Source organism: Brevundimonas sp. ALps5, from assembly GCF_058681645.1.
This window is the reverse complement of the sequence record NZ_CM178744.1, coordinates 3,614,102-3,668,132: the sequence shown is the minus strand read 5'-3', so window position 1 is coordinate 3,668,132 and position 54,031 is coordinate 3,614,102. Positions and strand designations below refer to the sequence as shown.

Here is a 54,031-nt window from a genome sequence, read left to right as displayed (position 1 = left end):
CCAGCCGACCCGCATGTCGGGATCGGGCATCTTCTCCAGCACGTGGCCGGCGGTGACCATGACGACGCGCGGCGTGCCGTCAGGCCGGGGGGCGTCGATCAGGAAGCCGGTGCCGACCGTGCGGGTCTCGGCGCCCGTGGGCTGGTCCAGTTGAACGGTGGCGTTGATCAGGCCGACGGTCAGGTCCCAGTGCCTTGCCTGTGCGGGAGCCGGCGCTTCGATCGCCGGCGGGGTCTGTAAGGCGAGCATTCAGGACGTTTCCGGTTTGACGGCGGGGTCGGCTGTCGCACAAGGTCGCGCCGACTCTGTGGGGACCCCATATCATGAACCGTCGCCAATTGATCACCTCCGGCGCGGCCGTTGGAATGACCGCCGCCCTGCCCGATCTCGCCTCTGCTGAAAGCCCTGCCCGCATGACTGACCGCCCTGTTCCGCCCGTCGCCAAGAAGGTCCCCGTGCGGATCGAACAGCTCGGCCGGGTCCGCACGGACGACTATCAGTGGATGAAGGACGACGCCTGGCAGCAGGTCCTGCGCGACCCCTCGATCATCAAGGCCGACGTCAAGGAACACCTGACCGAGGAGAACGCCTATCGCGAGGCCATGATGGCCCCGACCCTGCCCATGCAAGAGGCGATGTTCGAGGAGATGAAGGGCCGCATCAAGGAGGACGACAGCAGCGTCCCGATGGGCGACGGGGCGTGGGAGTACTACGTCGAGTACCGCACGGGAGAGCAGCACCCTCGCTACATGCGCAAGCCCCGCACCCTGCCCTACACCGTGGGCGAGGTGACCGTCACCAGCGAGGAGTCCCATCGCAGGATCGAGCTCCTCCTCGACGCCAACGTCCTGGCCGAGGGCAAGGCCTATTCCGAGGTCAGCGCCACCTCCAACAGCCCCGACCACAGCCTGTTTGCCTATGCCGAGGACGCCCAGGGCTCCGAGGTGTTCCGCATCTACGTCAAGGACCTGGCCACCGGCGAGGTCCTGCCGGCGGTGATCGAGAGCGCGACCGAGAACTTCACCTTCTCGCCCGACAGCCAGTGGATCTTCTGGACCAACCGCGACGACAACGGCCGCCCGGACAAGATCTTCCGCCGCCCGGCCCGAGGCGGCGAGACGACCCTCGTCTATGAAGAGGCCGACGACGGCATGTTCATCAGCGTCGGTGTGACCTCGGACGAGGCATTCATCGGCGTCTCCATCGCCAATCAGGAGACCTCGGAGTACCGCTACATCCCGGCCTCGGACCCGACCGCGACGCCTGTCGTGCTCGAGCCGCGCCACACCGGCCGCCTCTATGACGCCGACCACTGGGGCGACCGCTGGGCGATCCGCACCAATGAGGACGCCGTCGACTTCCGCATCGTCGAGGCCCCGACCGCGACGCCGGGCCTCGCCCACTGGACCGACATCGTGGCCTATGCGCCCGGTCGCTTCATCGAGGGCTTCGGCCTGTTCAAGGGCTATCTGGTGCGTCAGGAACGGGCCGAGGCCAACAGCCGCGTCATCGTCCGCGACCGCGCCGGCGACGAGCACGAGATCGCCGTCGACGAGCCCGCCTACGCCCTTTCGCTGGGCGGCTCGGCCGAGTTCGACACGACCACGATGCGCTATGCCTACAACTCGCCGTCCACGCCGAACCAGACCTTCGACTACGACATGGCGACGCGGACCAGGACCCTGCGCAAGACCCAGGAAGTCCCCTCGGGCCACGACCCGGCTGACTATGTGGTCGAGCGGTTGAACGCCCCGGCTCCCGACGGCCAGATGGTGCCGATCACGGTGCTGAGAAAGAAGACCACGCCCGTCGACGGCTCGGCGCCCCTGCTGCTGTACGGCTACGGCTCCTACGGCAACCCGATCCCGGCCAGCTTCTCGACCAACCGGCTGAGCCTGGTGGACCGGGGCTTCATCTACGCCATCGCCCACATCCGGGGCGGCTCGGACAAGGGCTGGAACTGGTTCCTGACGGCCCGCCGCCACACCAAGAAGAACACCTTCACCGACTTCATCGCCTGCGCCGAGCATCTGATCGCCGAGCGCTACACGACCGCCGGGAACATCGTCGCCGAGGGCCGGTCGGCGGGCGGGATGCTGATGGGGGCGGTCACCAACATGCGGCCCGACCTCTGGGCCGGGGTGATCGGCGGGGTGCCCTTCGTCGACGTGATCAACACCATGTCGGACACCTCCCTGCCCCTGACCCCGCCCGAGTGGCCCGAGTGGGGCAACCCGATCGAGAGCGCCGAGGATTACGACTATATGATGAGCTACAGCCCCTACGACAACGTGGGGCCCATGGCCTATCCGGCGGTGCTGGCGACGGGCGGCTTGTCGGACCCGCGCGTGACCTACTGGGAGCCCGAGAAGTGGGTGGCCAAGCTGCGGCCCGCCACGATCTCGGGCAAGCCCATCCTGCTCAAGATCAACATGACCGCGGGCCACTTCAGCTCCTCGGGCCGGTTCGACTACCTCAAGGAGATCACCCACGACTACGCCTTCGCCGTCTGGGCTGTGAACAAGGGCTGGGAACAGGCGTGAGCGAGGCCGGCGTACGGGTCCGCGACGCGGTCGACGCGGACCTCGGGGCCATCACGGCCATCTATGCCGAAGGGGTCCTGACCGGGACCGGAACCTTCGAACTGACCGCGCCGGAGGCGGCGGAGATGGCCGGGCGGCGGGCCACGATCCTGAGGCTGGGTCTGCCTTGGCTGGTGGCGGAGCTGGACGGCGTCGTGGTCGGATACGCCTACGCCGGGCCGTTCCGGACGCGCGCGGCCTATCGCTACACCGTCGAGGACTCGATCTATGTCCTGGCCTCGGCCCACGGACGCGGGGTCGGCAAGGCCCTGCTGCTGGAGCTCATCGCCCGCTGCGAAGCCCTGGGCCTGCGCCAGATGCTGGGCGTCATCGGCGACAGCGCCAATGCGGGCTCGATCCGGCTCCACGCCGCCTGCGGCTTCGCGCCCATGGGGGCGGTCGAGGGGGTAGGCTGGAAGTTCGACGACTGGCTGGACGTGGTCTTCATGCAGCGCCGACTGAACGGCGGCGAGGCCACGGCGCCGGACGCCCCGGGGATGCCGCTCGACTGACCTCTAGTGGGGGGCGATGTCGGCGGGCGGAGTCTTGAGCCAGGGCGCCAGCCGGAACCGGCGCGGGGCCTGTCCCACGGTCTTGAAGAAGATGAACTGCCGGGCGAAGGCCACGACGGCGCGGATGGTGGTCTCGTCGAAGGGCTTGGACACCGCGCCCAAGGCCCCGGCGAAGCCTTCCGGGATCTGCTCGGGGTTGGCGGTCAGGAAGACCACGGCGGTGCCGTACTCCTCGACCAGCCGATGGGCGATCTGGGGGCCCGTCATCCCGTCCAGCAGGTTGACGTCGACCAGGGCCAGGTCGGGCCGCTCGCGGTCGCCGATGGCGAAGGCTCCGGCGCGGTCCATGGCGCAGCCCACGACGTCGCAGCCGGCGTCCGCAAGCACCAGCTCCAGCTCCATCGCGAGGATGGCCTGGTCTTCTACGATCATGACCCGGAGGTCGGGTGTGTCTGCCACTTCAGCCCCAGTACGCACGCACGCGACAGACCCGTTAACACTACTCTGTCGGTTACCGAACAGTTGGAACGCGGACATGGCGAAAGGGTTCAAGCTGGGCTATTGAAAATGTCGAGTTTTCAACGCCCGGGGGGCGAATGACCGCGAACGCGGACGTCCAGATCGCCGAGCTGCGCCGCCGCCTGGCGGGCGGCTACCAGCTGCTGCAGGCCCTGGTGGGCATACGACTCAGGCGGGTGACTGACCCGGAGAGCCGGCGGCACCTGACCTGGCTCAGCGACGTGACGGCCGCCATGACCCTGATGAACCGCCGAATCGGGGACGCGGGGCCGGTCGACTTCGCGGCCTATCTGGACGACGCGGCGGGCTTCTGGCGGCGCTCGCTGGAGGACCGCGGCGTACGGATAGACGTCCGGGCGGCCGATGCGGCCGTGTCCGAGACCCAGGCCCTGCCGCTCGCCATCATCGTCCACGAGCTGGTCTCCAACGCGGCCCGGCACGCCTTCCCCGACGGCGCGCGGGGCTCGATCGCCATCGCCTGCTCCCAGGCCTCGGGCGGGGTCAGTCTGGTGGTGCGTGATTCGGGCGTGGGGGCCGCGAGCCTGACGGTCGGCGACGGCCTGGCCCTGGTCGAGGGGCTGGTCGAGCACCTGGGCGGGGTCATGGCCATCGAGACGGCGCCGGGCGCCGGGGTCGGGGTGCGCGTCCGCCTGCCGCTGACCGGCGAGGCCGTCCACTGAGACTGTAAGGAAGGGCCCTCAAAGGGGCCTAATGGGCGAGCCGGCCGCCAGACTAGCGACGCGGCGGCGCAGGCTCGCCCGCCGTCCCCCGACGGCGCATCAGGGATACCGCCTCCCCGCCCCGGCCGCATCGTGTCTTTGGTTATAGAGGCCGCCGGGACGGCGCGGACCTAACCAAGGTGCTACAGCCGACGGTCCTGCCTTATGTCATTGATATCCCGGGGGTCGGGCTGGCCTACCGGAGCAACCGCGTGCTGGTGATGACAGGACCCAGGGTCCGCTATGAAGGCCCCGACCGCCGCGGCGGCGAGGCGCGTGACGCCACGGTCCCGGGAAGCCAGGGTCTGGACGCTGAGGCCTGTCGCGAGCAGGCCCGGGTCTGCTTCGCCCAGGCCGTGGCCGCCGACAGCCCCGAGGAGCGCGAGCGGCTGCGCCTGCGCGGCGAGCAGTGGATGGCCCGGGCCAAGGACTGGCGTCCGCGCGGTGTCCGACCCAGAAAATAAGCGAATCAGCGCGTTACGAAGAACATCGGACTTCGAACGCGAGCTTCTGCCCGCCGATTCCGCCGCCGGAAAAAACGTCTGCGCGTGCAAGGCGCCGCCCGGAAAGCCTGTCTAACAGACGGCTCCGTCAGAACGGGTCGCAACGATTTGGGGAAACGGCGCCGGAGGGGCGGATGGCTGGGGAACTAGGACTCGAACCTAGAATGACGGTACCAAAAACCGGAGTGTTACCATTACACCATTCCCCAGCAGGTCCGGCGTTCCTGAGGGGCTGCCCCCTCGGGAGGCGGTCAGATACGCCAAGCCGTTCCGGGATGCAACAGGGGTTTTGAACTTGCTTCAAACTCCAGCATTGGCGGGCCTCTGACGCGACCCGGGACGCTGTCCACGGAGCGAATCTCCAGTGTCCACCGCGCCTTCCACGCGAGAGAACAGACAATTTTCGCTTCTGCGATTTGGCTGCTTGCGGCGGCGAAACCCCGTCGTTATAAGCCGCGCTTCAAAGTCGGAGTGTGGCTCAGTCTGGTAGAGCACTGCCTTCGGGAGGCAGGGGTCGGAGGTTCGAATCCTCTCACTCCGACCATTTGATTTCAGGGGTCCCGAGCCCCGGATACGATCGAAAGAGCGCCCCGCAAGGGGCGCTCTTTTCGTTTCAGCTACCGGCTTTGGACGCGACCTCCGTCAGGTGGGCGCCGACGGCCTCGATGGTGCGTTGGCCCAGCGCCTTGCGGTTGGCGAGAAGCTCGGGCGAGCCGGCGTCGTAGTCGGCCATGAGGCGCTTCACGAAGGAGCCGTCGCGCACATCGGACAGGACGCCGTCCATGGCCTTGAGCGAGGCCTCGCCGATGACGCGGGGGCCGGTCAGATAGGCGCCGTACTCGGCCGTATTGGAGATCTTGGCGAAGGCCCCGGCGATGCCGCGCTCATACATCAGGTCGGTGACCAGCTTGAGCTCATAGAAGCATTCGAACCAGGCGACCTCGGGCGGATAGCCGGCGTTGACCAGCTTCATGAAGGCGCCGTCGACCAGCTCGGCCACCCCGCCGCACAGGACGACCTGTTCGCCGAACAGGTCCGATTCGCATTCGGCGGCGAAGGTGGTCTCCAGAATGCCCTTGCGGCCGCAGCCCAGGGCCGCCGCGTAGGAGAGACCCAGGGCATGGGCGCCGCCGGTCGCGTCCTGATGCACGCCGAACAGGCAGAAGACGCCCTCCCCGGCTTCGTACAGATCGCGGATGCGCGGGCCGATGCCCTTGGGCGAATCGAGGATGACGTCGAGGTCGGGGCGCGGCGTGACCAGGCCGAAACGCACCGACAGGCCATGGGCGAAGATCAGGGCGGCGCCGGGCTTGAGGTTCGGCTCCAGCTCGTCGCGGTAGAGATCGCGGTGCGCCTCGTCCGAGACCATGACGGCGACGACCTCGGCGCCCGAGGCGGCCTCTCCCGCCGTGGCGACCCTGAAGCCGTCGGCGAGGGCCCTGGCCCGCGTCGCCGAACCGGTCTTCAGGCCGATGACGATGTCGGCGACGCCCGAGTCGCGCAGATTCAGGGCATGGGTCCGCCCCTGGCTGCCATAACCGATGACGGCGACGCGCTTGCCGCGGATGATGGACAGGTCGCAGTCGCGGTCGTGGAAGACGGGGAGCGGAGCGGGTAGAGATTGGGTCATGACCGGTCTTCTATCGCCTTCCGACGTGATCGCCTTCTGGAAAGAGGCGGGACCCAAGCTCTGGTACGCCAAGGATGACGCCTTCGACCACCAGTGCCGGACGACATTGGCCGACGGTCATTGGGCAGCGGCGCGGCGGGCGCTGGACGGCTGGATGGAGACGGCCGAGGGGGCGCTGGGGCTGATGATCCTGCTGGACCAGTATCCCCGGAACAGCTTCCGCGAGACCGGGCACGCCTTCGCGACCGACGGGCTGGCGCTGATGTTCGCCAGGGCGGCGGTGGCGCGCGGCTATCTGGACGCGGTCGATCCGCAGATGCGGCAGTTCTTCCTGACGCCCTATGAGCATTCCGAGCGGCTGGCCGATCATGATGAGCTGCGGGTTTTGCTCGACAAGGGATTGGGCGCGGAAATCCCGGACGTGGACTGGTTCGCCGTCATCCATCGCGACATCATCGTGAGGTTCGGGCGGTTTCCGCACCGGAACAGGGCGCTCGGCCGGGAGACGACGGCGGAGGAGCAGGCGTTCCTGGATAGGGGCGGGTTCGCGGGGTAGCCGTCCCGGCCTTCGCCGGGATGACAAGGCTCACGGCCCCGGGCCAAGCTCGGCCAGCTGCTCATCGATATCCGCGACGCCGATGCCGTGTTCGAGGCGACGGGACCGAAGCAAAAGCAAGGCCTTGCGGTGGATATCTTTGAGCGCTTCTGAGGTGAGTATGGCCGATGTGGGGGCCGCCGGATCGGCGCCGGGCGCTGGCTCCGGCGGTGTCGCGCGCTCGGGCGTGGTGGCAGGATCGGGATCGGTTTTGCACTCGGAAAAAACAGGGTGCAAAAGGTGCAAGGCCTCACAGGCGTCCTGAGGTTCCGACTCCACTGAACGGGAATCGTTCAGGCTTTCCGGCATATCGACACGGGTCAGGCGTAGGGGTTCGCGCTCCGGCTCGGGTTCTGGCTCGGGCGGCGGCGGGAAGTCGGGGAGCTCCGACATGACCTCGCCCTGGGCGCGCAGGGCCAGTTTGTCGAACAGCCGCATCCAGGACGCCGCCTCGGCGGCGCGGCGCGAGCCGATGGCGCGACGGATGTTGAGGAAGACCTGATCGGCCAGGTCGGCGAAGCCGACGTCGTCGTCGGGATGATACTCGCCGTCCTCGGGCTCGACGTCGCAATCCAGCCGGTCGATGCGCCGCCACTTCTCCACCCGCGCCCTGAGGCGGAAGGAGCGCAACGACATGCCGTAGCGTCGGCAGATGTCGATGGCCCGCATGCCGGACAGATATTCGCGCCGGGCCAGGTCCCAGACATTTCCCTGATCAGCCGCGTCGGTTTCGGGGTTGTAGCGCCAGTGTTCCATTCGCAGATCATAGAACGCCGGTTCGTCAGAAGCGGACGTGGGTATCGTTGTTGTGGGCAAACGAATCGGCGGGGTGCGGACGAGGCGAATCAACGGCATCCTCCCCCCATGACCGTCGCCCTCGCCCATGCCGATCTGCAGATCGAAGCCGCCGCTCCGGACCATCCCGAGCGTCAGTATCTGAACCTGCTGCGCGACATCCTGGAGAACGGGGTCGAGCGCGGGGATCGGACGGGGACCGGAACCCTGGGCGTGTTCGGGCGGCAGATCCGCTTTGATCTGTCCAGGGGCTTCCCCCTGCTGACAACCAAGAAGCTGCATCTGAAGTCGATCATCGTCGAGCTGCTGTGGTTCCTGCGCGGCGAGACCAATGTGCGCTGGCTGCAGGAGAACGGCTGTTCGATCTGGAACGAATGGGCCGACGCCGAGGGCGAGCTGGGGCCGGTGTACGGCAAGCAATGGCGGTCGTGGGCGGCGCCGAATGGCGAGAGCATCGACCAGATCCAGCGCCTGATCGAGGGGCTGAAGACCAATCCGAACGGGCGCCGCCACATCGTCTCGGCCTGGAACCCCGCCGACATCGAGGACATGGCCCTGCCGCCCTGTCACTGCCTGTTCCAGTTCTTCGTCGCTGACGGCAAGCTGAGCTGCCAGCTGTACCAGCGCTCGGCCGACGTCTTTTTGGGCGTGCCGTTCAACATCGCGTCGTACGCCCTGCTGACCATGATGATGGCGAATGTGGTCGGGCTGGAGCCCGGCGAGTTCGTGCATACGTTCGGCGACGCCCATCTGTACCTGAACCACGTCGAACAGGCGAAGCTGCAGCTGACGCGCGAGCCCCTGCCCCTGCCGACGATGACGATCACGCCGAAGCGCGACCTGTTCGCCTATGAGCTGGCCGACTTCGCCCTGACCGACTACGCGCCCTGGCCGCATATCAAGGCGGCCGTCGCGGTCTGAACCGCCTTTCTCCTCGCCTCGGAAACAACCCATGCTGATCCGCGTCCTGGCCGCCGGCCTGCTCCTGTCCGTCGCACCGATGACGGCGGCCATGGCCCAGACGGCGCCCGTAGCGGCCGCGCCGGCAGCGATCGCCGCGACGCATCTGATGGTTCCCTCTCCGGACGGCCGGACCATCGACATGAGCGTCTGGACGGCGCCGCAGGAGCGGGGCGTGGTGGTGTTCAGCCACGGCTGGGGCGGGGCGCCGGCCAGCTATGGACGCGTCTTCTCGGCCTGGGCCGACCACGGCTTCACGGTGATCGCGCCCCTGCATCTGGATTCGCAGCAGCATCCCCAGCACACCGACGACAGCCGGATGGCCTTCATGACGCGGGTCATGGACGTGGCGGTGGCGCGCGGCGTGGCTGGGAAGGATCATGACGGCAAACCGCTGATCGCGGCGGGCTATTCCTTCGGCTCCCTGATCGCGATGATGGAGGGCGGCGCCGTGACGGTCATGCCGCCGATCGGTGATCCGCATGTGAAGGGGGTTATCGCCTTCTCGACGCCCGGCGACACCCCGGGTCTGGTCCAGCCGAACACCTATGACGCCCTGAGCAAGCCGCTGATGGTCGTCACCGGCGACAAGGATGTGGTCCCGGACTTCGTCGCGGACCCGACCGATCATCGCCATCCGTTCGAGCGCAGCCCGGCGGGGGACAAGACCCTGATCACCTTCGCGGGCGCCGACCACGCCATGATCCGCACCATCGACGAGGCCGATCTGGCCCTGTTGGTCGAGGCGACGGAGGACTTCCTCGACGCCTATGCGCTGGACGATGCGGCGGCGAAGGCGCGGCTCAACGCCCTGCCCGCACCGGATGGCGTGACCATCGAGCGGCGCTGATGGATCTCAAGGGCCTGTCCGACGACGTCGTCCGCATCTCGGACATCTATGCGCGCGAGCACGATATCGATCGCGACAAGGCGGCGTCGGGCGACTGGGCCCTGCTCAAGCTGCAGGAGGAGCTGGGCGAGCTGACGGCCGAGCATCTGCGGATGAGCGGTCGGGCGCGCGGCGAGGCGGATACGCAGGCCCTGCACGACGAGGCGGCGGACGTCCTGGGCATGCTGCTGATCTATTGCGACCGGGTCGGGATCGATCTGGAGGCGGCGATGCGGCGCAAATGGCTGCGCTGGCTGGAGCCGAAAGCCTGAGCCAGAAACCCTGAGGTCCGCCTCGGGGAACACCCGATAGCTCCACCGTGAGAACAGCGCATTCTGGGGTCGCTCGTGTCAGGCGGGCGGTACCTCTGGAAGGGCGCCATGGTGAAGCAATTCTCGGCCGAGCTGTTCGGCACGATGGTGCTGGTGCTGTTCGGCTGTGGCGCGGCCGTGCTGGGCCCGGCGCCCTTCGACCAGCTGGCGGTGGCCCTGGCGTTCGGCTTCGCCATCGTGGCCATGGCCTATGGCATCGGGCCGATCTCGGGCTGCCACGTCAATCCGGCGGTGTCGCTGGGCGTGTTCATCGCCGGGCGGATGACCGGCAAGGAGATGCTGGTCTACTGGATCGCCCAGTTCTTCGGCGCCCTGCTGGGGGCCTTCCTGCTGTCGCTGATCGCCAAGACGGGGACCGCCAGCCTGGGTCAGAACGGCTGGGGCGTGGGCGTTCAGGGCGGCTATCCGCTACAGGCCGCGCTGATCTTCGAGATCGTGGCGACGGCCATCTTCGTGGTGGTCATCCTGGGCGTCACCGGACCGAAGGGCGAGGCGCCGTTCGCCGGGATCGCCATCGGCATCACCCTGGCGGTGATCCATATCGTGGGCATTCAGGTGACGGGGGTCTCGGTCAATCCGGCGCGCAGCTTCGGGCCGGCGGTGCTGGTCGGGGGGCAGGCGCTCAGCCAGCTGTGGCTGTTCATCGTCGCGCCGCTGGTCGGCGCCGCGATCGCGGGACTGCTGTTTCGCTTGCGGGTGCTGGACCCGGACGCCTAAGCAAAGGTCTTGAAGGGTGCGCCGGACGGCGCGCCCGCAGACCGGAGGCGCCCATGCTGATCCCCGACATCGCCCTCGTCGTCGCGCGGGGGCGCAACGGCGTCATCGGCCGCGACGGCGACCTGCCGTGGAAGCTGCGCTCGGACCTGCAGTCGTTCAAGGCGATCACCATGGGCAAGCCCTGCATCATGGGGCGCACGACCTGGGAGAGCCTGCCGCTGAAGCCCCTGCCCGGCCGGCTGAACCTGGTGCTGACCCGCGACCTCTCCTACGAGGAGATGGGCAAGGCCCGCGGCGCCGTGGTCTGCGCCAGCCTGGACGAGGCCATCGACATCGCGCGCGAGACGGCGGTCGACGACGGCGTGGCGGAGGTCTGCGTCATCGGCGGCACGGCCATCTTCGAGGCCACCCTGCCCAAGGCGAAGCGGCTCTACATCACCGAGGTCGAGGCCGAGCCGGAGGGGGACGCCCATTTCCCCGCCTTCGACGAGAGCGGCTGGCGCGAGATTTCCAATGAACGGCATGAGGCGGGAGAGAAGGACGATCACGCCTTCGCCTTCCGCGTGCTGGAACGGCTCTGAGGGAGAAAGAGATCATGCTGGTCACCACCACCAACGACCTGCCGGGCTACCGCATCGTGCGCCACATCGGCATGACGCGCGGCATCACCGTGCGGTCGAGGAACGCCATCAGCGACTGGGTCGGCGGCATGCAGTCGATCTTCGGCGGCAAGGTCGGGGTCTATGTGAAGCTGGCCGAGATGGCGCGGCAGGAGGCCTATGACGAGCTGGTCGAGCACGCCCGGCAGCAGGGCGCCAACGCCATCATCGCCATGCGCTACGACGCCAATGAGATCATGGACGGGATCACCGAGGTTCTGGCTTACGGCACGGCGGTGGTGGTGGAGCCCGTTTAAGTGGGCCTACCGCGCGTTCGCGCTACTTGAGGCCGGGTTTGTCCGGCATCCCGTCTGTTCCGCACAGCCGGTCCCAGAAGCGGAAATACAGGCCGTAGTTGGTCTTCATATGGGTGTGGTGGCGACTGTGGTGGGTGGCGGTGATGAGCTGGGCGCCGGGTCCTGAGCGGACCCATCGGTCGGGCCAGAGCTCACGACCGGCGTGGTTCATCACGGCGGCGGCGGTCATGACCGTGAGCAGCAGCGCCAGCATCCAGACGTTCAGCGGGATCAGGAAGGTCAGGGCCGGCAGGAGCCAGGCGGTCAGGGCGGCCTCGACCGGATCGAAGGCGAAGCTGGCGAAGGGGCTAGGCTCACGCGAGCGGTGATGGGCGGCGTGGGCCCAGCGGAAGACCTCGCGCCGGTGCAACAGTCGGTGGGTCCAGTAGTAGTGCGCATCCTGCACGACCAGCAGCAGGACGAAGCTGACCGGCAGCCACCAGAGCGGCCAGGAGCCCGGATCGAGGTAGAGCTTCGTCCCACCCGCCTTCCAGGCCTCCAGCGCGATCGCGGCCGGGAGGGCGTAGATGGGGGTGGAAATGAGGGAGAAGCGGATCTCGTGCGCGATCAGGGCACGGGAGGGTGCGGCGCGGTTGAGGGCGGTTCCGGGGCCCGCGCCCCTGCCCCACAGCGCGAACCAGACGCCGCCGGCGATCAGCAGATAGCGCAGCCCGATGATCAGGCTGAGCCAGGCTGTGGTGATCAGAACGGCGAGGAGCATGGCGTCAGCCTACGCGATCCTCCCCCATCGGGGGAGGTGGCTCTGAGCCCTTGCGAGGAGACGGAGGGGGCTCAATGCAAACGGAGCGTCCGGGTCAGCCCCCTCCACCACCCGCCAAGCGGCGGGCGGTCCCCCTCCCCCGTTGGGGGAGGATCAGTACAGAACCCCTAGCGCCTGGCGTTCGAAGTTCTGGAGTTCGTCGGTGCGGCCGTCGCGGATCTTGTCGACCCAGTGGGGGTCGGCCAGGAGGGCGCGGCCGACGGCGACGAGGTCGAACTCGTCGCGTTCCAGCCGTTCGATCAGGCCATCCAGCGAGGCGGGCCTGGAGCCCTCGCCGCCGAAGGCCGCGATGAACTCGCCGTCCAGGCCGACGGAGCCGACGGTGATGGTGGGCTTGCCCATCAGCTTCTTCGTCCAGCCGGCGAAGTTGAGGTCCGAACCCTCGAACTCGGGCTCCCAGAAGCGACGCTGCGAGCAGTGGAAGACGTCGACGCCGGCGTCCGACAGGGGCGTCAGCCACTCGGTCAGGCCCTCGGGCGTCTCGGCGATGCGGGCGGTGTAGTCCTGCTGCTTCCACTGCGACAGGCGCAGGATCAGGGCCATGTCCTCGCCGATGCCCTCGCGCACGGCCTTGACCACCTCGGCGCCGAAGCGGGCGCGGTCGGCGATGGTGGAGCCACCCCAGCGGTCCTCGCGGCCGTTCAGACCGCCCCAGAAGAACTGGTCGATCAGATAGCCGTGGGCGCCGTGGATCTCGACGGCGTCGAAGCCGATCTCCTTCGCCGCGCGGGCCGAGGCGCCGAAGGCGGCGATGACATCGGCGACGTCCTCGTCGGTCATCGGCTCGTACTTCTGCTTGCCGGGGGCGACGAGGCCCGAGGGGCTGTCGACCTTGCCCAGCGGCTCCCACTCGGCGCCCTGGCCGCGGGCCGAGCCGACATGCCAGATCTGGGGCGCGATCAGGCCGCCGGCGGCGTGGACGTCATCGACGACCTTCTTCCATTCCGGCAGGGCCTCGCCGTGGAAGACGGGGACGCGGGCGTCGTTGCGGGCGGCGGGACGTTCGACGACCGTGCCCTCGGTGACGATCAGGCCGACGCCGCCCTCGGCGCGACGACGGTAGTAGGCGGCGACGTCAGAGGTCGGGATGCCGTTCGGCGAGAACGACCGGGTCATGGGCGCCATGACGATGCGGTTCGGCAGTTTCAGGGACTTGACCTGGAAAGGCCGGAACAGGGCGTCGACGCTCATGGAGGCTCCTTGGAGTGTGGAACCGGCATGGTGGCGATTAGGGTTGCGTTTGAAAACCCGTCTGGAGGAAAAATCTCGCGAAAGCCTTCAGGGAACGTGATCTTCGCCGAGGATGAGATCAGGGCCGTTTCCCTCCGCAAGGGCGAGCATCAAGATGTTGAAGACGCATTGGGTCGCGTCGTTATAGGTGACGCCGGTCGCGGGCGACGAGATGGCGCGGGTCTCGTCATCGGGCTTCAGGATAGAGCCCGGCTCGGCGCGGCAATGACGCTCGACCGCCGTGGTATAGACGGACAGGGGCCGGGTGCGATCGTAGCGCGGCAGGTCGGCCAGAAGGCCCTGATCGCCGAGCCACTGCCGTTGTTGCTCGATCATCGTGGCCCGCGCCGCGACGAGGTCGGGCCGTTGAGCGAACCGCTGGCGATACAGGGCCTCGTCTTCCGGATTGGCGAAGACCATCGAGACGCCATCGAGGCCCCGGCGATTGGCCAGACACCCGACCTGTTCGTCGCTGAGATCGGCCTCCTGAAGAGGGATCACCACCTCGTCGAGGATGAAGTCGTCGGCGAGGGTGAAGGGCTGGGGCGCGACGTGGCAATGGCGCAGATCGGCGCGTATCTCCTTGGCGTACCGCTCGCCGCCGCCCTTGACGATGACGTCCTGCATGGGAGGGGCGGCCTGCTGGAACAGCAGGGCGGTGACGGCCAGGACGATCATGGGAGGCGTGCTTTCATCCGCACATGGATACCGTTCGCCGAGCCCAGCGTCATCTTCGCATAGGGAACCGGCGTGCGATCCGGAACGGGTTCAAGCGCGAAGCGCCGCACGGCCATGGCCAGCATCAGCACGCCTTCCTGGAGGGCGAAGGCGGCGCCGGGGCAGACGCGGGCGCCCATGCTGAAGGGCAGGAAGGCGGATTTGGCGGAGGCGCGGCCTTCCTCGGTGGCGAAGCGGCAGGGGCGGAACTCGTCGGGCGCCGTCCACAGGGCGGCGTTGCGGTGGAGCAGCCAGGGGGCGATGAAAACCACGCTGTCGGGCTGGACCTCGCGCTTGCCGAGGCATTCGGGGCGGGTGGTGTCGCGGGCGACGAAGGCCACGGGCGGATAGAGCCGCATGGCCTCGCGGAAGACGTCGCGGGTGAAGTCGAGGCGGCGCAGATGGGCGAACTCCAGCGGGCCATCGCCGGCGGCGTCCAGCACCTCGCGCCGGACCCGCTCCTGATCCTCGGGGCTGTTGGCCAGCAGATAGAGGGCCCAGGCCATGGCGGCGGCCGAGGTCTCGTGGCCCGCCAGGAAGATCATGCAGATCTGGTCCAGCAGCTCGCGCGGGCAGAAGCAGCCGCCCGCCTGCCCGGCCCCGCTGGCCAACAGGGTCCCGAGGATGTCGTTCTGGGCGGGGGCGCCGGCGCAGTGGGCGACGAGACGGCGCTTCAGCGGCGCCTCCATGACCCGGCGGATGCGCCAGGCGGCGAACATGGCGGGAAGCGTGCCCGGGAAGACCAGGGTCGGCAGGCCGCTGAGCCGGACCATGCCGTGGGCGTAGGCCAGGGTCTGGAAGGTCTTGAAGGCGGCGAAGGCGCGGCGGCCTGACCGGGGCTCGATCGGCTCGGAGAAGATGGTGCGGAAGATCACATCGGCCGCGAAATGGGTCATGGCGTCACAGACGGGCACGACCGGGTCGCGGGCCCGGCGGGCCTCGAGGTCGATCAGGGCGGCGTCGGCCGCCTGACGCATGCGCTCGAAGCTTTCCTTGATGCGCGCCTGCTCCAGGGCCGGGTCGATCAGGTCGCGCTGGCGGCGCCAGACCGCGCCGTTGGTGGTGAAGATGCTGTCGCCGGTCAGGCTGCGCAGCATCCGGCCCATCATGACGCTCTTGGGGAAGTCGTTGGGGCGGGCGACCAGCATCTCGCGCACCTGGGCCGGATCGCGGACGGTGTAGAGCCAGCGGCGTTTCAGGCTTGGGAAGGTCGGGATGGAGAAGCGGCTGACGGCGAGGCCGTCGTAGCTGCGGCCTGGAACAGGGCGAGGCTGGAGCGAACGCTGGCGCGGATACGGGCGATCAGGCCGGGCTTCTCGGACAGGGCGGCGGGCTTGGGCGGGATGAAATGGCTCACCGGGCGCCCGCTCTGGAGAAAGCGTCGGGACCGAAGGCCAGCCGGGTCCAGTCATAGACGGCGGGGTCGTCGCAGGCCCGCATATACTGGAAATGGTAGGCCATGGGGTCGGCCTTGAGGGCGCGGAAGGCCTCGGGCGACAGGGCCTTGTGGAAACGGGGCGAGCGGCGTTCGACCCGGGCCTCGTCGTACGGCGAATGCCTGAGCGGCGACCAGGCGCCGCCCGCTCCGGGATCGGCGGCGGCGGTGATGTCGAGCCAGCGGATCTGGCGAGCCTCGGCCAGGGCGGCGAGCGCGGCGGCGTAGACGGGGGTCGGGCCGACCATGGAATAGCCGGGCATGCAGTGGCCCAGGGTGATCAGTGCGACACCCGGACCGACCCGGCCGAGCGTGGGATCGCGTTGCAAGGCGCGGCCGGTCAAGTCGGCGGCGTGGATGGAGCCTGAGCTGTGACCGATTATCAGGATTTCGTCCCAATCGCCTGATTTCGCTTCATGAAGCAGGCGATCGGCGAAGGCGTCGATACGGGCGTCGAGGCTGGGGATCGCGCCTTGCGACAGCTCCACCATGTGCAGATGACCGCGGCCGAGCCAGCAGAGGTTCACCTTCGCATCCAGCCGCCGCCAGAGGTCCGGCAGGAGGAGGACGAGGCCCGGAGCCGCCAGACCGAGCCAGGGCGGCAGGCCGAAGGCGGCGGCGACGGCTGCCAGACCGAAGCCGACGGCGACGATGACGATCAGCCCGGCCAGCAGGAAGGCTGCGACCACGACCGGCAGGGCGAGGGCGCCGATGGCCATGGTGCGCGAGGCGCCGACCAGCGCCTCCATCGCACCGGTGCGGAGATAGGCGGAGACCCAGCGCATGAGGCCCCTCGCCTGCCCGGTCAGGGTCCGGTCCCAGCGCGAGCGGACCAGATCGTCCCAGCGCAGGGCGACGAAGGTGTTGGCGACCTGCCCCTCGGGCCAGACGGCCTCGACGGACCAGGCGCTGGCGTTGGACTGGCGCCGGCGCGGACCGACGGTCAGGGTGCGGTCGGGGCGAGCGCTTTCGCGGACGGCGTCCTCGCGCTGGAGAGCATGGACGATGCCCGGGCCGCGCGGATCGAAGCCGTGGACATAGAGGATCAGGCGACGCGAGACGCGGTTGCGCGACGGGCCTTCGCCACGCGCCATTCCGTCGTCGATCGACGCCGCCTCCATGAACGAGCCCCCCCGGGCGCGGGAGGTCTGTCGCTCACCGCAGGGGCGAGACTAGCGTTCCGTGAACGATGTGCAACAGCGACGCCGGCCGCCGTCAGGGCGCGTCAGAGACCAAGGGCGGCGCTGACGGCGGCGGCGAAGGCGGCGAAGCGGGTGGCGATGTCGCCTTGCGGCTCGGCTACCACCACGGGGGTTCCGGCGTCCCCGCCCTGACGGACGGCGGCGGTCAGGGGAAGGTCGCCCAGATACGGGACCTCGAGACGCGCGGCCTCGGCCTCGGCGCCGCCCTTGCCGAAGATGTCGCCGGTCATGTTCTCGATCAGGCCCAGGGTCGGGACATTGACCTTCCGGAACAGGGCGTGGGCGCGGCGGGCGTCGGCGAGGGCCACCTCCTGCGGGGTGGAGACGATGACGGCGCCGTCGAGCGGGGTCTTCTGGATCAGGGTCAGCTGGACGTCGCCGGTGCCGGGCGGAAGATCGACGACGAGGACGTCGAGCGGTTTGTCCTCGGTTCCCCAACGGGTCTGGGTCAGCATCTGGGTCAGGGCCTGGGAGGCCATGGGGCCGCGCCACACCATGGCGTCGGCGGCGCCGGTCAGCAGGCCGACCGACATGGCCTTCAGGCCGTGGGCTTCGTGCGGAACGATGGCGCCGTCCTCATAGCCGGGCTTGCCCGACAGGCCGAGCATGGTCGGCAGGGAGGGACCGTAGACGTCGGCGTCGAGGACGCCCACCGACAAACCGCGCGCGGACAGGGCGGCGGCGAGGTTGACCGCGACGGTCGACTTGCCGACCCCGCCCTTGCCGCTGGCCACGGCCAGGACGCGGCGGACGTGGGCGGGGCGATCGGTCGGGACCGGGGCCTTGGCCCGGGTCTGGTCGATGGCGGCCGAGGACAGGCCGGCGGTGCGGCGGGGCTCCTGCGCCGGGGCGGCCTCGGCGGTCAGGATGACGGAGACGCGGGTCATGCCCGGCATGGCCCGGAGCGCCGCCTCGGCCGCGTCGCGCACGGGGGCGTAGAGGGCGGCGTCGGCGACGGCGACCTCCATGGCGAAACCGGCGCGGTCGTCGGCGACGGTCAGCCCCTTGGCCAGGCCCGAGGCGACCAGCCCCTGCCCCGACTTCGGGTCGGGGATGGCGTCGAGGACGGCGATTACGGAAGCACGATCGATCAAAGGCTTGTTCTCAAGCTTGCAGGCGAAGACGGCTGCTTCTATCGCCGGAAGGCCCCCGCTGCGAGCCTTCCTTTGTCCCGACCCCTGATAACCCTGATCGCCGGACCGACCGCCTCGGGCAAGTCGAAGCTGGCGCTCAGGCTGGCGGCCGAGAGCGGGGCCATGATCCTGAACGCCGACAGCCAGCAGCTCTATGCCGATCTGCGCGTGCTGAGCGCCCGGCCCTCGGTCGAGGAGGAGGCGCAGGCCGAGCATCGGCTGTACGGCGTCGCGGACGCCGCCGACGCCTGGTCGGTGGGGCGCTGGACCCGGGCCATCCTGCCGCTGCTGGCCGAGCTGCGGGCCGAGGGGCGTCCTGCCCTGATCGTCGGCGGCACGGGCCTGTATTTCACGTCCCTGACCAAGGGGTTGGCCGATATTCCTGAGATCCCGCTTGCGGCGCGCGAGGAGGCCGGGGCGCTTTATGACACCGAGGGCGAGGACGCTTTCAGGCTGAGGCTGACGGCCTTCGATCCGCCCGCCGCGGCGGCCATCGCGCCGGGAGACCGGCAGAGGCTGACGCGGGCCTGGGCGGTGGCGCGGGCGACGGATCGCTCGCTGTCGGACTGGCAGGCCTCGACGAAGCCGCTGCTGGAGCCCCGCACCTATGAGCGGATCGTGGTCGAGCCGGAGCGGGCGGCGCTGTACGCCAACTGCGACGCCCGGGTGGCGGTCATGGTCGAACAGGGAGCGCTGGACGAGGTGAAGGCCCTGTCGGCGCGCGGCCTCGATCCGGTCCTGCCGGCGATGAAGGCGGTGGGGGTCAGGGAGTTCGCCAGCCATCTGGCCGGAGAGGTATCGCTGGACACGGCCATCGATCAGGTGCGGCAGGCGACGCGCAACTACGCCAAGCGCCAGCTGACCTGGTTCCGGAACCAGACCCCGGACTGGCCGCGCGCCTGACGCGAGCGGCCTAGAACTCCTCCCAGCCGTCCGCGAGGGCCGCGCCGCCGCTGCGGGCGAAGGCGACGACGCGTTGCTGGGCCTCAGCGACCGGAGGCCGCGCCGGGGCCGGGCGAGCGGTCGCCGGGCGAGCCGGCTGGGCGGTGCGATATTGGGCGGGGTGATGTTGGGCGGGGCGGCCCCGGGCGCCGGTCTCGAACCGGGCCACGAGTTCGGCCAGATGATTGGCCTCGGTCTTCAGACTGGTGGCGGCGGCGGTGGCCTGTTCGACCATGGCGGCGTTCTGCTGAGTGACCTGATCCATCTGGTTGACGGCGGTGTTGACCTGGCTGAGGCCGATCGCCTGCTCCTGCGAGGAGGCGGCGATTTCCGAGATCAGGGTGTCGATCTCGGCGACGCTTTCGACGATGTGGTCCAGGGCCGCCCCGGTCTCACCGACCAGGCGCACGCCTTGGGAGACCTGGGCGCTGGAGGCCGAAATCAGGACCTTGATTTCCTTGGCCGCCTCGGCCGAGCGTTGGGCGAGAGCGCGGACCTCGGAGGCCACGACGGCGAAGCCGCGACCGGCGTCCCCTGCCCGCGCCGCCTCGACCCCGGCGTTGAGCGCCAGCAGATTGGTCTGGAAGGCGATCTCGTCGATGACGCCGATGATCTGGTTGATCTGGGCCGAGCTCTGTTCGATCTGGCTCATGGCCGCGACGGCGTCGCGCATCACGTCGCCCGAGCGGGTGGCGTCCGAGCGGGCTTCGCCGGCGGAGGTCGCGGCCTGTTTGGCGCCCTCGGCGCTGCGTCTGACCGTGGCGGTGATCTCGTCGAGGGCGGCGGCGGTCTCTTCCAGGGAGGCGGCCTGCTGTTCGGTGCGGCGCGACAGGTCGTCGGAGGCGCTCGCGATCTCGTCGGAGCCGGTGCGAAGCCCGGCGGTGGCCTCGGTGATGCCGTTCATCGCCTGACGCAGGCTGTCGACGGCGGCGTTGAAGTCGGTCTTGAGTTGCAGATAGCGGCCCTCGAAGGCGGCCTGGATGCTGGTCGTCAGATCGCCCCCCGCCAGGGCCTTCAGCCCATTGGCCAGGGCGGTGACCACGCCCGACTGCTCGGCCTCGGCGGCGTCGCGCGCGGCGATCTGGCGCGCCGCCTCAAGTTCCTGCGCCGTGACGTCGGTGGCGAACTTGATGACCTTGATCGGCTTGCCGTGCTCATCCAGCACCGGGTTGTAGGAGGCCTGGATCCAGACCTGGCGTCCGTTCTTGCCGACCCGCAGGAATTTGCGGGCGATGAACTCGCCCCGGTTCAGCTCGGCCCAGAAGGCGCGGTACTCGACCGTCTCGGCCTCGCCCGCCGGCAGGAACATGCTGTGGTGACGTCCCACCACCTCCTCAGCCGAATAACCGAGAGCGCCGAGGAAGTTGGCGTTGGCCTGAAGAATGGTTCCGTCGAGCCGAAACTCGATCACCGCCTGGGACCGGTCCATGGCATTGGCCAGGGCCTGGAGTTCGCGCACCTGGCGCAGGGCGGCATCCTTGGCTCGATCAGGGAAAAACATGTGTAAATCTCGACGACTAGGGAGATGCCCATGGGGCCGGAAACTCCCTAACGAGATGCTAAATCTCGCCCAAAGGCGGGCGGAAGTTACAGAATTTTGCAATTGGATCGCATTATGCAACCCCGGATATAACGAGGTTCAACCAACAGCAACAAAGCTTGACCATAAAGACCGCCGCGCGTCTCGAGCGAGCGGTTTGGCGGGTGGCGAATGGAGCGCGAAACGCCCGGCGCCGGCGTGATTCTTAAATGTCTGTAATCCGTGCAGAACGCCTGAGTTTCAGCCAAGCTTCGCCGTAATTGCGCCTTTTGACGGCAACAACGTTTGCGTGTTCACCCACCACACGGAGTTGTCTGATGATCGCCGCCGCCCTCGTCGCCTTCGCCCTCTCCGCCGGCCAGCAAGCCGCGCCCAATCCGACGCCTGCCCCAACCCCTGTCCCCGCGCCGGCTCCGGCGTCAGCCCCGACGGCCGCCCCGCCCGTCGACACGGTCGAGCCCGAGCAGATCTGCCGGCGTCAGCCGATCGAAGGCTCGCGGCGCATGGAGCGCGTCTGTCACACCCGGGCGGAATGGGATGCGATCCGCGAGAACGCCCGCAACAACCGCGACGCCGTCAGCCGCAACCAGCGCGATGGCGGCTGAAACCCGGGCCGGATCATAGGGCCTGCCGCCCGCGGCCGCGTCGCCGAGCAAGAAGTCGCGGACCATGAAAATGCGACGGCGATATTGGTCCCCGGCGCGGCAGGGACTATATGGGGTTTGTCCGGGTTCGCCCGGACTATGGCGATAAACGCGCTTGTAATAAGCGGACCGGACCCGGGTGCGATTCCCGGCGGCTCCACCAATCGCTCCCGGTTATCGGCGGGAGATGCGGGGCCGACTAGCATCGACGGACGTGTAAAGAAGACTGCTTTCGCCCGTCCTGGCCCACCGTATCGGGCCATTTTCTAACTGCGAACGATAACTTCGCTGGAGAAGTCCGCCTCGCCGCGTAATGCGGTTCGGTTGATTTCGAACACTTAAGTCCTGAGGGTTCAGATCCTCAGGCGGGGCCTGCCGGGAGCCTGCCAACAGAATCCCGGCGCTTTCCTTCAAGGCGCCTGCGAACAGAAACCCGGCGCTTAACCTGTTTCCCGTCTTTCGCCCGCCGACCTGCGCGGTTATCAGACACGTCACAGACGCTGAGGATCAGATGGCGGAAGACACCCCCCCGGTCGACGAGATGCACTATGAGGCGTTGGCCCAGGACGCGCTGCGTGGCGTGATCCGGTCCGCGCTCGAACGCGCCGCCAGCCCGAGCGGCATCCCCGGCGAGCATCACTTCTACATCACCTTCAAGACGCGCGGGCGCGGCGTCAGCGTGCCTCCCGACGTCCTGGCCAAATATCCGGACGAGATGACCATCGTCCTGCAGCACCAGTACTGGGACCTGGCGGTCGAGCACGACCTGTTCTCGGTGATGCTGAAGTTCGGCGGCATGCCCAAGGTGCTGACCGTGCCCTATAACGCCGTCACCCGCTTCTATGACCCGAGCGTGCAGTTCCTGCTCCAGTTCGAGGCGCCGGAGACGGTGCCGGAGCCGGTCGTGGCCCTGACGCCCGAACCGACGCGGCCGGCGGCCGTGCCCTCCGAGGACGGCGAGGACGCGGGCCCCAAGGTCGTGTCCCTGGACCAGTTCCGCAAAAAATAGTCCGTGAACCCCGCCGGCGGGGCTTTCCAGACGCGATAACGCCGATACTCTGAGCCTGTTCGAGCCTTCCTGGGGAGCGGGTTTTTGAGCGTGCGGCGAATCCTGACGGTGCTTTTGAGCCTGGCGCTGCTGACCCACGCCCTGCCCTGCGCCGCCCAGACCAGTCCAGTGGCCACGAGCCAGCCGCCGAGCCGCTTCGCCGGCTGGGCCTCGGTGATCGTCGCCGGGGACTGGCGCGGGCACGGCGAGCCGATCCAGGCCTTTGACAATGCACGGCGCGATCTGGTCGCCGGCTTCCTGAAGGCCGGGTTCAGCCGGGCCGACATGTATGACGCGACCCTGAGGCCCGATGTCGCCCATCCGACCACCGCGCGCGAGGCCCTGGAGGCGATCGGGGCGACGACGGCGCGAGCGACGAAGGGCTGTCTGATCTACTTCACCTCCCACGGGGCGCCCGAGGGGATGGTGTTCGGGCCGGACCGGGAGATCAACCCGACCATGATGGCCCAGCTGATCCGCAACTGGTGCCCGGACCGGCCGACGGTGCTGGTGGTCTCGGCCTGTTATTCCGGCATCTTCGTCGACGGACTGGCGGCGCCGAACAGGATGATCATCACAGCTGCCCGGCGCGACCGGACATCCTTCGGCTGCGGCGCCGATGCGACCTATCCCTATTTCGACGGCTGCGTGATCGAGAGCCTGCCGACGGCCTCGGACTTCATCGCCCTGGCCAATTCGGCCCGGGCCTGCGTCAAGCGGCGCGAGGAGGCCGAGGACCTGACGCCGGGCTCCGAGCCCCAGGTCTCGATCGGCTCGACCCTGCAGTTCCTGATGCCGACACTGAGGTTCACGCCCCAGGCGCCGCCGGGAGGGGCGGCGGCGACGGTAGCGGCCGCCGCATCCGCCCGACCGGCGGGGTGAACCCCACCGGGTCTATCCACGATTTAACTTGTGGTTTTCGGCGTTCACCGCAAACACGCCCCTACATTGTGTGGGGCGTTTGTATGATTCTGAAATCGATGGCGTCGGCCTTGGCGCTCGCAGGCCTGTGCGCGGCTTCCGCCCAGGCGCAGACCGTCGCGCCGGTCACCTTCGCCGAGCGTCTGGCGCAGGCGGGGTCGCCGCTGACCGTCCGGCCGGAAGGCTTCTCGGGCCCGGGGGCCACGATCCTGTCGGACGCCATCGGCGCCAGCCGCTACGTGCTCATCGGCGAGAGCCATTTTTCGCGCGAGATCCCCGTCTTCACCACCAACGTCTGCCGATTGATGGCGCCGGGCGGCCTGACGGCCATGGCCATCGAGACCGGGCCGGAAGCCGCCGCCGCGGTCGATGCGCGGCTGAGAGCACCGGACCGGGAAGAGCAGATGGCTGACTTCGTAACCGCCCATCCCGACGTGATGGCCTTCTACAGCAGCCGCGACGAGAACCAGATGGCGGCCGATTGCGCTGCTGCGGCCGGGCCGGACTTCCAGCTGTGGGGACTGGATCAGGAGTTCCTGGGCGTCAGCGGCTATATGTTCGAACAGATGCTGGCGGCCGGTCCGGGACCGCTGGCACGCGCGCAGATCGAAGCCCTGGCCGAACAGGAGCGGACGGCGGTACAGGCCGCGCTGACCTCCGGTTCGCCGTTCGATCTGTTCCTGCTCAAGGCTGACGACGCCACGCTGGATCAGGCCGGCGCGGCCATCGATCAGGACGGCGGCGACCGGGTGAAGGCGCTGTTCGCCGCCCTGCGCGAAACCCGCGCCATCTATCAGGCGTCGCGGTCCCGCACCGGCGATCCGAACGGGCGCCGGGTGCGGCTGATGAAGCGGACGCTGGAGGCTCATCTGGCCGAGGCGCCGCAGGCGCGCCTTCTGATGAAGTTCGGCGCCAACCATATGTACAAGGGCTACAACCCGCTCACCCAGCGCGACCTGGGCAACTACATCGCGGAACACGCCGACGGAGCGGGCGTGCAATCCATCAACATGATCGTCGTCGGCGCCAGGGGCTCTGAGGGCGGATACAACGGGGTCGGTCGGCCAGCTCGGGTGCACGCGTTCGACGCGACGACGGCCGAGGACAGCGACTGGCGCAAGGATGTGACGCTGGCCCGGCCGTCGGACATGGCGTCGGGCGACTGGTTCCTGGTGGATCTGCGCGCATTGCGCAGCGCCGATCTGGAAGCCCTGACGCCGGAATGGCGTGAGCTCATTCGCGGCTATGACCTCGCCATCGTGGCGCCGGAACTGTCCGCGTCCTCGCTGCTGGGGATGCGTATCGCCCCCTAACCCTTGCGGGGGAAGCTCCGGATCGTGATCCGTTCGCGGTCGCCCTCGCGGCGTTCGACCAGCAGGCGGGCGACCTGACTGTCGTCGTGGAACAGATAGCCCTTGATGGCGTCGAGCAGGGCCTTGGCCAGATTGTCGAGGTCCATCCAGGGCGGATCGCCGACATGCTCCATGATGATCTCGACGACATAGTCGCCCCAGGACGGCCGCGACGGCCATTCCTTGCGCATAAACTCATAGACCAGGGGCTTGTAGTATTTCGCCTGGGTGGTCAGGCCGTCGATGGTGATCTCGACGACGTCGCCGGTCTCGCGCGCCCGGACCTTGCCGGTCCCGATCCAGCCGTCGTTGAGCATCAGTGACGACACACGGCCGGCGCCGCACCGATCATCTCGACCGAGCCGATCTTCACCGGCGGCTTAAGCTGTTCAGCCTCGGCGGGCGAGGCCTGGATGGCGCGGGCGATGTCGAGGCCCGAGGTGACGCGGCCGAAGGCGGCGAAGCCCTGACCGTCGGGGTTGCGGCCGCCGCCGAAGTCGAGCGCGGGTGTGTCCTGGGTCACGATGAAGAAGCTGCTGGTCGCGCTGTCCGGCCCGCCGCGCGCCATGGAGAGGGTCCCGGCGAGGTGGCTGAGGCCCGTGTCGCGGGTGCGTTCCAGCACGATGGGGCCGAAGCCGGGGTCGTCGCTGCCACCGGTGGTCTCGGCCTGGATGACGTCGATGGGATGGGGGTTGGCGTTGGTCTGGCTGACGACGGTGCGGAAGAAGCGGGCGTCGCGATACCGGCCCGCCTCGACATAGCGCAGGAAGTTGCAGGTGGTGGTCGGGGCATGGGCGGCGTCCAGCGTCACGGCGATGTCGCCCCGGTCGGTGTGGATGATGACGCGCGCTTCAGCCGCCGGGGCCGCCTCGGGCGCGGTTTGGGCCAGAAGCCCGGCCAGAATGATCGCCGTCAGCATGAGGAATCGCTCCGTCCTTGCCCCCTCGCCCACCCGTGCTACACCCCCCGGCATCTTCCCGCCCAATCTTTTCGCCACGCCTGAGAGCCCTGTCCGCGCATGACCAGCTTCCGCACAGAAACCGACACCTTCGGCCCCATCGAGGTCGATAATTCGAAGTACTGGGGCGCCCAGGCGCAGCGGTCGCTGGGCAACTTCAAGATCGGCTGGGAGAAGCAACCCCTGCCCGTCGTGCGCGCCCTGGGCATCGTCAAGCGCGCCGCCGCCGAAACCAATATGGCGCTGGGCAAGCTGGACCCGAAACTGGCCGACGCCATCATCGGCGCCGCCAATGAAGTCATCGAGGGCAAGCTGAACGACCACTTCCCGCTGGTGGTCTGGCAGACCGGGTCGGGCACCCAGTCGAACATGAACGCCAATGAGGTGATCTCGAACCGCGCCATCGAGATGCTGGGCGGGGAGATGGGCTCCAAGAAGCCGGTCCACCCCAACGACCACGTCAATATGAGCCAGTCGTCCAACGACACCTATCCCACGGCCATGCACGTCGCCTGCGCCGAACAGGTGGTCAAGGAACTGCTGCCGGCCCTGAAGCACCTGCACGCGGCCCTGAAGGCCAAGTCGGACGCCTGGGCCCACATCATCAAGATCGGCCGGACCCACACCCAGGACGCCACGCCCCTGACCCTCGGTCAGGAGTTCGGTGGCTATGCGCAGCAGGTCGAGAACGGCATCAAGCGCATCGAACAGACCCTGCCGGCCCTGATGGAGCTGGCCCAGGGCGGCACCGCGGTCGGCACCGGCCTGAACGCCCCCATCGGTTTCGCCGAGAAGGTCGCGGCCCAGATCGCCGCCATCACCGGCCTGCCCTTCACGACCGCCCCGAACAAGTTCGAGGCCCTGGCCGCCCATGACGCCATGGTCTTCTCGCACGGCGCCATCAACACGGTGGCCGCGTCGCTGTTCAAGATCGCCAACGACATCCGCTTCCTGGGCTCCGGCCCGCGTTCGGGTCTGGGCGAACTGGCCTTGCCGGAGAACGAGCCGGGCTCCTCGATCATGCCGGGCAAGGTCAACCCAACCCAGTGCGAGGCCCTGACCCAGGTCTGCGTGCAGATCTTCGGCAACAACGCCGCCCTGACCTTCGCCGGTTCGCAAGGCCATTTCGAGCTGAACGTCTACAACCCGGTCATGGCCTACAACTTCCTTCAGTCGGTGCGCCTGATGGCCGATGCGGCGATCAGCTTCACCGACAACTGCGTGGTCGGCATCGAGGCGCGCGAGGACAACATCGCCCGCGGCCTGAACAACTCCCTGATGCTGGTCACCGCCCTGAACGGCAAGCTCGGCTATGACATCTGCGCCAAGATCGCCAAGACCGCGCACAAGAACGGCACTACCCTTCGTCAGGAAGCCGTCGGCGGCGGCTATCTGACCGACGCCGAGTTCGACGAGGCCGTGCGCCCCGAGAAGATGATCTCGCCGGGCTGAGACCTTGGGCGAGGTTTCGGATCTCGACTTCAACCGGGATGGGGCGCGGCTGTTCGGCGGCGTCCTGACCCGGACCGAAGCGACAGCGCTGGCCGAACGGCTCGAGCCGCAGATCATCGGGCGACCGGGGACGCGGCTGCGGGTCGATCCGGAGCTGGCTGCCCTTCTGGCGGCAGAGGGCCCGGTCGGCCGGGTCGCGGCGCGCCTGATCGGACCGGACGCCAGACCGGTGCGGGCTGTGCTTTTCGACAAGAGCCCAAACGCCAACTGGATCGTCGCCTGGCATCAGGACCGGACCATTCCTGTGCGCGAACGCCATGAGACGCCCGGCTTCAGCCCATGGTCGACGAAGGATGGCGTGCCGCACGTCGCGCCGCCGGTCTCGGTTCTGAAGGGCATGGCGACCCTGAGGCTGCATCTCGATCCGGTCGACGCCGGGAACGCCCCGCTGGTCGTCGCTCTCGGGTCGCATCGCCTCGGCCTCGTGCCGGCGAACGAGGCCGCGGAGCGAGCAGCGGACGGCCCCAACCTCGTCTGCGAAGCCGCGCCCGGCGACGTCTGGGCCTATTCGACGCCGATCCTGCATATGTCGGCCCGATCCGTCGGTGACCGACGGCGGCGGGTGCTGCAGCTAGACTATGCGGCCACGCCCTTGCCGGGTCTTCTGGAATGGCGCGGGATCGGGGCGTGACGGCGGTCTTCTCAAGCACGGCAGCCAGAGCGCTCGCACGCGGGGCTCTTTCGCAGTAGACTATCGGCATGGCCGAGCCCGTGCTGAAGAAGATCGAGATCGAACCGGAGCTGCTGGAGCAGGCCGCTCGACTCGGCATCGACGTCACCTGCGTGGATGAGCGGACGCTGCGGCTGTATCTGCAGAAGGTCGATCCCGCGGGCGCCGAGGCCCGGGCGAAGCGCTGGGCCGAAGAGAACGCAGAGGCTATCGAAGCGCACAGAAAGCGTGTTGAGCGCGATGGTGTCTTCGGCGAAGACTTCCGCACCTGGTGACGCGTCAGTTCTCCGTTTTCGAGAACCCCTCGCCGCGCTCCCGTGTCGCCGCGCCTTTCGTCGTCGTGATGCAGTCGCACTTCCTTGAGTCCATGCACACCGCGCTTGTGGCGCCGCTGATCCGTGAGCCGAAGAGCGGGGACTTCACGCGGGTCTCCGTCGCGGTGAGACTTGGAGATGAGGTGCTGCACCTGTCGCTGGCGGAGATGGCGCCCATACGTCAGTCACAACTCAAGCACAGCGTCGGAGACATCCGGGGTCACGAAGACGACATCCGCCGCGCACTCGACCGGCTGTTCACCGGCTTCTGAGATGACCGCCCTCACCCGCCCCTACTGGATTGAGGCCCTGTTCGAACGGCGGGAGGGCTGGGACGAGGCCGCCTATCCGTTCAACCTGCCGGCGGTGCGGTCGCTGCACAGTCTGGAGTTCCACCCGAACGTCACCTTCCTGGTCGGGGAGAACGGCTCGGGCAAGTCGACCCTGATCGAGGCCCTGGCTGTGGCCTGGGGGTTCAACGCCGAGGGCGGGACGAAGAACTTCAGCTTCTCGACGCACGAGGCCCATTCGCCGCTGCATCGGTTTGTCCGGCCGGTACGATCGGCCATCCGCGCGCGGGACGGCTTCTTCCTGCGGGCGGAGAGCTATTTCAACGTGGCGTCCGAGATCGAGCGGCTGGATGCGGAGCCGGCGCCGGCTCCGCCGGTCATCAACAGCTATGGCGGCAAATCCCTGCACCAACAGTCGCATGGCGAGAGCTTCTTCGCCCTGTTCGAGAACCGGTTCGGCGGAGATGGACTCTATATCCTCGATGAACCCGAGGCCGCCCTGTCGCCGACGCGGCAGCTGTCGTTCCTGGCCAAGATGCACGAATTGGTGCTGGCGCGGTCGCAGCTGATCATCGCCACCCATTCGCCGATCCTGCTGGGCTATCCCAACGCCTGGATCTATCAGACCTCGCAGTTCGGTCTGGACCGGGTCGAGTATGAGGACACCGACCACTATCAGGTCACCCGGAACTTCCTGAACCGCCGGGAGACCATGCTGGAGGTCCTGCTGAAGGACGACTGAGCCGCCCTACTTGTCGCGGATGGTGCGGCCGACGGGGGCGAGGGCCAGTTTGGCCAGTTCAAGGTCCTTGAGCGCGAACGGGATGCCGATGATCGAGACGAACTCGGCGACCGCGATGATCAGGTGCGACAGGGCGATGTACCAGCCGGCGAAGACGAACCAGATGATGTTCAGCGGCAGGCCGAGGCAGCCGCCACCGACCTGAAGTTCGTCCTGCCAGACGACCTCGCGGCCGAAGGGCCAGAAGGAATAGCTGGCGATGCGCCAGGCCGCGAAGGTCCAGGGCAGGCCGACGATGGTCAGGGCCAGGACGGCCCCGCCCAGCAGCCAGAGCAGGCCGGAAACCCAGCCGCCGAAGATGAACCAGAGGATGTTGAGGATCAGTCGGATCATGATGATCCAATGCTGAAGCTGTGCGTTGCAGCAAGCAAGGGCCTGACCGCGTTTGTGTCGTGAATTCGCGGTAAGCTCGGCGTCTGAAAACCGCCTCTGGAAGGGCAATGTCGATGATCCGCAGGACCGTTCTGGCCCTTACGCTGTTGAGCGCCCTGATGCTGGCCGGGTGCGGGACCCTGGCCAGGCCCGAGGGGCCACTGAGGATCGCGCCGGAAGCCCTGATCCCGGTGGCGGATCCGCGCATCCGCTCAAGCGACACGGCGAAGCTCCAGGCCCTCGCCGATCTGATCCAGAACCGGCTAAGCACCGAGGGCGGGCATGAAAGCATCCTGGCCCTGTCGGGCGGCGGGGCGAACGGGGCCTACGGCGCCGGGGTCGTGGTGGGCTGGACCCAGCGCGGTGACCGGCCGACGTTCAGCGTGGTCACCGGGGTCAGCACCGGCGCCCTGGCCGCCCCCTTCGCCTTCCTCGGACCCGAGTGGGACGACGAACTGCGCGAAGCCTATGTCGGCGGCGGTACAAACGGCCTGCTCAGCGCCCGCACCTTCTCGGCCCTGCTGGGGCCCAGCCTGTTCAGCTCCCGCGTGTTGCGCGATCTGGTCGACAAGAACGTGACGCCGGAGCTGCTGCGCGCCATCGCCGCCGAACACGCCAAGGGGCGCCGGCTGCTGGTCGCCACGACCGATCTGGACACCGAGGAGACGGTCATCTGGGACATGGGGGTGCTGGCGACCCAGGGCGACGAGAACGCCCTGCAGCTGTTCCGCGACGTGCTCGTGGCCTCCGCCAGCATTCCGGGCATCTTCCCGCCGGTGCTGATCGCCGGGATGACACCTCAGGGTCAGGTGGTGCAGGACATGCACGTCGATGGCGGGGTCAATACGCCCTTCCTGGCCATCCCCGAGGACCTGCTGCTGTGGACCAACCCCTCGCAGCACCGGGCCAACAGCGCGCTGTATGTGATCATCAACGGCCAGGTGGGGCGCAACACCGGCGTCACCCCGGGGCGGATCGACGGCATCCTGAGCCGGACGTTCGAAAGCATGAGCAAGTCGTCGCTGCGGCTGTCGCTGGCGGCGACGGCGGCCTTCGGAGCCCGCAACGGGATGTCGGTGACCATGTCGTCGATCCCGGACAACATCACCGTCTCCAGCCTGAAGTTCGACACCGCCTCGATGCAGGCCCTGTTCGAACTGGGTCGCAGCCGGGCGGTCAGCGGCGAGGCCTGGGCCTCGGTCAACCAGACGGGACGGCCCGAGCCCCTGGTCGCGCCCCAGACCCTGAGGGAGGACGAGATCCCCGAGGTGCTGGCGACGCCGCCGACGCCGGCCGCGCCCCCGGGAACGCCTGCGCCCGCATCTGAGCCGGGCACGCCAAAGCCCTGACGCGCATAGCAAAAGGCCCCGCCGAATGACGGGGCCTTTCGTTTACCGGCGGACCTGAGCCTAGTGCGGCTTCTCGGTCCAGCGCGCCTTGGCGTCGTCCTTGGTCACGTTCAGATGAACGTGCTCGTCGATATGATCGACCCAGCTGACCGGGATCATATGGTGTTTGAAGCCGCCGGCGAGGTCGAGCTTGGCCAGTTCGATCTGGTCGCCCGAGACGTGGTCGACACGACCGACGTGACCGCCGTCCGAGCCGACGACTTCGAGGTGTTCCTTGATGAGGGCGAGGTCTACCATGGGGTTTCTCCGTGCGAGATTAGGTTCGCCGTATCAACGCGACGGGGCCGGACGGGTTTCGCGGAATGACGCCCTATCCCGTTGATTATTAAAGCTTCACCGGAGGAACCTTTGGCCGAGATCATCAATCTGAACCGGGCGCGCAAGGCGAAGGCGAAGGATGCGGCCAGGGCGACGGCGGCGGCGAACCGGGCGGCGCACGGACGCACCAAGGGCGAGCGTCAGGCGGCCGAGACGGAACGGTCCAAGGCCTCGCGGCTTCTGGATGGGGCGAAACGCGAGACGCCCGAGGAGAGCTGACATGGGCGGATACGCCGCCGACCCCCGCACCCGTCTGGGCCTGATCTCCCTGCTGGCCGTGCGCCGCATCAAGGCGGAGAAGATGCGTCGTCTGAAGGCCGCCGCGGCGAAGACGCCCAACGAGGTCGAGGCGGCGAAGGTGGCGGAGAAGAAGACGAAGCGCTCGGGCTGGTTTCGCTAGGAAGCCTTCGGCGCCCGGGCCAGCAGGACCTGACCGGCGACGACGAGGCCGACGCCCACAAGCGCCGTCCAGCCGAAGCGAGCGCCTTCGAACACCACGGACACCGTCAGGGCGATCGGCGGCGTCAGGGCGCCGATATAGCTGGCCAGCGTATAGCCCCGGCTGCGGGCGACGCTGAAATAGATCACGAAGGCGATCACCGAGCCGAACACCGACAGATAGAGCAGCGAGCCGAGATAGGCGGGCGTCAGGGCGATGGAGAAATGCACGCCCGTGATCAGGCCGAAGACGGCGACCAAAGCCGCGCCATAGCCCATGGCCCAGGCGGTGGCGGGAATGACCTGGGACCCCGCCTGCTGGCCGCGCCAGGCGAACCAGTTGGCGATGGTGGAGACGGCGGCGGCGGCGACGGCGAGCGACACGCCGATCCCGGCCTGCGGGCCGAGACGCGCGCCCAGCAGCTCTCCGCCCGACAGGACAGCGACGCCCAGGGCGCCCAGCGCGGCGCCGATCCAGACGGCGCGGTGGGCCGTCTGCTTCTGGACCACCCGGAACAGGATCAGGTTCATCAGGGCCATGGAGGCGAAGGCCACGGCGACGATGCCCGAGGTGATCATCCCCTCGGCCGTGTAGACGAAGGTGTAGCTGAGGGCGAAAGCGAAGGTCCCCTGCCCGGCCGCCGCCAGATGCTGGACCCGGGTCAGGCGGATCGAGCGGCCGGTCGCCAGACAGACGCCGAACAGGATCAGCGACGCCAGACCGAAGCGCCAGACGATGGAGGCGATCGGATCGACCCGGCCCAGCTGGAAGGTGATGGCGAACCAGGTCGTGCCCCAGATCAGGGCGCACACCGCCACGCCCAGCACCGCGAGGGCGCCGGCGGAAGGCTTGCGCCAGATCGGACGAGGCAGTTCGGAAGAGGTCAGGACACGGCTCGGGGAGATGGACCCGTCAGATGGACGGACGCGCGGGGGCCCGCAACCGGATTATAAACGCCGAACCACAAACAGGCCTTATGACGCGAAGGCGAGGGCCAGCTTGTCCGCCAGTTCGCCCTGTTTGAACGGCTTGTGGACGATGCGCTCATCGGAGGCGGCGGCCAGGGCCTCGGCGTCGGCGTAGCCCGTGGCGAACAGGATCGGCAGGGCCGGCCGGCGCCCCTGCATCTCGCGCGCGACGTCGGCGCCGTTCATGCCGGGCATGGCGAAATCGAGGATGACGGCCTGGATGTCCGAACGCTTGTCGAACAGCTCCAGCGCGGCGCCGCCGCTGCCCGCCTCGACGACGATGTAGCCGAGATCGGAGATGATCCCGGCCGTGACCTCGCGAACCGCCTCGTCGTCGTCGACGATCAGGACGACGATATTGTCGGCCGGCGCCATCCGGGACGTCGGGATGACGTTGGCGTCCGGGCTGGGAACCGCATGGGCGCGCGGCAGGTAAACGTTGATCGTCGTCCCCTCGCCGACCACCGTATCGATGGTGACCCCGCCCCCCGACTGTTTGGCCAGACCGAAGACCTGACTGAGGCCGAGGCCGGAGCCCTTGCCGACGGGCTTGGTGGTGAAGAAGGGCTCGAAGGCCCGCGCAAGGACGGCTTCCGTCATGCCCGAGCCGTTGTCCGCGACCGAGACCCGCACGTGCTCGCCGGCCGGCGGCTGTTCCGGGCGCTGGGGCGCCGGCATGACGACATTGGCGGTGCCGACCTTCAGCGTGCCGCCGACGTCCATGGCGTCACGGGCGTTGATCGCGAGATTGAGGATGACCAGCTCGATCTGGGTCGGATCGATCATGGCGGTCCACAGGCCGTCGGCCAGCTCGGGCTCGAGAATGTGGACGCTGCCTCCGATGGTGCTCTGAAGCAGGTCGCGCATGCTGCGGACCGTCTCGTTCAGATCGACCGCGCGGGGCTCCAGCTTCTGGCGGCGCGAGAAGGCCAGCATCTGGGCGGTCAGGGCGGCGCCGCGGCGCGAGGCCTCGCCCATCATCGACAGGCGGCGGGTGACGGAGGGATCGTCGATGCGCTTCTGCAACTGCTCGACATTGCCGAGGATGACCGTGAGCAGGTTGTTGAAGTCGTGCGCCACGCCGGAGGTCAGCTGGCCGACGGCCTCCAGCCGCTGGGCCTGGCGCAGTGCGGTCTCGATCTTTTCGCGTTCGGCGATCTGGGCGGCGAGCTGGCGGTTGGCGGCCTCGAGTTCGGCGGTGCGTTCGGCGACGCGGCGCTCGAGCAGGGCCTCGCCGCGGCGGATCTCCTCGATGCGCTCGCGCGCCTCATACTGACGGCTGCGGCCACGCAGGGCGGTGCGGACGGCGCTGACGAGGGTCGTGGGATGGAAGGGCCGTTCGAGGAAACCGACGTTGCCGAGGGCCGAGGACAGGCGTTGGGCGACGGGATTGCGCTCCACGCTGCCGCCCCTCTGGGTCAGGATCAGGAAGGGGAAATCCGACCAGGACGGCTGGCCCGAAATCCAGCCGGACAGGCCGGCCAGATCGGCGGACCGCAGCACGTCGTCGACGATGACGGCGAGCCCCGCCCCCTCCTCCATACGCTCGACCAGATCGTCGAGATCACGGCACAGCAGGGCGGAAAAACCGGCTTCCCTCAGAATGGTCGCCGCGATGGCGCCGTCCCGTCCCGCCGGAGCCAGGACGAGAGCACGTTCGGACAGGGCGCCGCCACCGCTCATGAGCCACACCTCATGCGGCGGGTTCGCCCATGAGGCCCGCGCCGGGACCGACGAAGTTGGGCACCCCACGCAACACGCCCTGGAAGCCGTCCAGAGGTTCGCCGAGCGTCAGGCCCGTACTTCCGATGTTGAACTCGCGGATGGTGTTCTCGTGCGCGCCGGAGCGCTTCTTGATCACCGAGACCGCGCGACGGACCGTGCCGATGGCCTCGAAGTAACGCAGAAGAACGACCGTGTCGGCGAGGTAGGTGACGTCGATCGGCGCCTTCATCTCGCCGACCAGCCCGTGCTGGGCCACGGTCAGGAAGGTCGAGGCGCCCTGACGGTTGAGGTACTGAAGCAGTTCGTGGATGTGCAGGACGAGGAACTGCTCCTGCGGCATGGCGGCCTGGTAGCCGTTGAGGCTGTCGATCACCACGGTCTGGATATGCTGTTCGGACACGCAGTTGCGGACCCGCGAGGCGAACTCGCCGGGGGACAGCTCGGCCGCATCAACCTGCTCGATGATCAGCGCCCCCTCCTCTTCCATGGAGCGGAGGTCGATACCGATGGCGGCCATCCGGTCATAGAGGAGACCCAGTTCCTCATCGAAGATGAACAGGGCCGCCTTCTCGCCGCGCGCCACCGCGGCGACGGCGAAGTTGATGGCGAACAGCGACTTGCCGGTGCCGGCGGGGCCGAGGATCAGGGCGCTGGAGCCCCGTTCAATGCCCCCGCCCAGCAGGGCGTCCAGCTCGCCGACGCCGCTGGACACCGGGGTCCGGGCGAAGCCGGTGTGGTGTTCGGAGGCGACGATGCGCGGATAGACCTCCAGCCCGCCCGTCTTGATGGTGAAGTCGTGGAAGCCGCCGCGGAAGCGCCGGCCGCGATACTTGATCACCCGCAGCCGGCGGCGTTCGGCTCCGTATTCGGGCGCCAGCTCCTGCAGCTGGATCACCCCGTGGGCGACGCTGTGGACGGTCTTGTCATTGATGTCGGTGGTCAGGTCGTCGAGCAGCAGGACCGTGGCGCCGTGCTTGGCGAAATAGTGTTTGAGCGCCAGGACCTGGCGGCGATAGCGCAGCGAACTCTGGGCCAGCAGCCGGATTTCCGACAGGCTGTCGATGACGACGCGCCTCGGCTTGTGGGTCTCCACCGCCTCGAAGATCATGCGGGTGGTCTCGCCGAGCTCAAGGTCCGACGAATAGAGCAGGCTCTGCTGCTGCTGTTCGTCGAGCAGGCTCTCGGGCGGAACCAGTTCGAAGATGTCCACGCCGTCCAGCGTCCATTCGTGCGACAGGGCGGTGCCGCGAAGCTCGTCCTCGGTTTCCGAAAGCGTGATGTAGAGGCCGGCCTCGCCCAGCCGCGCCCCCTCCAGCAGGAACTTCATCGCCGCCGTGGTCTTGCCGGTGCCTGGAGCCCCTTCCAGCAGATAGACCCGCTCCCGCTCGAGCCCTCCGACGAGGATGTTATCCAGCCCCTCGATGCCGAAGCCGGCCTCCTTCACGATCGTCCCAGTCGTCATGCGTAGAATCGTCCTGTCTGGCAGCTGAGCCGTAACGCCCGGGCCGGAACTTGGTTACACGGATCAGGGAAAATCGAAAGAACGCCAGCGTACACAAGGACTTGCTTACCGCCCCAACGACGGCGGCGTACGCATCGCGGGATATTGCAGCCCTCACCGACGCGGCGCAGAAGGCCGGGTGGAGGTCGTGCATGGATCAGGACAGGAAACGGGAAATCCTCGCCGCCGAGGCCGCGTTCGCGAAGAAGGACCAGCTGGCGAAGGCCCTGGCCGAAGGCGGAGTCTATGTGCTGGGCAAACTGACCGGACCCGGCTCGGACGTCGAGATCGAACGCAGGCCGCTGTCGGTCAATCCGGAGACGGCCGGGACCGAAGCCACGCCAGACCCCGACGATCGTTGATCAGGCGGCCCGCAGCTTGAGCCCCGCCTTCTTCGCCTCGGGCACGGCAGCATAGACGGTCGCCGGGCGGATGCCGAGGCGGGCGCGGGCGACGTCGAGGGGTTCGGCGAACAGGGCGTCGTAGTCGAGGCCCGGCAGCCAGCGGGCGGCGCGGCCGTTGCGCCAGGCCTGGAAGGCGGCCTTGCGGGCCGGGATGTCGCGGGCCTCGCGCTGGATCTCGCGCGCCGCGCCCCAGCCGATGAAGGCGAAGCCGAGGTTGCGGGTCTGGCCGTAGGAGAAGGAGACGACGCAGGCCTCGCCCAGCGCATCCGTGCCGTAGCCGGTCAGGACGTGCCAGATGTCGTGGACGTCGCGCAGGCGGCGCGAATACCAGACGATCGGATGTTCGGCGTCGACGAAGGGAATGACCTCGCGCTCGGCGTCGGCCAGGCCGTCGGCGGTGAAGCCCCGGGCCTCGCGGAAGGCGCGATAGGCGGCGCCGACGGTGCCGGGCTCGAACCGCGCCAACCAGGCCGGATCGTCGAGCTTGTGCGCCAGTTCCTCGGCGAGGAAGGCCTGACGTCCGCCCTCGACCGAGCGCAGCATCCGGTTATAGCCGCGCGCCACCGAGCGGCCCGACAGGGCGCGCATGATCTCGAACACCTGTGCGGTGTCTTCCTTGTCGCGGATCAGCTTCTGGAAGGCGCGGAACGCCGTCAGGGGCCGCAGCTTCTGCGGGCGGACGCGGTCGAAATCATCGGCGTAGGCGGCGTTGGTCATGCGCGGTCCGGCTGTTGACGCGGGTCAATGTCGCTGACCCTATTCTAGCGGATTGAGGGGCGGGTTAACATGCCCCTTCCCCCGCCCTCCCCGGACGACGACGCCATGCTGAAGAAACGCTCCGTCGTCCTGTCCGGCCACGCGACCTCGGTGGCGCTGGAGCCCGAGTTCTGGGCGGTTCTGGACGCCTTCGCCGAGCAGCGGGGTCAGAGCCATGCCGGCTTTCTGGCTTGGGTCGACGAGACGCGCGGACGCCGCCCCCTGGCCTCGGCCTGCCGGATTCTGGCGCTGGAATTCGCGTCCGGAAAACACCGTTTGACAACGCCATAGGCGAGCGCATTCTTCCGAAAAGAGCCCGGAAGGCTCTCGAGGAAACACCATGCAATTCGACAAGTCCCTGCTGCCTCCGGCCGTGTTCGGCGGGCTGATCGCCGTTGGCCTGATCGGGGCCGGGCTGTTCATCGGTCAGGGGGTGGTCAACGCCCGCGTCGGCGACCGACAGGTGACGGTGCGCGGCGTGTCCGAGCGCAATGTGACCGGCGACCTGGCCGTGCTGTCGCTGCGCTTCACCGCCGCCGGGGACGAGCTGCCCTCAGCCCAGGCCAAGATCGACAACGACCTGAACCTGGTCCGGACCTTCCTGAAGGCGCAAGGGTATGGCGACGATGTGGTGACCCTGGGCCGGCTGGAGGTCACCGACACCAAGAGCCGGGAGTATGTCTCCAGCGAAGCCGTGCCCCACTATATCCTCGCCCAGAGCGTTGTGGTCAGGACGACCGATGTGAACCGGATCGCGGCGACCGGCCGGGCGCTGAATGAACTGGTCCGTCAGGGAGTAGTGCTGGACTTCACCCCGCCGACCTATGTGTTCACGAAACTCAACGACGTCCGGCCCTCGATGATCGCCGAGGCCACGGCCTCGGCCCGCACCGGCGCCGAGCAGTTCGCCAAGGACTCGAAGACGCCGCTGGGCGGCATCCGTCAGGCGACGCAGGGCTCGTTCGAAATCCTGGCCCGCGACGACATCGGCGACGAGACCTCCTCGCTGAACAAGAAGGTCCGCGTCGTGACGACGGTCACCTATCAGCTGAAGTGATCAACCAAAGGCCTTGATTGCAGACATCAGTTCGTCTGGGGAGACGGGGCGTCCGGCAGTTTCGGCGCCTCGACCTTGGGCAGATTGACGTCGACGTTGACTTCCTTCTTGGCGGGATTCATCCCACCGCCGGCGAAGACGAACCAGGCGATCACCGCCACCACGACCAGAAGGCCGCCGACGATGAAGGCAAGGCCGGCGTTGCCGCCGCCGCTGGAGTTGGCTGTGTTCTCGGCCATTGTGTAGTCCCTTCCGTTATCCCTGTGGCGGTGAGAACGGAGCGAAGGCGGGGCGGTTCCCGAACGGTAACCATGGCCCCGTCACGGACGGGACTGACTTTGGCCGCCGTACTCCCTATGTTCCGGCGATACGCCCTGTTTCGAGTCGTCGATTGTCCGATCTGCCCACGCCCAAAATCTCCGACCTCGCCCGTTCGCGCGGCCCTGAAGGCGCGTCCGGCGACTATCTCGCCGGGCTGAACACCGAGCAGCGGCTGGCGGTGGAGACGACTGAGGGGCCGGTGCTGGTGCTGGCGGGCGCCGGGACGGGCAAGACCAGGGTCCTGACCACGCGGCTGGCCCACATCCTGAAGCTGGGCAAGGCCCGGCCGTGGGAGCTGCTGGTCGTCACCTTCACCAACAAGGCCGCGCGCGAGATGCGCGAGCGGATCACCCATCTGATCGGCCCCTCGGCCGAGGGTCTGCGCTGGCTGGGCACCTTCCACTCGGTGGCGGCCCAGATCCTGAGGCGGCACGCCGAACTGGTCGGGCTGAAGTCCAGCTTCACCATCCTGGACACCGACGATCAGGAGCGGCTGCTGAAACAGCTGCTGGAGGCCGCCAATCTCGACACCAAGCGCTGGACGCCCAAGTCGCTGGCCAATCTGATCGACCATTGGAAGAACCGCGGCTGGACGCCCGAGAAGCTGCCGACGACCGAGGACTTCGCCAACGGCAAGGGCCAGAGCTTGTACGCCGCCTATCAGGCGCGGCTGGCGACCCTGAACGCCTGCGACTTCGGAGATCTGTTGCTGCACAACCTGACGATCCTGTCGAAACACGCCGATATCGCTCAGGAATATCGCGACCGGTTCCGCTACATCCTGGTCGACGAATACCAGGACACCAACGTCGCCCAGTACCTGTGGCTGAGGCTGCTGACGTCCTCGACGGGCAATGTCTGCTGCGTCGGCGATGACGATCAGTCGATCTACGGCTGGCGCGGGGCCGAGGTGGACAACATCCTGAGGTTCGAGAAGGACTTCCCCGGCGCGCGGATCGTCAAGCTGGAGCGCAACTACCGCTCGACCAGCCATATCCTGGGCGCGGCCTCGGGCCTGATCGCCTCCAACCGCGACCGGCTGGGCAAGACCCTGTGGACCGAGGATTCCAGCGGCGACAAGGTCCGGGTGCGCGGTGTCTGGGACGGCGAGGCCGAGAGCCGACTGATCGCCGACGAGATCGAGACCGCGCGTCGCTCTGGCATGAAATACAAGGACATGGCCGTCCTTGTTCGCGCGTCGTTTCAGATGCGGGCGTTCGAGGAACGCTTCGTCATGCTGGCCATCCCCTATACGGTCATCGGCGGTCCGCGCTTCTTCGAACGGGCCGAGATCCGCGACGCCCACGCCTATCTGCGCCTGATCCAGTCCGAGGACGACGACCTGGCCTTCGAGCGGATCGTCAATGTGCCCAAGCGCGGCATCGGCGAAACCTCGGTGCAGAAGATCCTGCAGATCGCGCGGCACGAGGGCGTCTCGGCGATCACGGCGGTCCGGGCCCTGATCGGGTCGGACGAATTGCAGGCGCGGACGCGGACCGCCCTGTCCAACTTCGTGCGCGATCTGGACCGCTGGCGCGCGCTGGCGGCCGATACGCGCCACTGGGACCTGACCGAGACGGTGCTTGAGGAGAGCGGCTACACCGACATGCAGAAGGCCGACCGGGTCACCGGCCAGACGCGGCTGGATAACCTGAAGGAGCTGGTTCAGGCGATGCAGCAGTTCGAGACGCTGCAGGCCTATCTGGAGCACGTGTCGCTGGTCATGGACCTGGACAAGGGCGCGGGCGAGGACTCGGTCCAGATCATGACCCTGCACGGCGCCAAGGGGCTGGAGTTCCCGCTGGTCTTCCTGCCGGGCTGGGAGGAAGGCGTCTTCCCCAGCCAGCGCAGCATCGACGAGAAGGGCGAGAAGGGCCTCGAGGAGGAACGGCGCCTCGCCTATGTCGGCGTCACCCGGGCCAAGCAGGACGCGCGGATCTCGTTCGCCGCCAACCGTCAGGTCTATGGCCGCTGGACCTCGCAGCTGCCCAGCCGCTTCGTCGACGAACTGCCCGTCGCCCACGTCGAGGCCGAGAGCGACACCGGCTATTACGGCGCCTCGGGCGGGATGAAGGAGGCCAAGTCGCGCTGGGACGACGCCCCGTCGTTCGGCTCAGGCTATTCCTCGCCCGGCTGGAAGCGGGCCCAGTCCTTCACCGCCAGCCAGACCCCGCGAACCGCCCAGGCGCGCCATGCGGTGATCGAGGGCGACGGCCGTCTGGTCGCCACCGCCGATCCGAAGGCCGGGGCGAAGTGGAAGCGCGGCGAGCGGGTCTTCCACCAGAAGTTCGGCTACGGCAACGTCCAGCAGATCGAGGGCAACAAGCTGCTCGTCGACTTCGAAAAGGCCGGCGAGAAACGGGTCATCGACAGCTTCGTGGAGAAGGCGGGGTGAAGGCTTTCAGGGCGGCGACGATCGGCCTGCTTCTGGGACTGGCCGCCGGCTCGGCCTCGGCCCAAGGCGTTCATCTCCGCTCTGGCCTTCCCCTTTGGAACAATGACCATGGGGCAGATGAAACCTATCCGAAGCACTTCTTCGAAGACGACGGCTTCGGCTGCAGCAGCAACCTCAACTTCGGCGACTATCGGGCGACCCGCCCGGATGGAGAACCCGACGACTTCTGGCGGATCAGCAACTACGGCGTGTTCCACTGCGCCCTGATCCTGCGCCAGACCTCCGATCGCGAATATCTCGCCGAAGCCCGGTTCGAATATATGTGGGTCATCCCTTTGGGCGAGGTCACCCGCGACGGCGAGCGCCGCGAGCTGCTGGCCTTCCAGATCGGCATCGCGGGCGGCAGCGAATACCTGCTGCTCAGCCGGCCAAAGGACAGTCTACAGGGACCGTTCGAACTGCTCGAACCCACCTGCCCCCGGGGCGCCCAGTTTCGGGAGGCCAGCCTGGATGTCTGGCAGACGGCCTACTGCGTTGTGGAGACCCAGGGCGCGCTGAAGCGGATCGCCTTCGCGGCCGCACGGCGGCCGATTGCTGGGACGCTCGAGTGGGTCGGAGACGAGGCCTCCGCCCCTACCCCGCCCGCAGACTGACCGTCTCCCAGCCCGCCACCGCGATCAGCACCGCCGTCGTCAGGGCGGCAAGGATCAGGGGTGTCACGAACGGCACGGCGAACCAGAGGGCGGCCAGGGCCACGCAGCCGACCACGCGCGGGATCGACCAGCGCTCGAAGATGGCCAGCTTGGCCAGCAGGCCGCCGATCATGAAGAGCAAGGGCCCGCCGATCAGGACGGCTGCGACGGCGGGTTCGACGTGGCCGGTGGGGTGGACCAGCGACAGCTCGTCGCCGACGGCGGTGACGATGATCCCCGCCACGATCAGGATCGGGCAGTAGGTGTAGCCGCGACGCGCGAGCGTGCCGGGGTCCTCGGCCTTCGAGATGACGTCGGACGCCGCATCGTGGGCGGCGCTAAAATAGATCCACCACATGGCCAGGGTCCCGACGAAGGCCACGGCGGCGGCGGCGATGACCTCGGGCGTCCAGGCCGCCTCGGCGAAGGTCGCGCCGGTGATCAGCAGGGACTCGCCCAGGCAGATGATGACGAACAGGCCGACCCGCTCGGCCATATGGCCGCCCTCGACCGTCCACTCGGCGGTGTTGGCCTTCCCCAGACCCGGCACGCGGTAGAACATGGCCGGAGAGATGTATTCGATGAACAGGGCCGCCAGCCACAGGCCGGTGCGCAGCTCTCCCTCCATCAGGCCGCCGGCGATCCAGAAGACGCCGGAGAACATCTGCCAGATGATGATGCGCTGGAAGTTGCGCTTCAGCATGGCGTCGTTGCGGGCCGCGAACAGCATGAAGCCACTGCGGACCATGGAGGTGGCGACGAAGGCGACGGCGAACCACAGCCCCTTCTCGCCGAAGGCCTCGGGCAGCGATGTGGACATGACGAGGCCCAGCGCCATCAGGACGAACAGGGCGACGCGGACGGGGACGCGCTCCGGATCGGCCCAGTTGGTGACCCAGCTGGTGTAGATCCACGACCACCAGACCGCCGCCGCCATCATGGCCGCGTGCAGCGCCCCTTCCCAGGTCAGATGGTGCAGCAGGCTGTGCGAGATCTGGGTCACGGCGAAGACGAAGACCAGGTCGAAGAACAGTTCGACGAAGCCGACGCGGGCGTGATGCCCATCGCGTGTTCTCAGCAGGCTGTCGGTCATCACTTCCCCCAAATCCCAACGGTTCGTTAAGCACGAACGGCGACCCTGCCGCCGTGACCTTCTACCTTCCAGAGCCTGATTCAAGCGAGGCCTCTCCCCCGTGGTGGGAGCAGGCGGCGGTGATCTTCGTCATCGTCATGCTGACGGGCGCCCTGATCGGTCCGGTCTTCGCCCCGATGCAGGAAGAGACGCCGATCCTGCGGCTGATCTGGCTGCCGGTCTACGCGGTGATCACCGCCCTGCTCTGCTGGCGCGCCGACAAGGTGATCAACGCCTGGCCGACGCTGATCATCCTCGGCCTGCTGATCCTGCACGCCTATGCCTCGAAATACTGGTCGATCGATCCGGGCGTGACCTCGCGCCGGACCATCGCCATGGCCTTCTCCAGCGTCTTCGCCATCTATCTGGGCGCGGTGTTCAAGGGACCGCAGCTGCCGCGCGTCCTGATGCTGTCGGGCCTGTTGATGGGCATCGGCAGCCTGATCATGGTCTTCGCCTTCCCGCGCATCGGGGTGCACCAGTACGACAACGCCGGCCTGTGGCGCGGCCTCTGGTATGAGAAGAACCAGATGGGCGTCGTGATGGTCGCGGGCGCGGTCGCCGCCGCCGCCTGTCTGGCGCTGGAGGAACAGCGGACGAAGATGGCCTGGGCCAGTTTCGGGATCACCGTCCTTCTGGTGCTGGCGACCCAGTCCAAGACCTCGCTCCTCTGCCTCGTCATCGGCGTCGGCCTGATCGGGACCCTGTGGGCGATGAAGAAGGGCGGACCGGCCCTGACGGTGATCGGCGTCTGGTTCGGCGTCGTCCTGTTCGGCCTGATCGCCTATGTCTTCATCACCGAGCCGGCCGTGGTGCTCAAGGCGCTGGGCAAGGACCCGTCCCTGACCGGCCGGACGGACATCTGGACCGCCCTGATGCGCGAGGTGGCCGAGCGGCCGTGGACCGGCTTCGGCTATCAGGCCTTCTGGGGCCGGGACTCCATTCCCGCCGCCTGGATCCGGGAGGAGACCCAGTGGCCCGTGCCGTCGGCCCACAACGGCTGGATCGACCTGCTGATCCAGCTGGGCTGGCCGGGCGCGATCGCCGTGGGGGCGACGGTGCTGGTCGCCCTGCTGACGACCCTGTTCCAGATCCCCGGACGCGGCGACCGCGAGGGCTATTGGGGCATCGCCTATTTCGCCGTCTTCCTGATGCTGAGCCTGTCGGAAAGCGTGCTGCTGACCAACGCCAACCTGCCCTGGACCCTGTTGCTGGCGATCCTGACGCGGGGCCTGATAACGGGTCAGGCCTCGGTTATCCCCCGACGCAGCGCCACGCTTGCTCCAAACGCCGCCGGGGCCTACCTGACGCGGTCCCGAATCGCCTCACAGTACGCCCATGGCTCCCGCCGATCTCTTCTCCTTCGATGACGACCAACCGCAGCCGCCGAAACCGGCCGCTGCCCCCGCGCCCACGCCTGAATCCGGGCCCGCTCCGGTAGAGGCGAGCGAACCCGCGCCGACGCCCGAAGCGAAGACCGCGCCCGCCGAGCCTGCGAAGCCGTCCCTGCCGCCTGCGCCGCCGCCCATGCCCGGCAACTACTCGGCCTCCTCCATCGAGGTGCTGGAGGGGCTGGAGCCGGTGCGCAAACGCCCGGGCATGTATATCGGCGGCACCGACGAGCGGGCCCTGCACCACCTGTTCGCCGAAGTGCTCGACAACGCGATGGACGAGGCCGTGGCCCGCCACGCCAAGCTGATCACCGTCGATCTGGACGCCGACGGCGTGCTGTCGGTCAAGGACGACGGGCGCGGCATTCCGGTCGATCCCCACCCCAAGCATCCGGGCAAGTCGGCGCTGGAAGTCGTCATGACCGTGCTGCACTCGGGCGGCAAGTTCTCGGGCAAGGCCTATGAGACCTCGGGCGGTCTGCACGGCGTCGGCGTCTCGGTCGTCAACGCCCTGTCGGACCTGCTCGACGTCACCGTCTGGCGCGACGGCTTCGAGTGGAAACAGTCCTTCTCGCGCGGCATTCCGCTTGGGCCCATCGCCCAGATCCAGCCCTCGAAGAAGAAGGGCACCCTGATCCGCTTCCATCCGGATGCGGAGATCTTCGGCGTCGGCGCGGCGTTCAAGCCCGCGCGCCTGTTCCGCATGGCGCGGTCCAAGGCCTATCTGTTCCGCGGCGTCGAGATCAAATGGACCTGCGCGCCCGAGCGGATCACCGACGCGACCCCGACCAGCGCCCTGCTGCACTTCCCCGGCGGTCTGGCCGACGCCCTGGCCGAGCGGATCGGCGAGCTGGAGACGGTCACCCCGACCTTCTCGGGCCGGGTCGAGCGCAAGGGCGAGGCCGGCGCGGTGGAATGGGCCGTGACCTGGTCGCCGATCGGCTTCGGCGAGGCCGACGGCTTCGTCCAGTCCTATTGTAATACCGTCTCGACACCCGACGGCGGCACCCACGAGGCCGGCTTCCGCGCCGCCCTGGTCAAGGGCCTGAAGGCCTATGGCGAGCTGACCAACGAGAAGCGCGCGGTCCAGATCACGGCCGAGGACGTTATCGCCAACGCCGGCGCCCTGATCTCGGTCTTCATCCGCAATCCGGAATTCCAGGGCCAGACCAAGGACCGCCTGTCCTCGCCCGAGGGCCAGCGGCTGGTCGAACAGCTGCTGCGCGACCCGATCGACCACTGGCTGACCGAGAGCCCCAAACAGGCCAACACCCTGCTGGGCTTCGTCATCGACCGCGCCGAGGACCGTCTGCGCCGCCGCAAGGACAAGGACGTCCAGCGCGCCGCCGCGACCCGCAAGCTGCGCCTGCCCGGCAAGCTGTCGGACTGTTCGCGGCAGTCGGCCAACGGCACCGAACTGTTCATCGTCGAGGGCGACTCGGCCGGCGGCTCGGCCAAACAGGCGCGCGACCGGACGACCCAGGCCATCCTGCCCCTGCGCGGCAAGATCCTGAACGTCGCCTCGGCGACCGCCGACAAGCTGCGCCAGAACATCGAACTGTCGGACCTGACGCTGGCGCTCGGCGTCACGCCCGGACCGCGCTTCGACATCGATCAGCTGCGCTACGAGCGGGTCGTGATCATGACGGACGCCGACGTCGACGGCGCCCACATCGCGGCCCTGCTGATCACCTTCTTCTACCGCTCCATGCCCGAGGTGATCCGTCAGGGTCGGCTCTATATGGCCCTGCCGCCGCTCTACCGGATCAGCGCGGGCCCGCTGTCGGACTATGCCCGCGACGACGCGCACCGCGACGAGCTGATGGCGACCACCTTCAAGAACAAGAAGGTCGAGATCGGCCGGTTCAAGGGTCTGGGCGAGATGATGGCCTCCCAGCTGAAGGAGACCACCATGGATCCGAAGAAGCGCACCCTGGCCCGCGTCACCGTCCCCGAGAGCGAGGACGAGATCGAGGATCTGGTCGAGCGGCTGATGGGCAAGAAGGCCGACGCCCGCTTCCGCTTCATCCAGGACAACGCCCAGTTCGCGGTGGCTGATCTGGACGTCTAGGCCGGAACCGTCTCGCGCGGCATGAGCCCCGCCAGCTTCCGCGCCAGTTCGCGGCGCAGGAAGAAGAGCGCGATCAGCATGTGGACGAAAACCGAAGCGGCCGACAGCATCCAGACGTGCTCAAGCCGCGCCCAGGGCTGGGTCGAAAGCCAGATGGCCGGGCCGGCGAAGGTGATCAGGCGCGAGACGCTGCCGAACAGGGCCGGACGGGTGTCGCCAAGCGCCTGGAAGGTCCCGGAAGCCGTGAAGATCAGGCCGGTGGCGATGAAGTTCAGGGAGATGATCTTGAGGAAGGTCGAGCCGATCTCGATCACCTTCGGATCGTGGGCGAAGGCGCCGATCATCAGGTCGGGCCGGATGTGGCAGAGCGCGGTCAGGGCCAGCATCAGGCCGGTGGAAAGGACGGCGGCGTCGCGAACTGTGCGGCGCACCCGGTCGGCGCGGCCGGCGCCGAAATTCTGACCCGCGACCGGGGCCACGGCGAAGGACACCGCCATGGCCGGCAGGAAGACCGCCTGCATCACGCGCGAACCAACGCCATAGCCGGCCTGGGCCTCGGGGCCGAAGTGGCGGATGACGCCGTAGACGACGCCCGCGGTGATGAACATCAGCAGGAACTCCGCCGCCGACGGCAGGCCGACGCCGACGATCTTCCGCCAGATCGCGAAGTCGGGACGCGGCAGCTTCAGCGGATTGGCGATGATCGTCTGGCACCGGCCGAAGATCCACACCGTCCAGACGAAGCCGACGATGGAGGCGATGGAGCTGGCCAGACCCGCGCCGAAGACGCCCAGCGGATGGCCCGTGCCCCAGCCGGCGATCAGGACGGGGGCGAGGACGACGTTGATCAGGACCGAGACCGTCTGGATCATCATGGTGGGCCTGACCACCCCCGCGGCCCTGAGGGCCGAGCCCATGGCGTTGGTCGGGAACATCAGCGCGAGGCCCGGCAGGAAGCCGTAGAGATAGGCCACGCCCATTGAGGCCGTCGCCTCATCCGCCGCGAGCAGATGAAGGCCGGCGTGGGCCAGGGCGTAGCCGGCGACCAGGGTGATGACGGTCAGGCCGAGACCGATGACCATGGCCTGACGATAGACCCCGTCCGCCTGATCGAAGGTCTTCGCCCCGATGGCCCGGGCGATCAGGCTGAGGGCGCCGACGCCGACCATCTGCGACGCCGCCATGCACAGGAAGAAGGCGTTGCCCGCCAGCCCCACGCCCGCGATGGCCGAGGCCCCGATGCCGGCGACGAAATAGAGGTCGACGAGGAAATACAGCGTCTGGAACAGCAGCCCCATGCCGATGAAGGCGGCCATGCCCACAAGCCGGCCGGTGATCGAACCCTGTGTCAGGTCGTGCTGCATGATCGTCTCCCCCTCAGGCTCTCATAGCACGGTTTGGCGGAGATGGATTTACCCGGGTATAATGGAGCCGTCAAACGCCCTGGATGTCAGTCAGTCATCTCGGCGAGATGGACGTCGCTCTCCTCCACCCCGGTTTCGATGCCGAGCGCGACATAGAGGGCGCGGGCTTCGGTCCAGGCCTTGGCGGCGGCGGGCGGGCGGCGCAGGCCTTCGAGGGCGAGGGCCATCAGGCGCAGGGCGTTGGCGGCGTCCAGCGAGGCCTCTTGCCCGTGACGGCGGTACAGGGCCAGCGCCTGTTCGGCATGGGCCAGGGCCGCGTCCGGGCGATCGGCCTCGCGGTCGATGTCCGACAGGTGGCGCAGGGCGAAGGCGCGCAACAGGGGCTGGCCGGTCTCGCGCGCCAGGGCGGCCGCCTTGGCATAGCCGTTGCGGGCGGCGACGGGATCGCCGTCGGCGCGGGCCTGACTGGCGATCTCGAGCTGGGTCTGGATCGCCTCGGTCATTTCTGAAGGCCTCTAGTAGGTCTGGCTTTCGGCCGGACGCTCTTCCAGATGGCCGTCCTTCAGGGCGAAGACGCGGTCCATATGGCCGGCCAGCTCCATGTTGTGGGTGGCGATCAGGGCGGCGACGCCGGTGTCCTTGACCAGTCTGTGCAGAGCCTCGAACACCGCCTGGCTGGTGGCGGGGTCGAGGTTGCCGGTCGGCTCGTCGGCCAGCAGCAGGCGCGGCTTGTTGGCCAGCGCGCGGGCGAGCGCGACACGCTGCTGCTCCCCGCCCGACATCTGGGCCGGCTGGTGCAGGAGGCGTTCGGCGAGGCCCAGCGAGCCGAGGGCCGCCTCCGCCGCCTTGCGGGCTGCGGCTTCCGGATGGCCCGCGATGCGCAGCGGCAGGGCCACGTTGTCGCGCGCGTCGAACTCGGGCAGCAGGTGGTGGAACTGATAGACGAAGCCGATGCGGCTGAGACGGATGCGGGTGCGGGCCCGCTCGTCCAGCTGGCCGACATCCTCGCCGTCGATGATCACCTGCCCCTCGGTCGGGCGCTCCAGCAGGCCGGCGGCGTGCAGAAGCGACGACTTGCCGGAGCCTGACGGGCCGATCAGGCCGACGATCTCGCCCGGCTGGACATCCAGATCCACGCCCTTGAGCACCGTCAGCTCGCCCTGACCGGTCTTGTAGGTGCGGACGATGCCGCGCAGGCTGAGAACCGGGCTACTCATAACGCAGGGCCTCGATGGGATCGATCCGGGCGGCAATCCAGGACGGCACCAGGCTGGCGATGCAGGACAGGAACAGGGACCAGCCGGAGATCCAGATCACGTCGGCCGGGTCGACCTTGGCCGGGATGGCGTCCAGCATATAGACGTCGGCGTTGAACAGTTGGACCCCGGTGACGCCTTCGATGAAGTGCTGGATCGCGCCGATGTTCAGGCAGAAGACGAGGCCCAGCACCAGGCCGACGACCAGACCGGTCACCCCGATCATCATCCCCGCCAGGAAGAAGATGCGCAGGATCGACGACTGGGTCGAACCGACGGTCCTCAGGATGGCGATGTCCTTGGTCTTGTTCTTCACCAGCATGACGATGCCGACGATGATGTTGAGCGCGGCCATGATGCCGAGCTGGGCCAGGATGATGCTCATGGCCACCCGCTCGACCTTCAGCGCGCCCCAGAAAGCGGCCAGACGCACGGTCCAGTCGGTGACGGCCGAGCCCCGACCTGCGGCTTCGCGCACCGGCTCGATATAGGTCTGGACCTGATCGGGGTTGGCGACCTTCAGCTCGATGACGTCCCAGACGCCTTCCTTGCCGAAGAAGAGCTGGGCCTGTTCCAGCGGCATGAAGATGAAGGCGCGGTCGTAGTCGGCCGTGCCCGAGGAATAGGCGCCGCCGACGTAATAGGTCTTGGACAGGCCGCCGAGGTTGCCGAAGGCGCTGTCGGCGCCCGAGGGCGAGAAGATGGTGATGGGATCGCCGACGCGCAGGCCCAGCTGGTCCAGCAGCGACTGGCCGACCAGCACCCGGTCGCCGCCGTAGGCGCCCTTGCCGAAGGCCGCGCGGGCCTCGGGCGAGAGGCTCCGGTAGACATAGTTCATCGACGACAGGTCGGACGGCTTGAGCCCGCGGATGATCGCGCCCGTCGTCTGGCCGCCGCCCTGAACGAGCGCTTGCGTCTCGACCAGCGGATCGGCGCTGACCACCCCGGGCACGGCCTTGATGCGGGCGAGGGCCTGTTCCCGGTCGGGCGCGTTGAGCACCTGACCCTGGACGTACATATGGCCGTTGAAGCTGAGCATCCGGTTGAGCAGCTCCGACCGGAAGCCCGACATGATGCTGAGCGTCACGATCAGGGCGAAGACCGAGGCCATGGTCGACAGGAAGCTGATGATGGCGATGAAGGCCACCCAGCCTTCCTTGCGCTTGGGCCGCAGGTAGCGGAACGCGAGGGCGAACTCCCAGGCCGAAAACGGCCCGGCGGGCTTCACCGGCTTCAGGTCAGCCGAAACGTCGCTCAACCGATGATCTCCAGCGCCTGGGCCAGGGACACGGTCTGCTTCTCGCCGGTGGCGCGGCGCTTCAGCTCGACGACGCCGTCGGCCAGACCCTTGGGCCCGATGGTCAGCTGCCAGGGCACGCCGATCAGGTCGGCCGTGGCGAACTTGCCGCCCGGACGCTCGTCGGTGTCGTCATAGAGGACGTCCTTGCCCGAGGCCTCGAGCTTGGCGACGGCCTCCTCGCAGGCGGCGTTCACGCCTTCGTCGGAGACGCGCAGATTGATCACGACCACGTCGAAGGGCGCGACGGCGTCGGGCCAGATGATGCCGCCCTCGTCGTGGCTGGCCTCGATGATCGCGCCCAGCAAACGCGACACGCCGACGCCGTAGGAGCCCATATGGACCTCGGTGTCCTTGCCGTCCGGTCCGGCGACCCTGGCCTTCATCGGGGCCGAGTATTTGGTGCCGAAGTAGAAGATGTGGCCGACCTCGATGCCGCGGGCGGTCAGGCGGTTCTCTTCGGGCGTGCCGGCCTCGAAGGCGGCGGCGTCGTGCATTTCCTCGGTGGCGGCATAGAGGGCCGTGCGCTCGTCGAAGACATACTGCAGGTCGTTCCAGTCGACGTCGTTGCCCGGAGGCGCCATCTCGACCAGACGCTTGTCGCAGAAGACCTGGCTTTCGCCCGTGTCGGCCAGGACGATGAACTCGTGGCTCAGGTCACCGCCGATCGGGCCGGTGTCGGCGCGCATCGGCACAGCCTTCAGACCCATGCGGGCGAAGGTGTTCAGATAGGCCGCGAACATGCGGTTATAGGCCTTGCGGGCCGAGGCCTCGTCGATGTCGAACGAATAGGCGTCCTTCATCAGGAACTCGCGGCCGCGCATGACGCCGAAACGCGGGCGGCGCTCGTCGCGGAACTTCCACTGGATGTGGAACAGGTTCAGCGGCAGCTGTTTGTAGGATTTCACGAAGCCGCGGAAGATGTCGGTGACCATCTCCTCATTGGTCGGTCCGTAGAGCAGCTCGCGCTCGTGGCGGTCGGTGATGCGCAGCATCTCGGGGCCATAGGCGTCGTAGCGGCCGGACTCGCGCCACAGGTCGGCCAACTGGAGCGTCGGCATCAGCAGCTCGACGGCGCCCGCCCGCTCCTGCTCCTCGCGCACGATCTGCTCGATCCGGTTCAGGACGCGCAGGCCCAGCGGCAGCCAGGCGTAGATGCCGGCGGCCTCCTGTTTGATCATGCCCGCCCGCAGCATCAGCTGGTGCGAGACGATCTGGGCGTCGGAGGGCGCTTCTTTGAGCGTGGGCAGGAAATAGCGCGACAGGCGCATGGCAGAATCCGCGTGGTCAGTCAGACCTGAGCTTTAGCCGGGACGGCAGGGCAAAAGCTAGGCGAACCCGTCGGTTCTTCAGCCGAGTTTCGGCAGTGGCAGCCAGCCGGTGAAGATGATGACCATCGTCACACCCCAGACGAGGACCGAGATCCAGGTGGTGGTGATGAACTTCTTCTTGAGGTTGGGCGTCTTCGGCGCGCCCCACTGGCCGCCGTCGGTCGGCGGGGCCTGATCTTCCTCGGTCATCCCCAGAGGCAGGACCACGAACAGCACCGTCCACCAGATGGTGAGGAAGATGGCGGTCATGGTGATCGGGCCGATGGGCATCAGGACTCCTGGGAGGCGGTCGGTTCAGCCCCTACCCCGCTTCGTCCCTTCGAGCCAGCACCGGCGCCGGCGGCGGGGGTCGCCGTGTCGGCGGGCTTGCCCGCCTCATGGCGGGCGGGGGCGACATGACCGGCCTTGGGGGTGCCGGTGATGCGGATCTGGGTCGTCTCGGTGCGCTTGCCCGCGCCGTCATGGCAGGCGGACAGGCCCGCGACGGTCAGGGCCGCGAAGACGAGAACGGTCGCGCCGCGAACGGACATGGTGAAACTCCCCCCACTTCAGGGCGCGACCTTACGCCGCGCCCCTCGAAGCGCAAATCACGTTCAGAGACGCAGGATCACCGTCTCGACGATGGGACGGCGGTCCCAGATCTGCTGCGAGGCCTTCTTGAGGACCCGGGCCACGGCCTGTTCGACGACCATGTCGTCCTCGCGCGCGTCCCCCTTCAGGCTGTTGATCGCCTGTTCGGCGCGTTCGGCCAGTTCGTCCAGAGCGTCGCCCAGCGGGCTTTCCTCGTCGCCCGGCAGGCCGATGCCGCGCACGTCGATGTCCGAGACGATCTTGCCGCGCCGGTCCATGGCGAAGGAGACCACGATCACCCCGTTGGTCGAGGCGTGGCGGCGTTCGCGCAGGGCCTCGCCCTGTTCGGGCACCAGCATGCCGCCGTCGACGAACAGGCGGCCGTTCGGCACCTCGTCGATGATGGCCGCCGGCCCGGGGGCCAGACGCACCATGTCGCCGTTGCGTGGGGTGACGGTCTCGGGAACGCCCAGCTCGGTCGCCAGCAGGGCGTGTTCGGCGATGTGGCGGCGCATTCCGTGGGTCGGGACGGCGATCTTCGGCCGGGCCCAGGCGTACATCTGGCGCAGCTCGTCACGGCAGGGGTGGCCCGAGACGTGGATGCCGGGGTGGTCCTTCTCGGTGTAGAGGCGCACGCCGCGCTCGGCGAGACGGTCCTGCAGCCGGCCGATGGCCAGCTCGTTGCCGGGAATGACGCGGGCCGAGAAGATGCAGTGGTCGCCGCGGCCCAGCTTGACCGTCGGGTGCGTCCCCGAGGCGACGCGAGCGAGCGCCGCGTTCTGTTCGCCCTGGCTGCCGGTGCACAGATACAGGATCTGGTCGGCGGGCCAGACGCGGGCTTCCTCGTCCGACAGGAATTTCTTCACGTCCGACAGCATGCCGACGTGTTTGGCGGCGGCGGTGATGCGGTTCATCGAGCGGCCGGCCAGGAAGATCCGGCGGCCATGCTTCTCGGCGGCGCGGATGACGCTGTCCATGCGCGCGACGTTCGACGCGAAACAGCCGACCGCGATGCGGCCGTGCTTCAGGCTTCCGATCAGCTTGTCCAGCTCTTCGGCGACGCCGGTCTCGGACCCGGCCGAGCCTTCGGAGAAGACGTTGGTGCTGTCGCAGACCATGGCCAGCACGCCCTCGTCGCCGAGGTCGGTGATGGCCTTGGCGTCGGTGACCTCGCCGACCACGGGGCCGTCATCGATCTTCCAGTCGCCGGTGTGGAACACCGTGCCCAGCGGCGTGCGGATGGCCAGGCCGTTCGGCTCGGCGATCGAATGCGTCATGGTGATCATCGTCACCTGGAAGGCGCCCAGGTCGATGGTCCCGCCCAGCGGCACCTCATGGATCTTCACCTGATCCAGAATGCCCGCCTCGCGCAGTTTCTCGCGGATCAGGAAGGCGGTGAAGGGCGTGGCGTAGAGCGGCGCCTTCATCCGGGTCCACAGCCAGCCGAGGGCGCCGATATGGTCCTCATGCGCGTGGGTCAGGACAATGCCCTTGATCTTCTCGCCCTCGAGGAAGGCGGGATCGGGCACGATCACGTCGATGCCGGGCGTCGAGGGGTCGCCGAAGGTCACGCCGACGTCGGCGATGATCCATTGGCGATTATGCTCCGGCCCATAGCCGTAGCAGTTGAGGTTCATGCCGATCTCGTTCGAGCCGCCCAGCGGCAGGAAGACGAGTTCGTCGTTTGCGGATTTTTTCATTCAGTCTTTCAAATCAGTATTGCGGCGCCAGATTTCCAGCAGGCCGCGGATGGTCAGGTCCGGATCGAACCGGTCAATTGCTGTTGTGGCGCCCTCGAACAGGGAGGCGACGCCGCCGGTGCCGACGACCGTCATCGGTGCGCCCCACTCGGCCTTGATGCGGGACACCAGTCCCTCGATGAGGGCGATATAGCCCCAGAAAACGCCCGATTGCATGGCGGCGACCGTGTCCTTGCCGATCACCCGCTCCGGTCGCTGGATGGCGATGCGGGGCAGTTTCGCCGCGGCCTCGTGCAGGGCCTGCAGCGACAGATTGATGCCCGGCGCGATCAGGCCGCCTTCGAAGGCGCCGTCGGCCGAGAC

At 68.0% G+C, this 54,031-nt stretch carries 62 protein-coding genes, 2 tRNA genes and 1 other RNA gene (2 of these 65 cut by a window edge); 33 read left to right on the top strand and 32 right to left on the bottom strand.

Translation table 11 applies throughout. From position 1 onward, the window contains the following. Positions 1-249, bottom strand: partial view of a trypsin-like serine peptidase gene (locus ACW172_RS17540; RefSeq protein WP_492032709.1) — the start only. Its footprint begins 558 nt before the window's first position; 249 of the gene's 807 nt are visible here — the first part of the coding sequence; the start codon lies at positions 247-249; its stop codon lies beyond the left edge, outside the window. Between the two features lie 74 nt (positions 250-323). On the opposite strand from ACW172_RS17540, the gene ACW172_RS17535 reads away from it, so the two are divergent. Both ACW172_RS17535 and ACW172_RS17530 read left to right on the top strand, forming a co-directional pair. Beyond that, complete coding sequence (locus ACW172_RS17535; RefSeq protein WP_492032708.1) at positions 324-2,543, top strand: S9 family peptidase; 2,220 nt, start codon at positions 324-326, stop codon at positions 2,541-2,543. Further along, positions 2,540-3,094 carry a GNAT family N-acetyltransferase gene (locus tag ACW172_RS17530; protein WP_492032707.1) on the top strand — a complete coding sequence of 185 codons (555 nt, stop codon included), beginning with the start codon at positions 2,540-2,542 and terminating at the stop codon, positions 3,092-3,094. The genes ACW172_RS17535 and ACW172_RS17530 overlap by 4 nt, the downstream gene beginning before the upstream one ends. A gap of 3 nt (positions 3,095-3,097) precedes the next feature. On the opposite strand, the gene ACW172_RS17525 is transcribed toward ACW172_RS17530, so the two are convergent. Continuing rightward, entirely contained in the window at positions 3,098-3,526 is a 429-nt protein-coding gene (locus ACW172_RS17525) for a response regulator (RefSeq protein ID WP_492032706.1), read from the bottom strand. A gap of 164 nt (positions 3,527-3,690) precedes the next feature. Between ACW172_RS17525 and ACW172_RS17520 the strand changes: the two genes are divergently transcribed. Together ACW172_RS17520 and ACW172_RS17515 are read left to right on the top strand one after the other, a co-directional pair. Beyond that, positions 3,691-4,293 carry a sensor histidine kinase gene (locus ACW172_RS17520; protein WP_492032705.1) on the top strand — a complete coding sequence of 201 codons (603 nt, stop codon included), beginning with the start codon at positions 3,691-3,693 and terminating at the stop codon, positions 4,291-4,293. A gap of 251 nt (positions 4,294-4,544) precedes the next feature. Further along, positions 4,545-4,796 carry a hypothetical protein gene (locus ACW172_RS17515; protein ID WP_492032704.1) on the top strand — a complete coding sequence of 84 codons (252 nt, stop codon included), beginning with the start codon at positions 4,545-4,547 and terminating at the stop codon, positions 4,794-4,796. A gap of 174 nt (positions 4,797-4,970) precedes the next feature. On the opposite strand, the gene ACW172_RS17510 is transcribed toward ACW172_RS17515, so the two are convergent. Continuing rightward, positions 4,971-5,044: transfer RNA gene (locus tag ACW172_RS17510), tRNA-Gln, on the bottom strand. 258 nt (positions 5,045-5,302) lie between these two features. Here ACW172_RS17510 and ACW172_RS17505 point away from each other — a divergent pair. Continuing rightward, positions 5,303-5,379: transfer RNA gene (locus ACW172_RS17505), tRNA-Pro, on the top strand. Positions 5,380-5,448: 69 nt separating this feature from the next. Here the strand turns inward: ACW172_RS17505 and ilvC are convergent. Then, positions 5,449-6,465, bottom strand: coding sequence for a ketol-acid reductoisomerase (ilvC, locus tag ACW172_RS17500; RefSeq protein ID WP_492032703.1), 1,017 nt, complete (start codon positions 6,463-6,465; stop codon positions 5,449-5,451). Between ilvC and ACW172_RS17495 the strand changes: the two genes are divergently transcribed. Next, on the top strand, positions 6,464-7,021 hold the full coding sequence (locus tag ACW172_RS17495; protein WP_492032702.1) for a DUF924 family protein: 558 nt from the start codon (positions 6,464-6,466) through the stop codon (positions 7,019-7,021). The genes ilvC and ACW172_RS17495 overlap by 2 nt on opposite strands. Positions 7,022-7,051: 30 nt before the next feature. On the opposite strand, the gene ACW172_RS17490 is transcribed toward ACW172_RS17495, so the two are convergent. Beyond that, positions 7,052-7,909, bottom strand: coding sequence for a hypothetical protein (locus ACW172_RS17490; protein WP_492032701.1), 858 nt, complete (start codon positions 7,907-7,909; stop codon positions 7,052-7,054). 15 nt (positions 7,910-7,924) lie between these two features. On the opposite strand from ACW172_RS17490, the gene ACW172_RS17485 reads away from it, so the two are divergent. From ACW172_RS17485 to ACW172_RS17460, 6 genes are all read left to right on the top strand, one after another. Next, positions 7,925-8,776: a thymidylate synthase gene (locus ACW172_RS17485; RefSeq protein ID WP_492032700.1), complete on the top strand. Its 852-nt coding sequence runs from the start codon at positions 7,925-7,927 to the stop codon at positions 8,774-8,776. A 31-nt stretch (positions 8,777-8,807) separates the two neighbouring features. Further along, on the top strand, positions 8,808-9,665 hold the full coding sequence (locus tag ACW172_RS17480) for an alpha/beta hydrolase family protein (protein ID WP_492032699.1): 858 nt from the start codon (positions 8,808-8,810) through the stop codon (positions 9,663-9,665). Then, positions 9,665-9,976: a phosphoribosyl-ATP pyrophosphohydrolase gene (locus tag ACW172_RS17475; RefSeq protein ID WP_492032698.1), complete on the top strand. Its 312-nt coding sequence runs from the start codon at positions 9,665-9,667 to the stop codon at positions 9,974-9,976. The genes ACW172_RS17480 and ACW172_RS17475 overlap by 1 nt, the downstream gene beginning before the upstream one ends. A gap of 108 nt (positions 9,977-10,084) precedes the next feature. Beyond that, positions 10,085-10,753 (top strand): aquaporin, encoded by a 669-nt coding sequence (locus tag ACW172_RS17470; RefSeq protein WP_492032697.1) that lies wholly within the window; start codon positions 10,085-10,087, stop codon positions 10,751-10,753. 53 nt (positions 10,754-10,806) lie between these two features. Continuing rightward, positions 10,807-11,334 carry a dihydrofolate reductase gene (locus tag ACW172_RS17465; RefSeq protein WP_492032696.1) on the top strand — a complete coding sequence of 176 codons (528 nt, stop codon included), beginning with the start codon at positions 10,807-10,809 and terminating at the stop codon, positions 11,332-11,334. A 14-nt stretch (positions 11,335-11,348) separates the two neighbouring features. Continuing rightward, positions 11,349-11,669: a YbjQ family protein gene (locus ACW172_RS17460; protein WP_492032695.1), complete on the top strand. Its 321-nt coding sequence runs from the start codon at positions 11,349-11,351 to the stop codon at positions 11,667-11,669. Between the two features lie 22 nt (positions 11,670-11,691). Here the strand turns inward: ACW172_RS17460 and ACW172_RS17455 are convergent, their stop codons facing one another. The 7 genes from ACW172_RS17455 to ACW172_RS17425 form a co-directional block, all read right to left on the bottom strand. Then, complete coding sequence (locus ACW172_RS17455) at positions 11,692-12,429, bottom strand: sterol desaturase family protein (RefSeq protein WP_492032694.1); 738 nt, start codon at positions 12,427-12,429, stop codon at positions 11,692-11,694. 153 nt (positions 12,430-12,582) lie between these two features. Next, a complete protein-coding gene (locus ACW172_RS17450) occupies positions 12,583-13,680 on the bottom strand; it encodes an NADH:flavin oxidoreductase (RefSeq protein WP_492032693.1) in 1,098 nt (365 codons plus the stop codon). Positions 13,681-13,767: 87 nt separating this feature from the next. After that, positions 13,768-14,397, bottom strand: a complete 630-nt coding sequence (locus ACW172_RS17445) for a hypothetical protein (RefSeq protein ID WP_492032692.1) — start codon at positions 14,395-14,397, stop codon at positions 13,768-13,770. Beyond that, positions 14,394-15,584, bottom strand: a complete 1,191-nt coding sequence (locus tag ACW172_RS17440) for a cytochrome P450 (protein ID WP_492032691.1) — start codon at positions 15,582-15,584, stop codon at positions 14,394-14,396. Before ACW172_RS17440 ends, ACW172_RS17445 begins: the two co-directional genes overlap by 4 nt. Positions 15,585-15,631: 47 nt before the next feature. Next, on the bottom strand, positions 15,632-15,793 hold the full coding sequence (locus ACW172_RS17435) for a hypothetical protein (RefSeq protein ID WP_492032690.1): 162 nt from the start codon (positions 15,791-15,793) through the stop codon (positions 15,632-15,634). After that, positions 15,790-16,992 carry a hypothetical protein gene (locus tag ACW172_RS17430; RefSeq protein WP_492032689.1) on the bottom strand — a complete coding sequence of 401 codons (1,203 nt, stop codon included), beginning with the start codon at positions 16,990-16,992 and terminating at the stop codon, positions 15,790-15,792. The genes ACW172_RS17435 and ACW172_RS17430 overlap by 4 nt, the downstream gene beginning before the upstream one ends. A 104-nt stretch (positions 16,993-17,096) precedes the next feature. Next, entirely contained in the window at positions 17,097-18,167 is a 1,071-nt protein-coding gene (locus ACW172_RS17425) for an Mrp/NBP35 family ATP-binding protein (protein WP_492032688.1), read from the bottom strand. A 72-nt stretch (positions 18,168-18,239) separates the two neighbouring features. On the opposite strand from ACW172_RS17425, the gene miaA reads away from it, so the two are divergent. After that, the gene (gene miaA / locus ACW172_RS17420) at positions 18,240-19,109 is read left to right on the top strand and encodes a tRNA (adenosine(37)-N6)-dimethylallyltransferase MiaA (RefSeq protein WP_492032687.1); all 870 of its coding nucleotides are present in this window, start codon (positions 18,240-18,242) and stop codon (positions 19,107-19,109) included. Positions 19,110-19,119: 10 nt separating this feature from the next. On the opposite strand, the gene ACW172_RS17415 is transcribed toward miaA, so the two are convergent. Further along, complete coding sequence (locus tag ACW172_RS17415; protein ID WP_492032686.1) at positions 19,120-20,649, bottom strand: methyl-accepting chemotaxis protein; 1,530 nt, start codon at positions 20,647-20,649, stop codon at positions 19,120-19,122. Positions 20,650-21,005: 356 nt separating this feature from the next. Here ACW172_RS17415 and ACW172_RS17410 point away from each other — a divergent pair, with 356 nt between their 5' ends. From ACW172_RS17410 to ACW172_RS17390, 5 genes are all read left to right on the top strand, one after another. Next, positions 21,006-21,293, top strand: coding sequence for a hypothetical protein (locus ACW172_RS17410; protein WP_492032685.1), 288 nt, complete (start codon positions 21,006-21,008; stop codon positions 21,291-21,293). Positions 21,294-21,373: 80 nt separating this feature from the next. After that, positions 21,374-21,737: a transfer-messenger RNA gene (ssrA, locus tag ACW172_RS17405) on the top strand. 106 nt (positions 21,738-21,843) lie between these two features. Then, on the top strand, positions 21,844-22,341 hold the full coding sequence (locus ACW172_RS17400) for an SspB family protein (protein ID WP_492032684.1): 498 nt from the start codon (positions 21,844-21,846) through the stop codon (positions 22,339-22,341). Positions 22,342-22,431: 90 nt separating this feature from the next. Beyond that, complete coding sequence (locus tag ACW172_RS17395; RefSeq protein WP_492035010.1) at positions 22,432-23,262, top strand: C13 family peptidase; 831 nt, start codon at positions 22,432-22,434, stop codon at positions 23,260-23,262. Positions 23,263-23,345: 83 nt separating this feature from the next. Further along, positions 23,346-24,614 carry a hypothetical protein gene (locus ACW172_RS17390; RefSeq protein WP_492032683.1) on the top strand — a complete coding sequence of 423 codons (1,269 nt, stop codon included), beginning with the start codon at positions 23,346-23,348 and terminating at the stop codon, positions 24,612-24,614. On the opposite strand, the gene ACW172_RS17385 is transcribed toward ACW172_RS17390, so the two are convergent. Then, positions 24,611-24,970, bottom strand: coding sequence for a RusA family crossover junction endodeoxyribonuclease (locus ACW172_RS17385; protein ID WP_492035009.1), 360 nt, complete (start codon positions 24,968-24,970; stop codon positions 24,611-24,613). The genes ACW172_RS17390 and ACW172_RS17385 overlap by 4 nt on opposite strands. Beyond that, positions 24,970-25,572, bottom strand: a complete 603-nt coding sequence (locus ACW172_RS17380; RefSeq protein ID WP_492032682.1) for a peptidylprolyl isomerase — start codon at positions 25,570-25,572, stop codon at positions 24,970-24,972. The genes ACW172_RS17385 and ACW172_RS17380 overlap by 1 nt, the downstream gene beginning before the upstream one ends. A 99-nt stretch (positions 25,573-25,671) precedes the next feature. On the opposite strand from ACW172_RS17380, the gene fumC reads away from it, so the two are divergent. The 5 genes from fumC (at position 25,672) to ACW172_RS17355 (ending at position 29,139) form a co-directional block, all read left to right on the top strand. Continuing rightward, positions 25,672-27,063: a class II fumarate hydratase gene (fumC, locus tag ACW172_RS17375; protein WP_492032681.1), complete on the top strand. Its 1,392-nt coding sequence runs from the start codon at positions 25,672-25,674 to the stop codon at positions 27,061-27,063. A gap of 4 nt (positions 27,064-27,067) precedes the next feature. Then, complete coding sequence (locus ACW172_RS17370) at positions 27,068-27,754, top strand: phytanoyl-CoA dioxygenase family protein (protein ID WP_492032680.1); 687 nt, start codon at positions 27,068-27,070, stop codon at positions 27,752-27,754. Between the two features lie 68 nt (positions 27,755-27,822). Beyond that, on the top strand, positions 27,823-28,068 hold the full coding sequence (locus ACW172_RS17365) for a type II toxin-antitoxin system CcdA family antitoxin (protein WP_492032679.1): 246 nt from the start codon (positions 27,823-27,825) through the stop codon (positions 28,066-28,068). Next, on the top strand, positions 28,065-28,379 hold the full coding sequence (locus ACW172_RS17360; protein WP_492032678.1) for a CcdB family protein: 315 nt from the start codon (positions 28,065-28,067) through the stop codon (positions 28,377-28,379). Before ACW172_RS17365 ends, ACW172_RS17360 begins: the two co-directional genes overlap by 4 nt. A 1-nt stretch (position 28,380) precedes the next feature. Beyond that, the gene (locus ACW172_RS17355; protein ID WP_492032677.1) at positions 28,381-29,139 is read left to right on the top strand and encodes an AAA family ATPase; all 759 of its coding nucleotides are present in this window, start codon (positions 28,381-28,383) and stop codon (positions 29,137-29,139) included. A 6-nt stretch (positions 29,140-29,145) separates the two neighbouring features. Here ACW172_RS17355 and ACW172_RS17350 read toward each other — a convergent pair whose 3' ends face one another. Then, positions 29,146-29,532 (bottom strand): YccF domain-containing protein, encoded by a 387-nt coding sequence (locus ACW172_RS17350; RefSeq protein ID WP_492032676.1) that lies wholly within the window; start codon positions 29,530-29,532, stop codon positions 29,146-29,148. Positions 29,533-29,645: 113 nt separating this feature from the next. Between ACW172_RS17350 and ACW172_RS17345 the strand changes: the two genes are divergently transcribed. Then, a complete protein-coding gene (locus tag ACW172_RS17345) occupies positions 29,646-30,920 on the top strand; it encodes a patatin-like phospholipase family protein (RefSeq protein ID WP_492032675.1) in 1,275 nt (424 codons plus the stop codon). 60 nt (positions 30,921-30,980) lie between these two features. On the opposite strand, the gene ACW172_RS17340 is transcribed toward ACW172_RS17345, so the two are convergent. Beyond that, positions 30,981-31,217, bottom strand: a complete 237-nt coding sequence (locus ACW172_RS17340; protein WP_492032674.1) for a DUF2171 domain-containing protein — start codon at positions 31,215-31,217, stop codon at positions 30,981-30,983. A gap of 111 nt (positions 31,218-31,328) precedes the next feature. Between ACW172_RS17340 and ACW172_RS17335 the strand changes: the two genes are divergently transcribed. Next, positions 31,329-31,517, top strand: a complete 189-nt coding sequence (locus ACW172_RS17335; protein WP_492032673.1) for a DUF4169 family protein — start codon at positions 31,329-31,331, stop codon at positions 31,515-31,517. A 1-nt stretch (position 31,518) separates the two neighbouring features. Continuing rightward, the gene (locus ACW172_RS17330; protein WP_492032672.1) at positions 31,519-31,698 is read left to right on the top strand and encodes a hypothetical protein; all 180 of its coding nucleotides are present in this window, start codon (positions 31,519-31,521) and stop codon (positions 31,696-31,698) included. On the opposite strand, the gene ACW172_RS17325 is transcribed toward ACW172_RS17330, so the two are convergent. From ACW172_RS17325 to ACW172_RS17315, 3 genes are all read right to left on the bottom strand, one after another. Beyond that, positions 31,695-32,564 carry a DMT family transporter gene (locus tag ACW172_RS17325; RefSeq protein WP_492032671.1) on the bottom strand — a complete coding sequence of 290 codons (870 nt, stop codon included), beginning with the start codon at positions 32,562-32,564 and terminating at the stop codon, positions 31,695-31,697. The genes ACW172_RS17330 and ACW172_RS17325 overlap by 4 nt on opposite strands. A gap of 147 nt (positions 32,565-32,711) precedes the next feature. Further along, a complete protein-coding gene (locus ACW172_RS17320; RefSeq protein ID WP_492032670.1) occupies positions 32,712-34,388 on the bottom strand; it encodes a response regulator in 1,677 nt (558 codons plus the stop codon). A gap of 10 nt (positions 34,389-34,398) precedes the next feature. Then, a complete protein-coding gene (locus tag ACW172_RS17315; RefSeq protein WP_492032669.1) occupies positions 34,399-35,892 on the bottom strand; it encodes an ATPase domain-containing protein in 1,494 nt (497 codons plus the stop codon). Between the two features lie 191 nt (positions 35,893-36,083). Here ACW172_RS17315 and ACW172_RS17310 point away from each other — a divergent pair, with 191 nt between their 5' ends. Beyond that, complete coding sequence (locus tag ACW172_RS17310; RefSeq protein WP_492032668.1) at positions 36,084-36,293, top strand: hypothetical protein; 210 nt, start codon at positions 36,084-36,086, stop codon at positions 36,291-36,293. On the opposite strand, the gene ACW172_RS17305 is transcribed toward ACW172_RS17310, so the two are convergent. Next, positions 36,294-37,052, bottom strand: a complete 759-nt coding sequence (locus ACW172_RS17305; protein WP_492032667.1) for a Coq4 family protein — start codon at positions 37,050-37,052, stop codon at positions 36,294-36,296. 69 nt (positions 37,053-37,121) lie between these two features. Between ACW172_RS17305 and ACW172_RS17300 the strand changes: the two genes are divergently transcribed. Beyond that, positions 37,122-37,382 (top strand): ribbon-helix-helix domain-containing protein, encoded by a 261-nt coding sequence (locus ACW172_RS17300; RefSeq protein ID WP_492032666.1) that lies wholly within the window; start codon positions 37,122-37,124, stop codon positions 37,380-37,382. Positions 37,383-37,431: 49 nt separating this feature from the next. Continuing rightward, positions 37,432-38,148: an SIMPL domain-containing protein gene (locus ACW172_RS17295; RefSeq protein ID WP_492032665.1), complete on the top strand. Its 717-nt coding sequence runs from the start codon at positions 37,432-37,434 to the stop codon at positions 38,146-38,148. Positions 38,149-38,174: 26 nt separating this feature from the next. Here ACW172_RS17295 and ACW172_RS17290 read toward each other — a convergent pair whose 3' ends face one another. After that, a complete protein-coding gene (locus ACW172_RS17290) occupies positions 38,175-38,387 on the bottom strand; it encodes a hypothetical protein (RefSeq protein ID WP_492032664.1) in 213 nt (70 codons plus the stop codon). A 152-nt stretch (positions 38,388-38,539) separates the two neighbouring features. Here ACW172_RS17290 and ACW172_RS17285 point away from each other — a divergent pair, with 152 nt between their 5' ends. After that, on the top strand, positions 38,540-40,864 hold the full coding sequence (locus tag ACW172_RS17285) for an ATP-dependent helicase (RefSeq protein WP_492032663.1): 2,325 nt from the start codon (positions 38,540-38,542) through the stop codon (positions 40,862-40,864). Then, positions 40,861-41,517: a hypothetical protein gene (locus ACW172_RS17280; RefSeq protein ID WP_492032662.1), complete on the top strand. Its 657-nt coding sequence runs from the start codon at positions 40,861-40,863 to the stop codon at positions 41,515-41,517. The genes ACW172_RS17285 and ACW172_RS17280 overlap by 4 nt, the downstream gene beginning before the upstream one ends. Here ACW172_RS17280 and ACW172_RS17275 read toward each other — a convergent pair. Then, positions 41,498-42,649 (bottom strand): low temperature requirement protein A, encoded by a 1,152-nt coding sequence (locus tag ACW172_RS17275; protein ID WP_492032661.1) that lies wholly within the window; start codon positions 42,647-42,649, stop codon positions 41,498-41,500. The genes ACW172_RS17280 and ACW172_RS17275 overlap by 20 nt on opposite strands. 119 nt (positions 42,650-42,768) lie before the next feature. Here ACW172_RS17275 and ACW172_RS17270 point away from each other — a divergent pair, with 119 nt between their 5' ends. Together ACW172_RS17270 and parE are read left to right on the top strand one after the other, a co-directional pair. Next, the gene (locus tag ACW172_RS17270) at positions 42,769-44,058 is read left to right on the top strand and encodes an O-antigen ligase family protein (RefSeq protein WP_492032660.1); all 1,290 of its coding nucleotides are present in this window, start codon (positions 42,769-42,771) and stop codon (positions 44,056-44,058) included. Positions 44,059-44,215: 157 nt separating this feature from the next. Then, positions 44,216-46,150: a DNA topoisomerase IV subunit B gene (gene parE / locus ACW172_RS17265; RefSeq protein ID WP_492035008.1), complete on the top strand. Its 1,935-nt coding sequence runs from the start codon at positions 44,216-44,218 to the stop codon at positions 46,148-46,150. Here the strand turns inward: parE and ACW172_RS17260 are convergent. From ACW172_RS17260 to ACW172_RS17220, 9 genes are all read right to left on the bottom strand, one after another. Beyond that, the gene (locus ACW172_RS17260; RefSeq protein ID WP_492032659.1) at positions 46,147-47,514 is read right to left on the bottom strand and encodes an MATE family efflux transporter; all 1,368 of its coding nucleotides are present in this window, start codon (positions 47,512-47,514) and stop codon (positions 46,147-46,149) included. The two genes, parE and ACW172_RS17260, sit on opposite strands and share 4 nt — an antisense overlap. A gap of 86 nt (positions 47,515-47,600) precedes the next feature. After that, on the bottom strand, positions 47,601-48,017 hold the full coding sequence (locus tag ACW172_RS17255; RefSeq protein ID WP_492032658.1) for a tetratricopeptide repeat protein: 417 nt from the start codon (positions 48,015-48,017) through the stop codon (positions 47,601-47,603). A 12-nt stretch (positions 48,018-48,029) separates the two neighbouring features. Then, positions 48,030-48,731 (bottom strand): ABC transporter ATP-binding protein, encoded by a 702-nt coding sequence (locus tag ACW172_RS17250; RefSeq protein WP_492032657.1) that lies wholly within the window; start codon positions 48,729-48,731, stop codon positions 48,030-48,032. Next, a complete protein-coding gene (locus ACW172_RS17245; protein WP_492032656.1) occupies positions 48,724-50,028 on the bottom strand; it encodes a lipoprotein-releasing ABC transporter permease subunit in 1,305 nt (434 codons plus the stop codon). The genes ACW172_RS17250 and ACW172_RS17245 overlap by 8 nt, the downstream gene beginning before the upstream one ends. Next, complete coding sequence (gene proS / locus ACW172_RS17240; RefSeq protein ID WP_492032655.1) at positions 50,025-51,338, bottom strand: proline--tRNA ligase; 1,314 nt, start codon at positions 51,336-51,338, stop codon at positions 50,025-50,027. Before proS ends, ACW172_RS17245 begins: the two co-directional genes overlap by 4 nt. Before the next feature lie 78 nt (positions 51,339-51,416). Next, positions 51,417-51,668, bottom strand: a complete 252-nt coding sequence (locus ACW172_RS17235) for a DUF1467 family protein (RefSeq protein ID WP_492032654.1) — start codon at positions 51,666-51,668, stop codon at positions 51,417-51,419. Further along, on the bottom strand, positions 51,668-51,928 hold the full coding sequence (locus ACW172_RS17230; RefSeq protein ID WP_492032653.1) for a hypothetical protein: 261 nt from the start codon (positions 51,926-51,928) through the stop codon (positions 51,668-51,670). The genes ACW172_RS17235 and ACW172_RS17230 overlap by 1 nt, the downstream gene beginning before the upstream one ends. 63 nt (positions 51,929-51,991) lie before the next feature. Then, positions 51,992-53,668 (bottom strand): ribonuclease J, encoded by a 1,677-nt coding sequence (locus ACW172_RS17225; RefSeq protein ID WP_492032652.1) that lies wholly within the window; start codon positions 53,666-53,668, stop codon positions 51,992-51,994. After that, positions 53,669-54,031, bottom strand: the end of a protein-coding gene (locus tag ACW172_RS17220) for a type III pantothenate kinase (protein WP_492035007.1). It continues 417 nt past the right edge of the window; 363 of the gene's 780 nt are visible here — the last part of the coding sequence; the start codon falls outside the window, past its right edge; its stop codon occupies positions 53,669-53,671.

Excerpts from the sequence above, each read along its gene's own strand:
- ACW172_RS17535 (WP_492032708.1), top strand. The coding sequence starts at position 324 with ATGAACCGTCGCCAATTGATCACCTCCGGCGCGGCCGTTGGAATGACC.
- ACW172_RS17525 (WP_492032706.1), bottom strand. The coding sequence starts at position 3,526 with ATGATCGTAGAAGACCAGGCCATCCTCGCGATGGAGCTGGAGCTGGTG.
- ACW172_RS17520 (WP_492032705.1), top strand. The coding sequence starts at position 3,691 with ATGACCGCGAACGCGGACGTCCAGATCGCCGAGCTGCGCCGCCGCCTG.
- ACW172_RS17495 (WP_492032702.1), top strand. The coding sequence starts at position 6,464 with ATGACCGGTCTTCTATCGCCTTCCGACGTGATCGCCTTCTGGAAAGAG.
- ilvC (WP_492032703.1), bottom strand. The coding sequence starts at position 6,465 with ATGACCCAATCTCTACCCGCTCCGCTCCCCGTCTTCCACGACCGCGAC.
- ACW172_RS17485 (WP_492032700.1), top strand. The coding sequence starts at position 7,925 with ATGACCGTCGCCCTCGCCCATGCCGATCTGCAGATCGAAGCCGCCGCT.
- ACW172_RS17480 (WP_492032699.1), top strand. The coding sequence starts at position 8,808 with ATGCTGATCCGCGTCCTGGCCGCCGGCCTGCTCCTGTCCGTCGCACCG.
- ACW172_RS17475 (WP_492032698.1), top strand. The coding sequence starts at position 9,665 with ATGGATCTCAAGGGCCTGTCCGACGACGTCGTCCGCATCTCGGACATC.
- ACW172_RS17470 (WP_492032697.1), top strand. The coding sequence starts at position 10,085 with ATGGTGAAGCAATTCTCGGCCGAGCTGTTCGGCACGATGGTGCTGGTG.
- ACW172_RS17465 (WP_492032696.1), top strand. The coding sequence starts at position 10,807 with ATGCTGATCCCCGACATCGCCCTCGTCGTCGCGCGGGGGCGCAACGGC.
- ACW172_RS17460 (WP_492032695.1), top strand. The coding sequence starts at position 11,349 with ATGCTGGTCACCACCACCAACGACCTGCCGGGCTACCGCATCGTGCGC.
- ACW172_RS17455 (WP_492032694.1), bottom strand. The coding sequence starts at position 12,429 with ATGCTCCTCGCCGTTCTGATCACCACAGCCTGGCTCAGCCTGATCATC.
- ACW172_RS17450 (WP_492032693.1), bottom strand. The coding sequence starts at position 13,680 with ATGAGCGTCGACGCCCTGTTCCGGCCTTTCCAGGTCAAGTCCCTGAAA.
- ACW172_RS17445 (WP_492032692.1), bottom strand. The coding sequence starts at position 14,397 with ATGATCGTCCTGGCCGTCACCGCCCTGCTGTTCCAGCAGGCCGCCCCT.
- ACW172_RS17440 (WP_492032691.1), bottom strand. The coding sequence starts at position 15,584 with ATGCTGGTCGCCCGCCCCAACGACTTCCCCAAGAGCGTCATGATGGGC.
- ACW172_RS17430 (WP_492032689.1), bottom strand. The coding sequence starts at position 16,992 with ATGGAGGCGGCGTCGATCGACGACGGAATGGCGCGTGGCGAAGGCCCG.
- ACW172_RS17415 (WP_492032686.1), bottom strand. The coding sequence starts at position 20,649 with ATGTTTTTCCCTGATCGAGCCAAGGATGCCGCCCTGCGCCAGGTGCGC.
- ACW172_RS17410 (WP_492032685.1), top strand. The coding sequence starts at position 21,006 with ATGATCGCCGCCGCCCTCGTCGCCTTCGCCCTCTCCGCCGGCCAGCAA.
- ACW172_RS17400 (WP_492032684.1), top strand. The coding sequence starts at position 21,844 with ATGGCGGAAGACACCCCCCCGGTCGACGAGATGCACTATGAGGCGTTG.
- ACW172_RS17390 (WP_492032683.1), top strand. The coding sequence starts at position 23,346 with ATGATTCTGAAATCGATGGCGTCGGCCTTGGCGCTCGCAGGCCTGTGC.
- ACW172_RS17385 (WP_492035009.1), bottom strand. The coding sequence starts at position 24,970 with ATGCTCAACGACGGCTGGATCGGGACCGGCAAGGTCCGGGCGCGCGAG.
- ACW172_RS17380 (WP_492032682.1), bottom strand. The coding sequence starts at position 25,572 with ATGCTGACGGCGATCATTCTGGCCGGGCTTCTGGCCCAAACCGCGCCC.
- fumC (WP_492032681.1), top strand. The coding sequence starts at position 25,672 with ATGACCAGCTTCCGCACAGAAACCGACACCTTCGGCCCCATCGAGGTC.
- ACW172_RS17365 (WP_492032679.1), top strand. The coding sequence starts at position 27,823 with ATGGCCGAGCCCGTGCTGAAGAAGATCGAGATCGAACCGGAGCTGCTG.
- ACW172_RS17355 (WP_492032677.1), top strand. The coding sequence starts at position 28,381 with ATGACCGCCCTCACCCGCCCCTACTGGATTGAGGCCCTGTTCGAACGG.
- ACW172_RS17350 (WP_492032676.1), bottom strand. The coding sequence starts at position 29,532 with ATGATCCGACTGATCCTCAACATCCTCTGGTTCATCTTCGGCGGCTGG.
- ACW172_RS17345 (WP_492032675.1), top strand. The coding sequence starts at position 29,646 with ATGATCCGCAGGACCGTTCTGGCCCTTACGCTGTTGAGCGCCCTGATG.
- ACW172_RS17340 (WP_492032674.1), bottom strand. The coding sequence starts at position 31,217 with ATGGTAGACCTCGCCCTCATCAAGGAACACCTCGAAGTCGTCGGCTCG.
- ACW172_RS17330 (WP_492032672.1), top strand. The coding sequence starts at position 31,519 with ATGGGCGGATACGCCGCCGACCCCCGCACCCGTCTGGGCCTGATCTCC.
- ACW172_RS17320 (WP_492032670.1), bottom strand. The coding sequence starts at position 34,388 with ATGAGCGGTGGCGGCGCCCTGTCCGAACGTGCTCTCGTCCTGGCTCCG.
- ACW172_RS17315 (WP_492032669.1), bottom strand. The coding sequence starts at position 35,892 with ATGACGACTGGGACGATCGTGAAGGAGGCCGGCTTCGGCATCGAGGGG.
- ACW172_RS17310 (WP_492032668.1), top strand. The coding sequence starts at position 36,084 with ATGGATCAGGACAGGAAACGGGAAATCCTCGCCGCCGAGGCCGCGTTC.
- ACW172_RS17305 (WP_492032667.1), bottom strand. The coding sequence starts at position 37,052 with ATGACCAACGCCGCCTACGCCGATGATTTCGACCGCGTCCGCCCGCAG.
- ACW172_RS17300 (WP_492032666.1), top strand. The coding sequence starts at position 37,122 with ATGCCCCTTCCCCCGCCCTCCCCGGACGACGACGCCATGCTGAAGAAA.
- ACW172_RS17295 (WP_492032665.1), top strand. The coding sequence starts at position 37,432 with ATGCAATTCGACAAGTCCCTGCTGCCTCCGGCCGTGTTCGGCGGGCTG.
- ACW172_RS17290 (WP_492032664.1), bottom strand. The coding sequence starts at position 38,387 with ATGGCCGAGAACACAGCCAACTCCAGCGGCGGCGGCAACGCCGGCCTT.
- ACW172_RS17275 (WP_492032661.1), bottom strand. The coding sequence starts at position 42,649 with ATGACCGACAGCCTGCTGAGAACACGCGATGGGCATCACGCCCGCGTC.
- parE (WP_492035008.1), top strand. The coding sequence starts at position 44,216 with ATGCCCGGCAACTACTCGGCCTCCTCCATCGAGGTGCTGGAGGGGCTG.
- ACW172_RS17260 (WP_492032659.1), bottom strand. The coding sequence starts at position 47,514 with ATGCAGCACGACCTGACACAGGGTTCGATCACCGGCCGGCTTGTGGGC.
- ACW172_RS17255 (WP_492032658.1), bottom strand. The coding sequence starts at position 48,017 with ATGACCGAGGCGATCCAGACCCAGCTCGAGATCGCCAGTCAGGCCCGC.
- ACW172_RS17250 (WP_492032657.1), bottom strand. The coding sequence starts at position 48,731 with ATGAGTAGCCCGGTTCTCAGCCTGCGCGGCATCGTCCGCACCTACAAG.
- proS (WP_492032655.1), bottom strand. The coding sequence starts at position 51,338 with ATGCGCCTGTCGCGCTATTTCCTGCCCACGCTCAAAGAAGCGCCCTCC.
- ACW172_RS17235 (WP_492032654.1), bottom strand. The coding sequence starts at position 51,668 with ATGCCCATCGGCCCGATCACCATGACCGCCATCTTCCTCACCATCTGG.
- ACW172_RS17230 (WP_492032653.1), bottom strand. The coding sequence starts at position 51,928 with ATGTCCGTTCGCGGCGCGACCGTTCTCGTCTTCGCGGCCCTGACCGTC.
- ACW172_RS17225 (WP_492032652.1), bottom strand. The coding sequence starts at position 53,668 with ATGAAAAAATCCGCAAACGACGAACTCGTCTTCCTGCCGCTGGGCGGC.